The 57,671-nt window shown below is 63.3% G+C and carries 50 protein-coding genes and 1 pseudogene (1 of these 51 running past the window's edge); 37 read left to right on the top strand and 14 right to left on the bottom strand.

What is annotated here, in order from left to right; all coding sequences use genetic code 11:
* Positions 1–2,451, top strand: partial view of a bifunctional cytochrome P450/NADPH--P450 reductase gene (locus YUO_RS0126990; RefSeq protein WP_028350068.1) — the 3' portion only. It extends 789 nt beyond the left edge of the window; the window shows 2,451 of its 3,240 coding nt (coding positions 790–3,240); the start codon falls outside the window, past its left edge; it ends in the stop codon at positions 2,449–2,451.
* A gap of 126 nt (positions 2,452–2,577) precedes the next feature.
* Entirely contained in the window at positions 2,578–3,252 is a 675-nt protein-coding gene (locus tag YUO_RS0126985) for a spermidine synthase (protein WP_028350067.1), read from the top strand.
* Between the two features lie 99 nt (positions 3,253–3,351).
* Here YUO_RS0126985 and YUO_RS0126980 read toward each other — a convergent pair whose 3' ends face one another.
* Positions 3,352–4,266, bottom strand: a complete 915-nt coding sequence (locus YUO_RS0126980; protein ID WP_028350066.1) for an alpha/beta fold hydrolase — start codon at positions 4,264–4,266, stop codon at positions 3,352–3,354.
* A 164-nt stretch (positions 4,267–4,430) separates the two neighbouring features.
* On the opposite strand from YUO_RS0126980, the gene YUO_RS0126975 reads away from it, so the two are divergent.
* The 17 genes and pseudogenes from YUO_RS0126975 to YUO_RS0126895 all read left to right on the top strand — a co-directional run bounded on the left by YUO_RS0126975 (position 4,431) and on the right by YUO_RS0126895 (position 19,498).
* Positions 4,431–4,811 carry a hypothetical protein gene (locus YUO_RS0126975; RefSeq protein ID WP_028350065.1) on the top strand — a complete coding sequence of 127 codons (381 nt, stop codon included), beginning with the start codon at positions 4,431–4,433 and terminating at the stop codon, positions 4,809–4,811.
* Entirely contained in the window at positions 4,808–5,890 is a 1,083-nt protein-coding gene (locus YUO_RS0126970; protein WP_028350064.1) for an alpha/beta fold hydrolase, read from the top strand. The genes YUO_RS0126975 and YUO_RS0126970 overlap by 4 nt, the downstream gene beginning before the upstream one ends.
* The gene (locus tag YUO_RS0126965) at positions 5,887–6,480 is read left to right on the top strand and encodes a GNAT family N-acetyltransferase (RefSeq protein WP_028350063.1); all 594 of its coding nucleotides are present in this window, start codon (positions 5,887–5,889) and stop codon (positions 6,478–6,480) included. The genes YUO_RS0126970 and YUO_RS0126965 overlap by 4 nt, the downstream gene beginning before the upstream one ends.
* Positions 6,481–6,724: 244 nt before the next feature.
* A complete protein-coding gene (locus YUO_RS0126960; RefSeq protein WP_028350062.1) occupies positions 6,725–7,201 on the top strand; it encodes a phasin in 477 nt (158 codons plus the stop codon).
* A gap of 208 nt (positions 7,202–7,409) precedes the next feature.
* Positions 7,410–8,696 (top strand): DUF445 domain-containing protein, encoded by a 1,287-nt coding sequence (locus tag YUO_RS0126955; RefSeq protein ID WP_028350061.1) that lies wholly within the window; start codon positions 7,410–7,412, stop codon positions 8,694–8,696.
* A 185-nt stretch (positions 8,697–8,881) separates the two neighbouring features.
* Positions 8,882–9,652, top strand: a complete 771-nt coding sequence (locus YUO_RS0126950; protein ID WP_028350060.1) for an esterase/lipase family protein — start codon at positions 8,882–8,884, stop codon at positions 9,650–9,652.
* A gap of 210 nt (positions 9,653–9,862) precedes the next feature.
* Positions 9,863–10,732 (top strand): phenylacetic acid degradation operon negative regulatory protein PaaX, encoded by an 870-nt coding sequence (gene paaX / locus YUO_RS0126945; protein ID WP_028350059.1) that lies wholly within the window; start codon positions 9,863–9,865, stop codon positions 10,730–10,732.
* A gap of 75 nt (positions 10,733–10,807) precedes the next feature.
* Positions 10,808–11,800, top strand: a complete 993-nt coding sequence (gene paaA, locus YUO_RS0126940; RefSeq protein ID WP_028350058.1) for a 1,2-phenylacetyl-CoA epoxidase subunit PaaA — start codon at positions 10,808–10,810, stop codon at positions 11,798–11,800.
* Between the two features lie 10 nt (positions 11,801–11,810).
* A complete protein-coding gene (gene paaB, locus YUO_RS0126935; protein WP_027539035.1) occupies positions 11,811–12,098 on the top strand; it encodes a 1,2-phenylacetyl-CoA epoxidase subunit PaaB in 288 nt (95 codons plus the stop codon).
* A gap of 192 nt (positions 12,099–12,290) precedes the next feature.
* Complete coding sequence (paaC, locus tag YUO_RS0126930) at positions 12,291–13,067, top strand: 1,2-phenylacetyl-CoA epoxidase subunit PaaC (RefSeq protein ID WP_028350057.1); 777 nt, start codon at positions 12,291–12,293, stop codon at positions 13,065–13,067.
* A complete protein-coding gene (gene paaD / locus YUO_RS0126925; protein WP_028350056.1) occupies positions 13,061–13,564 on the top strand; it encodes a 1,2-phenylacetyl-CoA epoxidase subunit PaaD in 504 nt (167 codons plus the stop codon). Before paaC ends, paaD begins: the two co-directional genes overlap by 7 nt.
* 2 nt (positions 13,565–13,566) lie before the next feature.
* Entirely contained in the window at positions 13,567–14,646 is a 1,080-nt protein-coding gene (gene paaE / locus YUO_RS0126920; RefSeq protein WP_028350055.1) for a 1,2-phenylacetyl-CoA epoxidase subunit PaaE, read from the top strand.
* A gap of 193 nt (positions 14,647–14,839) precedes the next feature.
* Complete coding sequence (paaI, locus tag YUO_RS0126915) at positions 14,840–15,298, top strand: hydroxyphenylacetyl-CoA thioesterase PaaI (RefSeq protein WP_028350054.1); 459 nt, start codon at positions 14,840–14,842, stop codon at positions 15,296–15,298.
* Positions 15,299–15,317: 19 nt separating this feature from the next.
* Positions 15,318–16,649: a phenylacetate--CoA ligase PaaK gene (gene paaK, locus YUO_RS0126910; protein WP_028350053.1), complete on the top strand. Its 1,332-nt coding sequence runs from the start codon at positions 15,318–15,320 to the stop codon at positions 16,647–16,649.
* Positions 16,650–16,788: 139 nt separating this feature from the next.
* A pseudogene (locus YUO_RS41860) lies at positions 16,789–17,105 on the top strand (GIY-YIG nuclease family protein).
* Between the two features lie 85 nt (positions 17,106–17,190).
* Complete coding sequence (locus YUO_RS0126900; protein ID WP_028350052.1) at positions 17,191–18,204, top strand: quinone oxidoreductase family protein; 1,014 nt, start codon at positions 17,191–17,193, stop codon at positions 18,202–18,204.
* A gap of 235 nt (positions 18,205–18,439) precedes the next feature.
* Positions 18,440–19,498 (top strand): YeeE/YedE family protein, encoded by a 1,059-nt coding sequence (locus YUO_RS0126895; RefSeq protein WP_198028103.1) that lies wholly within the window; start codon positions 18,440–18,442, stop codon positions 19,496–19,498.
* Positions 19,499–19,623: 125 nt separating this feature from the next.
* On the opposite strand, the gene YUO_RS0126890 is transcribed toward YUO_RS0126895, so the two are convergent.
* From YUO_RS0126890 to YUO_RS0126875, 4 genes are all read right to left on the bottom strand, one after another.
* Positions 19,624–20,847: a bifunctional alpha/beta hydrolase/OsmC family protein gene (locus YUO_RS0126890; RefSeq protein WP_028350050.1), complete on the bottom strand. Its 1,224-nt coding sequence runs from the start codon at positions 20,845–20,847 to the stop codon at positions 19,624–19,626.
* Between the two features lie 176 nt (positions 20,848–21,023).
* On the bottom strand, positions 21,024–21,689 hold the full coding sequence (locus YUO_RS0126885; RefSeq protein ID WP_028350049.1) for a sulfite oxidase-like oxidoreductase: 666 nt from the start codon (positions 21,687–21,689) through the stop codon (positions 21,024–21,026).
* Between the two features lie 33 nt (positions 21,690–21,722).
* The gene (locus YUO_RS0126880; protein WP_028350048.1) at positions 21,723–23,144 is read right to left on the bottom strand and encodes an amidase; all 1,422 of its coding nucleotides are present in this window, start codon (positions 23,142–23,144) and stop codon (positions 21,723–21,725) included.
* A 237-nt stretch (positions 23,145–23,381) separates the two neighbouring features.
* On the bottom strand, positions 23,382–24,158 hold the full coding sequence (locus YUO_RS0126875) for an SDR family oxidoreductase (protein WP_028350047.1): 777 nt from the start codon (positions 24,156–24,158) through the stop codon (positions 23,382–23,384).
* 174 nt (positions 24,159–24,332) lie between these two features.
* Between YUO_RS0126875 and YUO_RS0126870 the strand changes: the two genes are divergently transcribed.
* On the top strand, positions 24,333–25,412 hold the full coding sequence (locus YUO_RS0126870) for a tartrate dehydrogenase (RefSeq protein WP_028350046.1): 1,080 nt from the start codon (positions 24,333–24,335) through the stop codon (positions 25,410–25,412).
* 326 nt (positions 25,413–25,738) lie between these two features.
* Here the strand turns inward: YUO_RS0126870 and YUO_RS0126865 are convergent, their stop codons facing one another.
* The 3 genes from YUO_RS0126865 to YUO_RS0126855 are packed head-to-tail and all read right to left on the bottom strand — an operon-like array spanning position 25,739 to position 28,906.
* The gene (locus YUO_RS0126865) at positions 25,739–26,656 is read right to left on the bottom strand and encodes an NAD(P)-dependent oxidoreductase (RefSeq protein ID WP_028350045.1); all 918 of its coding nucleotides are present in this window, start codon (positions 26,654–26,656) and stop codon (positions 25,739–25,741) included.
* Positions 26,657–26,681: 25 nt separating this feature from the next.
* Complete coding sequence (locus YUO_RS0126860; protein ID WP_028350044.1) at positions 26,682–27,932, bottom strand: Zn-dependent hydrolase; 1,251 nt, start codon at positions 27,930–27,932, stop codon at positions 26,682–26,684.
* Between the two features lie 56 nt (positions 27,933–27,988).
* On the bottom strand, positions 27,989–28,906 hold the full coding sequence (locus tag YUO_RS0126855; RefSeq protein ID WP_028350043.1) for a LysR family transcriptional regulator: 918 nt from the start codon (positions 28,904–28,906) through the stop codon (positions 27,989–27,991).
* A 120-nt stretch (positions 28,907–29,026) separates the two neighbouring features.
* On the opposite strand from YUO_RS0126855, the gene YUO_RS0126850 reads away from it, so the two are divergent.
* The 6 genes from YUO_RS0126850 (at position 29,027) to YUO_RS0126825 (ending at position 34,639) form a co-directional block, all read left to right on the top strand.
* Positions 29,027–29,848, top strand: coding sequence for a putative hydro-lyase (locus tag YUO_RS0126850; protein ID WP_028350042.1), 822 nt, complete (start codon positions 29,027–29,029; stop codon positions 29,846–29,848).
* An 82-nt stretch (positions 29,849–29,930) separates the two neighbouring features.
* Positions 29,931–31,193, top strand: a complete 1,263-nt coding sequence (locus YUO_RS0126845) for an ABC transporter substrate-binding protein (protein WP_028350041.1) — start codon at positions 29,931–29,933, stop codon at positions 31,191–31,193.
* Between the two features lie 144 nt (positions 31,194–31,337).
* Entirely contained in the window at positions 31,338–32,216 is an 879-nt protein-coding gene (locus YUO_RS0126840) for a branched-chain amino acid ABC transporter permease (RefSeq protein WP_028350040.1), read from the top strand.
* On the top strand, positions 32,216–33,223 hold the full coding sequence (locus YUO_RS0126835) for a branched-chain amino acid ABC transporter permease (RefSeq protein ID WP_028350039.1): 1,008 nt from the start codon (positions 32,216–32,218) through the stop codon (positions 33,221–33,223). Before YUO_RS0126840 ends, YUO_RS0126835 begins: the two co-directional genes overlap by 1 nt.
* A complete protein-coding gene (locus tag YUO_RS0126830) occupies positions 33,220–33,951 on the top strand; it encodes an ABC transporter ATP-binding protein (protein ID WP_028350038.1) in 732 nt (243 codons plus the stop codon). The genes YUO_RS0126835 and YUO_RS0126830 overlap by 4 nt, the downstream gene beginning before the upstream one ends.
* Complete coding sequence (locus YUO_RS0126825) at positions 33,935–34,639, top strand: ABC transporter ATP-binding protein (RefSeq protein ID WP_028350037.1); 705 nt, start codon at positions 33,935–33,937, stop codon at positions 34,637–34,639. The genes YUO_RS0126830 and YUO_RS0126825 overlap by 17 nt, the downstream gene beginning before the upstream one ends.
* Before the next feature lie 117 nt (positions 34,640–34,756).
* On the opposite strand, the gene otnC is transcribed toward YUO_RS0126825, so the two are convergent.
* Positions 34,757–35,416, bottom strand: coding sequence for a 3-oxo-tetronate 4-phosphate decarboxylase (gene otnC, locus YUO_RS0126820; RefSeq protein WP_028350036.1), 660 nt, complete (start codon positions 35,414–35,416; stop codon positions 34,757–34,759).
* A gap of 80 nt (positions 35,417–35,496) precedes the next feature.
* On the opposite strand from otnC, the gene ltnD reads away from it, so the two are divergent.
* From ltnD to YUO_RS0126790, 6 genes are all read left to right on the top strand, one after another.
* The gene (gene ltnD, locus YUO_RS0126815) at positions 35,497–36,447 is read left to right on the top strand and encodes an L-threonate dehydrogenase (protein ID WP_347335944.1); all 951 of its coding nucleotides are present in this window, start codon (positions 35,497–35,499) and stop codon (positions 36,445–36,447) included.
* Positions 36,448–36,473: 26 nt separating this feature from the next.
* Complete coding sequence (otnI, locus tag YUO_RS0126810; RefSeq protein WP_028350034.1) at positions 36,474–37,256, top strand: 2-oxo-tetronate isomerase; 783 nt, start codon at positions 36,474–36,476, stop codon at positions 37,254–37,256.
* A complete protein-coding gene (otnK, locus tag YUO_RS0126805; protein WP_028350033.1) occupies positions 37,253–38,530 on the top strand; it encodes a 3-oxo-tetronate kinase in 1,278 nt (425 codons plus the stop codon). The genes otnI and otnK overlap by 4 nt, the downstream gene beginning before the upstream one ends.
* A gap of 180 nt (positions 38,531–38,710) precedes the next feature.
* Positions 38,711–40,402, top strand: a complete 1,692-nt coding sequence (locus YUO_RS0126800; protein ID WP_028350032.1) for a methyl-accepting chemotaxis protein — start codon at positions 38,711–38,713, stop codon at positions 40,400–40,402.
* Between the two features lie 463 nt (positions 40,403–40,865).
* A complete protein-coding gene (locus YUO_RS0126795) occupies positions 40,866–42,893 on the top strand; it encodes a methyl-accepting chemotaxis protein (protein ID WP_028350031.1) in 2,028 nt (675 codons plus the stop codon).
* 211 nt (positions 42,894–43,104) lie between these two features.
* A complete protein-coding gene (locus YUO_RS0126790; RefSeq protein ID WP_028350030.1) occupies positions 43,105–44,805 on the top strand; it encodes a methyl-accepting chemotaxis protein in 1,701 nt (566 codons plus the stop codon).
* 491 nt (positions 44,806–45,296) lie between these two features.
* Here YUO_RS0126790 and YUO_RS47290 read toward each other — a convergent pair whose 3' ends face one another.
* Positions 45,297–45,698, bottom strand: coding sequence for a hypothetical protein (locus YUO_RS47290; protein ID WP_198028102.1), 402 nt, complete (start codon positions 45,696–45,698; stop codon positions 45,297–45,299).
* On the opposite strand from YUO_RS47290, the gene YUO_RS47285 reads away from it, so the two are divergent.
* On the top strand, positions 45,699–46,247 hold the full coding sequence (locus YUO_RS47285) for a helix-turn-helix domain-containing protein (RefSeq protein WP_198028101.1): 549 nt from the start codon (positions 45,699–45,701) through the stop codon (positions 46,245–46,247).
* A gap of 255 nt (positions 46,248–46,502) precedes the next feature.
* Positions 46,503–48,242 carry a methyl-accepting chemotaxis protein gene (locus tag YUO_RS0126775; RefSeq protein ID WP_028350028.1) on the top strand — a complete coding sequence of 580 codons (1,740 nt, stop codon included), beginning with the start codon at positions 46,503–46,505 and terminating at the stop codon, positions 48,240–48,242.
* A gap of 213 nt (positions 48,243–48,455) precedes the next feature.
* Here YUO_RS0126775 and YUO_RS0126770 read toward each other — a convergent pair whose 3' ends face one another.
* Both YUO_RS0126770 and YUO_RS0126765 read right to left on the bottom strand, forming a co-directional pair.
* Positions 48,456–49,970 (bottom strand): acetyl-CoA acetyltransferase, encoded by a 1,515-nt coding sequence (locus YUO_RS0126770; protein ID WP_028350027.1) that lies wholly within the window; start codon positions 49,968–49,970, stop codon positions 48,456–48,458.
* Between the two features lie 133 nt (positions 49,971–50,103).
* A complete protein-coding gene (locus tag YUO_RS0126765) occupies positions 50,104–51,237 on the bottom strand; it encodes a nitronate monooxygenase (protein WP_028350026.1) in 1,134 nt (377 codons plus the stop codon).
* A gap of 311 nt (positions 51,238–51,548) precedes the next feature.
* On the opposite strand from YUO_RS0126765, the gene YUO_RS0126755 reads away from it, so the two are divergent.
* Positions 51,549–53,207: a flavin-containing monooxygenase gene (locus YUO_RS0126755; RefSeq protein ID WP_028350025.1), complete on the top strand. Its 1,659-nt coding sequence runs from the start codon at positions 51,549–51,551 to the stop codon at positions 53,205–53,207.
* Positions 53,208–53,340: 133 nt separating this feature from the next.
* Here the strand turns inward: YUO_RS0126755 and YUO_RS0126750 are convergent, their stop codons facing one another.
* Positions 53,341–54,498, bottom strand: a complete 1,158-nt coding sequence (locus YUO_RS0126750) for an aminotransferase class V-fold PLP-dependent enzyme (protein WP_028350024.1) — start codon at positions 54,496–54,498, stop codon at positions 53,341–53,343.
* 252 nt (positions 54,499–54,750) lie between these two features.
* On the opposite strand from YUO_RS0126750, the gene yghU reads away from it, so the two are divergent.
* Together yghU and YUO_RS0126740 are read left to right on the top strand one after the other, a co-directional pair.
* A complete protein-coding gene (gene yghU, locus YUO_RS0126745) occupies positions 54,751–55,644 on the top strand; it encodes a glutathione-dependent disulfide-bond oxidoreductase (protein WP_028350023.1) in 894 nt (297 codons plus the stop codon).
* Between the two features lie 188 nt (positions 55,645–55,832).
* Positions 55,833–56,585: an alpha/beta fold hydrolase gene (locus YUO_RS0126740; protein WP_028350022.1), complete on the top strand. Its 753-nt coding sequence runs from the start codon at positions 55,833–55,835 to the stop codon at positions 56,583–56,585.
* 96 nt (positions 56,586–56,681) lie between these two features.
* Here YUO_RS0126740 and YUO_RS0126735 read toward each other — a convergent pair whose 3' ends face one another.
* Positions 56,682–57,302, bottom strand: coding sequence for a flavin reductase family protein (locus tag YUO_RS0126735; RefSeq protein ID WP_028350021.1), 621 nt, complete (start codon positions 57,300–57,302; stop codon positions 56,682–56,684).
* Positions 57,303–57,671: the final 369 nt, after the last annotated feature.

Here is a 57,671-nt window from a genome sequence, read left to right as displayed (position 1 = left end):
CAGATCAACACCTTCCTGATTGCGGGCCACGAGACCACCAGCGGACTGCTCTCGTGCACCATCTACGCGCTGCTCAAGCATCCCGAGGTGCTGAAGAAGGCCTATGAGGAAGTCGATCGGGTGCTCGGGCCCGATATCAACGCCAAGCCGACCTATCAGCAGGTCACGCAGCTCACCTACATCACGCAAGTGTTGAAGGAAGCGCTGCGGATGTGGCCGCCGGCGCCCGCCTACGGCATTACGCCGCTTCAGGACGAGGCCATCGGCGGTGGCAAGTATAAGCTGAAGAAGAATACGTTCATCACCGTTTTGGTGATGGCGCTGCACCGCGACCCCAGCGTCTGGGGTCCGAACCCTGACGTCTTCGATCCCGAGAATTTCAGCCGTGAAGCCGAGGCCGCACGGCCGATCAATGCCTGGAAGCCGTTCGGCAACGGCCAGCGCGCCTGCATCGGCCGCGGCTTTGCGATGCACGAGGCGGCGCTGGCGATCGGCATGATCCTGCAGCGCTTCAAGCTGATCGATGTGCATCGCTACCAGATGCACCTGAAGGAAACGCTGACGGTCAAGCCGGACGGTTTCAAGATCAAGGTGCGGCCGCGCGCGGACAAGGACCGTGGCGCCTTCGCCGGCCGAACCGCTGTCGCGGCCGCTGCCTCAAGCGCGGCGGCGCCGCAGGCGCGGACCCGCCCGGGCCACAACACGCTGCTATTGGTGCTCTATGGTTCAAACCTCGGCACCGCGGAAGAGCTGGCGACGCGGGTGGCGGACCTCGCCGAGGTCAACGGCTTCGCCACAAAACTCGGCGCGCTCGACGACTACGTCGGCAAGCTGCCGGAGCAGGGCGCGCTGATGATCTTTTGCGCTTCCTACAATGGCGCTGCCCCAGATAACGCCACGCAGTTTGTCAAATGGCTGGACAGCGGCCTGCCAAAGGACGCATTCGCCAAGGTGCGATACGCGGTGTTCGGCTGCGGCAACAGTGACTGGGCCGCGACCTATCAGTCGGTGCCGCGCATGATCGACGAGCAGTTGGCGGCGCACGGCGCGCGCAGCCTCTACAGCCGCGGCGAGGGCGATGCCCGCAGCGATCTCGACGGCCAGTTCGAAAAATGGTTCGCGGCGGCAGCACCCGCGGCGATGAAGGAGCTGGGTGTCGATTCCGGCTTCGCCCGCAGCGCCGACGACGCGCCGCTTTATGCGATCGAGCCGGTGGCGCCATCGGCCGTTCACACCATCCTAGCGCAGGGCGGCGTCGCGCCGATGAAGGTGCTGGTCAATTCCGAACTGCAGAACAAGGCCGGCGCCAGTCCTTCCGACCGCTCGACCCGCCACATCGAGGTGGAATTGCCGCCCGGCGTCACCTTCCGCGTCGGCGACCACCTCAGCGTGGTGCCGCGCAACGATCCGGCGCTGGTCGATTCCGTCGCGCGCCGCTTCGGTTTTCTGCCCGCCGACCAGATCCGGCTGCACGTCGCGGAGGGCCGCCGCGCGCAATTGCCGGTCGGCGATGCCGTGTCGGTCGGGAGGTTGCTGACCGAGTTTGTCGAGCTGCAGCAGATCGCGACCCGCAAGCAGATCCAGATCATGTCGGAGCACACGCGCTGTCCCGTCACCAAGCCGAAGCTGCTGGCCTATGTCGGCGACGACGATGTTTCCACCGAGCATTATCGATCGGACGTCTTGGCCAGGCGCAAGTCGGTGTTCGATCTCTTGGAAGAGCATCCGGCCTGCGAACTGCCCTTCCACGCCTATCTGGAAATGCTGTCGCTCTTGGCGCCTCGCTATTATTCGATCTCATCGTCGCCTTCGACCGATCCGTCGCGCTGCAGCGTCACCGTCGGCGTGGTGGAAGCGCCCGCAAGTTCGGGGCGTGGCGTGTACAAGGGCGTCTGCTCGAACTATCTCTCCGGCCGCCGCGTCGGCGATACCGTGCATGCAACGATTCGCGAGACCAAGGCCGGCTTCCGCTTACCGGACGATCCGGCCCAACCCGTGATCATGATCGGTCCCGGTACGGGGCTGGCGCCGTTCCGCGGCTTCCTACAGGAGCGCGCGCACCGCAAGGCGCAGGGTGCAAAGCTCGGCCCGGCGATGCTGTTCTTCGGCTGCCGCCATCCCGAACAGGATTTTCTCTATGCCGCGGAGTTGAAGGCCTTCGCGATCGACGGCATCACCGAACTGCACACGGCCTTCTCGCGCGCCGACGGGCCGAAGACCTATGTGCAGCATCAGGTGGCGGCGCAAAAGGACCGCATCTGGAGCCTGATCGAGCAAGGTGCGATCGTCTACGTCTGCGGCGACGGCGGCAAGATGGAGCCGGACGTCAAGGCCGCGCTGGTTGCGATCTATCGCGAAAAGTCCGGCGCCAACGCCGATGCCGGCCTGCGCTGGATCGACGATCTCGGCACCAAGAACCGCTACGTGCTGGACGTCTGGGCGGGCGGGTAGATTCTTCGTAGGGTGGGCAAAGCGCAGCGTGCCCACCATCTCTTGCACCAGACGTCAGATGGTGGGCACGGCGCTTGCGCGCCTTTGCCCACCCTACGGTTCTGCGGACTATGCTAAAGCTTCCGCATGATTCCCTGGGAAAAGCTCGACAGCGCGCGCATTCCTGGCACCGGCAGCGAACTCCGCCTGATGCGCCGCGGCACGGAGTTCTCCATCATGCTCGGCAGCAACGAGCTGATGAACAGCCGCCTGTCGGGCTCGGAAGCCGCACTCGCGACGCTCGCTGCGAAGCAGATCGAAAACGTCGCTAAACCGCATGTGCTGATCGCTGGATTGGGCATGGGCTTTACGCTGCGTGCGGCGCTCGCCGGGCTCGGCAGTGAAGCGCAGATCGTGGTGGCGGAGCTGGTGCCGGCGGTGGTCAGTTGGGCCCGAGGCCCGATGGCAGAAATCTTTGGCGACAGCTTGGACGATCCCCGCGTCAGCATTCGAGAGACGGATGTCACCGAGATCATCCGGTCGCATCGTTCGAGGTTCGATGCCATTCTGCTCGATGTCGACAATGGACCGGAGGGGCTTACTCGTGAGGCCAACGATGCGCTCTACAACGCTGCAGGCTTGCGCGCGACGCACGCCGCACTGCGACCGGGCGGCATCCTGGCCGTATGGTCTTCGGGGCCAAACGCGGCGTTCGCAAGACGTCTTCGTGGTGCAGGCTTCGAGGTGAACGAAGTCAACATCCGCGCCACCGGCAAAGGCCGCGGCGTGCGCCACGTGATCTGGATCGCGACGAAGAGTTAAGAAAGTAGGGTGGGCAAAGCGAAGCGTGCCCACCATTTCTACCGACTATTCCGATGCATGGTGGGCACGGCGCAAGTGCGCCTTTGCCCGCCCTACTGGCTACGCCGCCTTCGCCGCCGCGCCGTGCGCGTGCCCGGCGATCGCGTTGATGATCTGCGGCCACATCGGGATCGGCAGCGCGTGGCCCATGCCTTCGATCATCAGGAGCTTTGCGCCGGGGATTGACGCCGCGGTATCCTTGCCGGCTTCGGGGCGCACCAGCGGATCGACGGTGCCGTGAATGACGAGCGTCGGAATTTTCAGGTGATGCAGCCGCTCCTTGCGGCTGCCGGAGGCGAGCACCGCCCGCAACTGCCGGCCGACGCCGTTCGGATTGAGGCCGCGTTCATAGGTACGGGCGGCGCGGGCAGGGTCGAGCGCCTCGTCTTCCGGGAACGAGCCGACGCGCAACACTTTCCAGGTCTGGGCGAACCGTTCGAAATACTCCTCCTTAGTCCGCGGCGGCGGCGCCATCAGCACGGCCGAAGCCTCGCGCGTCGGCGGCGGCAGTTTTGGATTGCCCGTGGTCGACATGATCGAGGTCAGCGAACGCACCCGCTGCGGGAACGTGAGCGCAACCTCCTGCGCGATCATGCCGCCCATCGAGGCCCCGACCAGATGCGCCGACTGGATGCCGAGCACGTCCATCAGACCGACCGTGTCCTTGGCCATGTCGATCAATTTGTAAGGTGCGGCCACCGGAATCTTCAGGAATCGCAGCTTCAGCAGTTCGAACGGCGTCAGCCGCTTGCCGCCGGACATGTGAGAGGACTTGCCGATATCGCGATTGTCGAAGCGGATGACGCGAAAGCCGCGCGCGGCGAGCTGGCGGCAGAAATCGTCATCCCAATGGATCATCTGGGCGCCGAGCCCCATGATCAAGAGCATCGGTTCCGCGGCCGGATCGCCAAAAATCTCGTAGCAAATATCGATGCCGTTGGCGCGGGCGATCTGAGGCGGCTGATGGGCGAGCATCGCGTGTCTTCCCTCAAGTAGTATCTGGCTTCAGTAACTATGGCACGGTTTCCCGCACCGCAGAAGACTTCGCAGCGGTTGACCGGCCCGCTGCAACGGTGTGGTATGGGCCAAATACAAGCGAAGCGTGGCAAGCGCTCGTAATCTTTCGGGAGAGGGCGCTTATGGCCGACAAAGGCAACGATCCTGCCGTGATCTGGCAGACCATGATCGGGGAGATGGAGAAGGGGTTCAACTCCTTTGCCAACCAGGCGATGGCCTCGCCCGAATTCTCGAAAATGATGAATCAGGTCGGCGGCGTCAGCGCAGGCGCGCAGAAGCAGCTCGGCGAACTGATGGAGAAATACCTGCTGGCGATGAACCTGCCGAGCCGGGCGCAGCTCGTCGGCATGGCAGAGCGGCTGCAGGCAATCGAGGGCCAGCTCAACGAGATCAAGGCGCTGTTGCATCAGGTGCACCACAATTCGCTGGCGCCGGAGAGCGGCTACGGCACGCCGCGGCCGCCGCGCACCAAGCGTCCACCCGCGGAGGGAGAGCAGAAATGAACGCTCCCGCGGGTCTCGATTTCGCTTCCATCTCGGAGCGGGTCCAGTCCGAGGTGCAGCGCGCGATCCAGCGTAGCATCAAGGGCGTCGAATATTTTTCTACCTCCGGCCCCTCGCTTGGCTCGACGCCAAAGGACATCCTGGCCGCCCGCGGCACCATGAACCTCTATCACTATCGGCCGACAGCGGATGAGATCTACCGCGTGCCGATCCTGATCGTGATGGCGACCACCAACCGCGGCTACATCCTCGACATGGTGCCGGGCCAGAGCTTTATCGAGTTTCTGCTGAAGCGCGGCTACGACGTCTACATGCTGGACTGGACCGCACCGAAGCCGGAAGAAAAATCGTTGCGGATGGAGGACTACGTCCTCGACTTCATCCCCGACTGCGTCCGCCGCGTCCAGCAGGATTCCGGCGAGCAGGACGTTACCGTGATCGGTTATTGCTTCGGCGGCGTGCTGTCGCTCTTGTACGGCTCGATCTTCCATGACGGGCCGATGAAGAATTTGATCTGCTTCACCACGCCGATCGATTTCCGCGAGATGAAGCTGTTCCAGAACTTTTCGGACCGCCGCTATTTCGACGTCGATCGCCTCGTCGACAGCGTCGGCAATGTGCCGCCGGAAATGATCCTGTCCTCGTTCGAAATGCTGCGGCCGGCGTCGCGCACAGTCAGCCAGGTGCAATTGTGGGAAAACATCTGGAACGACGAGTTCGTGAAGTCGTACCGGATGTTCGACCGCTGGGCGACGGATACGCTGCCACTGGCGGGCGAGTATTTCCGCGACATCACCAAGAACCTGATGTGGGACAACAAGCTCTATAACGGCACCATGTCGGTCGGCGGGCGCGCGGCGGATATTTCCAGGATCACGGTGCCGATCCTGCATGCGGTCGCCGAACACGATCACATCGTGCCATATGATGCGGCCAAGCACCTGATCGCCAAGGTCGGCTCGACCGACAAGGAAGAGGTGATCCTCAAGGGCGGTCACGTCAGCCTCGTCGCCGGCGCCAACGCGATCAAGCGGCTGTGGCCGAAACTGGATTCCTGGCTAGGTAAGAGATCAACATGAGCGAGACACGTTCCTATCCGCGCCACGTCAAGACCGATGCCGGCGAGATCGAATTCCGCATGATGGGGCGGGCGGACGAAGCCTCCGTGCTGGCATTTGCGCAAAAGCTCCCGACGCATGATCTCTTGTTTCTGCCGCGCAACATCAGCCAGCCAAAAGTGCTCTCGGCCTGGATCAACGAGATCGAGCGCGGCCAGATCGTCAGCCTGCTGGCAGTGAAGGATGGGACGGTGGTCGGCTGCGGCACGCTGGTGCGCGACCCGCATTCCTGGTCGCCCCATGTCGGCGAGATCCGGATGGTGGTCTCGCTTGATGTCCGCGGGCAGGGGGTCGGCCGGGCGCTATCGCAGGAAACCTTTGCGCTGGCGCTGGGCGCCGGGCTGGAAAAGCTGTCGGTACAGATGACCGTCGACCAGCAGGCGGCGATCGCCCTGTTCGAGAGCCTCGGCTTCCGGGCCGAGGCCCTGCTGCGGGACCACGTCCGGGATGTCGGCGGCAAAAAGCATGACATCGTCGTGCTCGGGCACAATGTGGCGCAGGTTCGGGCACAAATGGAAGCCTACGGGCTGCCAGGGGCGGTTCAGCACTAGCCAGACACAAAATCGCGAAAACAACCCTATGCAAAGTAGATGGGGGCTCCGGTATTAGCCTAAAGTGGAACTTTTGCCGGTTCTCTGGGCGGACCCGCTTATCCATTAGGCTTTTCACGAATTCGTGATATCGCGCTGCAACATTAATGTTGCGATGCACCATTAACTATGGCACAACGCGCGCGCCCCGGGCCAATCCGGACGGGGTGAGCCCATAGCTCAAACCGAGGATGGAGAGACCCCAATGACCACCGAAACCAATTCCGTGCTGAACACCGTCAAGGAAGCCTTCGCGCCCGTCACCGAGGCGTTCACCAAGCTCCAGAACCTGGAAGTTCCGGAAGCCGCCCGTGAGTTCGTGAAGAAGCAGACCGAGACCGCCAAGGAGCGCGCCGCCGACTTTTATGCCGGTTCGGAGAAGGCGACCGCTGCGATCGAGACCGCCGTTGCCGGTTCGGTTTCCGAGGCCGCCAAGATCAGCCGTAACATCCAGCAGGCGCTCTACCAGGACGCGGAAGCGTTCTTCGCCGGCATCGACAAGCTCGCTTCGGCGAAATCGCTGAGCGAAGCTGCCCAGATCCAGTCGGACCTGGTCCGTGCGCGCGGCGAAGTGTTCGTCACGCGGGCGAAGGCCACCACCGAATATCTCGGCAAGCTCGTCACTGAGGGCGCCAAGACCGCGCAGGACAATTTTGCCAAGGTCTATTCCAAGACCGCCTGATCGCGATCCGCTGACAACTGCCGCTCTCGAAGGCCCGCTTTTGCGGGCCTTCTTTTTGTCTGGTCTCCGCATAGATCAGTTTGGACCCTCATGGTGAGGAGGCGCTCTTGCGCCGTCTCGAACCATCAGGCCACGATGGGGCCTCATCCTTCGAGACGCCGCTCCGCGGCTCCTCAGGATGAGGGTCGTCGTCCATCCGAAAGCCGCCATGACCCTTCCCGCCACCTTCGTCATCGACTCTCCCGGCGACGCCATCCGCGCCGCCGAGCTGCGGCGCGTGAAGATATTAGCAACGTCGGTGCTGGCGGCGACGTTTGCGATCTTCCTCGCTGCACGAGCGCTGCTGCCGTTGCATCCGGCCTTCGGCTTCATCGCGGCGTTTGCCGAAGCTGCCACCATCGGCGGCCTGGCCGACTGGTACGCCGTAGTAGCGCTGTTCAAACGGCCGCTGGGACTGCCGATTCCGCACACCGCAATCATCCAGAGCAACCAGCACCGCATCGCCGACAAGCTCGGCGAGTTCATCGAGAAGCATTTCCTGGAAGCAGCTCCCGTCGAGGCCAAGCTGCGGCAGATCGATTTCGGCGCGTTCATCGCCGACTGGCTGCGCGACCGCAAGCGCAGCGAGGATCTCGCACGCTTTGCGCTGCGGCTATTGCCCGAAGCGGTGGCGGCGACGGAGACCTCCGGGCTGATGACGTTCGTCAGCCGCCGCATCACCGCGCAACTGATGTCGATCGATCTCGCGCCGCTCGCCGCCGGAACACTGCGCGCATTCGTGAAGGAGGGGCGGCATTCAGGCCTACTCGATGACATCCTGCGCGCAGTGCATCAGACCATGACCCAGGCCGAAACCATGGCGATGATCCGCGAAAAGATCCGCGCCGAATTGCCGACGCTGCTAAAGCTCTATCGCGCCGACAAGTTCCTGGTGAACAAGATCGTCGCTTCCGCCACCGCCTTCTTCGAAGAAGTCCGCAACGATCCCGCGCATCCGTTCCGCGGCGAGTTCGATCGCATGGTGATGACCTTCGTCGATCGCCTCGGCACCGATCCAAGCTACGCCGAGCGGATCCAAGGGTTGAAGCGCGATCTCCTGGCACGTCCCGAAGTGACGGGTCTCGCACGCCACATCTGGGCCAACGCACGCTCGTTCTTCGAACGCAGCGCCTCGGGCGAGACCCAGGTGTTGGAGCAATATCTGGTGCGCATGTTCGTGAAAGCGGGCGAGGCGCTGGCCGGCGATGCCGAGCTGCGCACAGAGATCAACCAGGGGCTCGTGGCGGTGTTGCGCACCGTGGTCGCCGAACAGAAGAGCGGCGTCTCGACCTTCATCTCCGACCAAGTGAAGTCCTGGGACATGGGGCAGTTGATCTCGCTGATCGAAATCAACATCGGCCCCGACCTGCAATACATCCGCTTCAATGGATCGCTGATCGGCGGGCTAGCGGGATTGGCGCTGTACACCCTCGAACACCTGCTGCGGCTGCTGTGACTAATTCATCACGTCAACGCTTTCGTTATCCGAGATGTGATCTGCACTGCTTGCAAGGGCAAAGCCGGTTCCCTAGCTTTTTGTGGAACTCTATTGCAGTGCCGAACGATTCTACCGCGTTGGCGTCTAACTGAACCGGTGGCCGGCTGCCGCGACGTAAGGGGCCGAGCCCGAGAGGAGATATGATGTCCGTTGCTGCGCAGACGCTTGCCCCGCCATCCAGAACCCTGATGCTTCTGGAGGGGCGTGCCATTCACGAACTCGGCGCGTTTCTGGGGGCACTGCCACTGCTGAGTCTGGCGCCACGCGGCGACGGGCACCCCGTGCTGGTGTTGCCCGGCCTTGTTGCATCCGACACCTCGACACGGCCGCTGCGCAGCTTCCTGCGCACGCGCGGCTATGCCGTCAGCGGCTGGCGTCAGGGGCGCAACCTCGGCCTGCGCCACGGCGTGCAAAACGCCATGGTCGATCTGGTGCAGGAGTTGAACGACACGCATGGCCGCAAGGTCTCGCTGGTCGGCTGGAGTCTCGGCGGTCTCTACGCGCGCCAGCTTGCCAAGATGATGCCGGAGCGCGTGCGCTCGGTGATCACGCTCGGCAGCCCGTTTGCGTCGGGACCGAAGGCGACCAACGCCTGGCGCGTCTATGAGCTGGCGAGCGGCCGCCGCGCCGACGAGGAGGATCCGCGTTTCGGCGGATCGCTGTCGGGCACGCCGCCGGTGCCGACCACCGCGATCTTCAGCCGCACCGACGGCATCTGCGCCTGGCAGGGCTGCATGGAAAAGACGTCGGCGACTTCCGAAAGCATCGAGGTCGAAAGCAGCCATTGCGGCATGGGCCATCACCCGGCCGTGGTCTATGCGGTTGCCGATCGCCTGGCGCAGCCGGAAGGCGAATGGTCGCCGTTCGATCGAAGCGACTGGCGCGGCCTGGTTTATCCAAATCCGCATCGGTAACGAGCGCGAGCCGCGAGCTCCGACAGCCTCGCCCCGCCTGCGGGGAGAGGCCGCCGCGAAGCGGCGGGTGAGGGGGCTCTCCGCGTACTCTTCTCTATCGAATTTTGCGGAGGCAGCCCCTCACCCCGACCCTCTCCCCGTGAAGAACGGGGAGAGGGAGTCGCGGCCGCCGATTGTCGCTCTGCCGCAAAACGCGCTATGCCTTGACGCATGCCGCCGCCGCTTGCCCGTATTATCCAGCAGTTGAAGCGCGAACCGTCGCGCACCGGTTCGATCGTCATCACCGTATTCGGCGATGCCATTGTGCCGCGCGGCGGATCGGTCTGGCTTGGCACGCTGCTGGAATTTTTCGAGCAGCTCGACATCGACGCCAGCGTCGTGCGCACTGCGATGTCGCGGCTGACGGCCGACGGCTGGTTCGAGCGCGTTAAAGTTGGCCGCAACAGTTTCTATCGCCTGGTGCAAGGCGAGCGGCAGACTTTCGATATCGCGACCAAACACATTTACGGCCCGCCAGCCTCCGACTGGACCGGGCGATTTGAGCTGCTGTTGATCGGCAACGGCGGAGATCGCGACGCCGCGCGCGAGGCGTTGAAGAATGCTGGCTTCGGCAGTCCGCTGCCGGGCGTATGGGTGGCGCCATCGGGCGTGCCGGTGCCTGCGGAAGCCGCTGGCGCCATCCGTCTCGAAGTGTCGGCGGAGGACGACAGCGGGCGGCGTCTGCTCAGCGAAAGCTGGCCGCTCGACCGCACCGCCGACGCCTATCAGAAATTCATGAAGACCTTCGAGCCGCTGCACGGCTGGCTCGGTCGCGGCGAGCGGTTGACCGAGGCCGACGCATTTACCGCACGGATACTCCTGATCCATCATTACCGCCGCGTCGTGCTGCGCGACCCGTTGCTGCCGACCGCGCTATTGCCCGCGGACTGGCCGGGCAGGGCCGCCCGAACGCTCTGTGGCGAGATCTATCGCGCGCTGCTTGCCGCGTCCGAACGATGGCTTGATCGCCATGCGACCAACGAAAACGGACCCCTGCCAAAGCCCGGCGGGGAACTTTCGAAGCGGTTTGACGGGCTGTAGATATGTTACAGAAATGTATTGCATATCGTAATTTATGTTATATATTTCCTCCCAACAAATTCCGGGAGGTCCGCCATGTACACGCAGGCGCTCAACACGTCCGACGGCGACGACCGCCACATTGAGGACGCCGCGCGGGCTACGCAGTTTCAGGCGCGCATCGATGCCGACGAGCGCATCGAGCCCAACGACTGGATGCCGGCCGCCTACCGCAAGACGCTGACGCGGCAGATTTCGCAGCACGCGCATTCCGAAATTGTCGGCATGCTTCCCGAAGGCAACTGGATCACCCGCGCGCCGTCGCTGCGCCGCAAGGCGGCGCTGCTCGCCAAGGTGCAGGATGAATGCGGCCACGGGCTCTACCTCTACGCCGCCGCCGAGACGCTCGGTTCTTCGCGCGAAGAGCTGGTCGACGCGATGCTCGCGGGCAAGGCAAAATATTCCTCGATCTTCAATTATCCGACGCTGACCTGGGCCGACATCGGCACCATCGGTTGGCTGGTCGATGGCGCGGCGATCATGAACCAGATCCCGCTGTGCCGCTGCTCCTATGGTCCTTACGCGCGAGCGATGATCCGCGTCTGTAAGGAGGAATCGTTTCACCAGCGCCAGGGCTTTGAAATCATGCTGACGCTGTGCCGCGGCACTGACGAGCAGAAGGCGATGGCGCAGGATGCGCTGAATCGCTGGTGGTGGCCGGTGCTGATGATGTTCGGTCCGCCCGACCAGGTCAGCCAGCACAGCGACACCTCGACCAAGTGGAAGATCAAGCGCTTCTCCAATGACGAGCTGCGGCAGAAATTCGTCGACGCCACCGTGCCGCAGGCGCAATTCCTGGGGCTTACGATTCCCGATCCCGACATGAAGCAGAACGCGAACGGCAATTGGGAATATAGCGCGATCGATTGGGACGAGTTCAAACAGGTGCTGGCCGGTAACGGCCCCTGCAACCGCGACCGTCTGGCGGCGCGGCGCAAGGCGCATGAGGACGGCGCCTGGGTGCGCGAAGCGGCGATGGCCTATGCCGAGAAACGCCGGCAACGGTCGGCGCTGCAGGCAGCCGAATAGGAGAGACGCGATGGCGACGCCGAACATTCCGCTCTGGGAAGTTTTCATCCGCAGCCGCAACGGGCTGGCGCACAAGCATGTCGGCTCGCTGCATGCCACCGACGCCACGCTGGCCTTGCAGGCTGCCCGCGACATCTACACCCGCCGCGGCGAGGGCCTTTCGATCTGGGTGGTGCCGTCGAACGCCATCACCGCGTCCGATCCGTCCGAGAAAGGCATGATGTTCGAGCCGGCGGAGTCGAAGATCTACCGGCACCCGACGTTTTACGACGTGCCCGACGAAGTCGGGCATATGTGAACTCTTTCTCCCCTCATGGTGAGGAGGCGCGCAGCGCCGCCTCGAACCATGACGCCCCAGACCTCATCCTGAGGAGCTTGCGAAGCAAGCGTCTCGAAGGATGGCGGCAACGGGACTCGCAGCCCATCCTTCGAGACGCGCCCTTGGCGCTCCTCAGGATGAGGTCGGAATGTGAATAGACAGGAATAGAGTATGACTGCAGCCAATATCCAGGTCTCCGAAACGCCGCTGGTGCTCTACACTCTGCGCCGCGCTGACGATGCCTTGATCCTGGGCCATCGGCTGTCGGAATGGTGCGGCCATGCGCCGATGCTGGAAGAGGACATGGCGCTCGCCAATATGGGCCTCGATCTGCTCGGCCAGGCGCGCGAGCTTTATTCCTACGCGGCCAAGGTCGAGGGCAAGGATAACGACGAAGACAAGTTCGCTTATCTCCGCGATGTCAGGCAGTATCGTAATCTCCTGCTGCTGGAACAGCCGAACGGCGATTTCGCGCGCACCATGGTGCGGCAGTTCTTCTATGCTGCGTTCGCCGATCTCTATTGGCGCGCGATGATGCGCTCCACCGATGCAACGCTGGCGGCGATTGCGGCGAAATCGGAAAAGGAAAGCGCCTATCACGTCAGGCATTGCTCGGAATGGATCATACGTCTCGGCGATGGCACCGAAGAAAGCCACCGCCGCACGCAAGCGGCGATCGACGAGCTCTGGGCTTTCACCGGCGAGATGTTTTCGGTCGACGACAGCGAGCGCGGCCTGATCGATACCGGCATTGCGATCGACCCCGCCACCTTGCGCCCGCAATGGCTGAAGACGGTATCGGGTGTCGTCCGCGAAGCGACGCTTGTTCTGCCCGATAACAACTGGATGCAGCAGGGCGGCCGCAGCGGGCGGCACAGCGAGCATCTCGGCCATCTCCTCAGCGAGTTGCAATCGATGCAACGGACGTTTCCGGGGGCGACATGGTAACGGCCATCCACAGCGACACTGATCTGCGCCGCCGCGCCTGGGAGGCGGCGTCGCAAGTGGTCGATCCCGAAATACCGGTGCTTACGATCGCCGATCTCGGCGTACTGCGCGACGTCGAGGTTCATGAAGGCCGCGTCGAGGTCGCGATTACGCCCACTTACTCCGGCTGCCCCGCGATGAACATGATCGCGCTCGAGATTGAGTTGGCGCTGGAACGCGCCGGAATGCCGCGCCCGACCATCCGCACCGTGCTGTCGCCGGCCTGGACCACGGACTGGATGAGCGAGGACGGCCGCAACAAGCTCCGGAAATACGGCATCGCCCCGCCGCAGGCATCACACTCGCGCCGCGCGCTGTTCGGCGAACAGCAGGTGGCGTGCCCGCAATGCGGCTCGCAAGACACCGAGGTGCTGTCCGAATTCGGCTCGACCTCCTGCAAGGCGCTGTGGCGCTGCAAGGCCTGCCGCGAACCCTTTGATTATTTCAAGTGTCATTGACCATGTCCGTCGCGCCGCGTTTCCATCGTCTTGCCGTCAACGACCTCCGTCGCGAGGCGGCCGATGCGGTATCGATGACGTTTGCGATCCCGAAGGAGCTGGAAGGCGACTACAGCTTTGCGCCGGGACAATACCTCACTTTGCGTACCACGATGGACGGCGAGGAAGTGCGCCGCTCCTATTCGATCTGCTCTGGGCCTGACGATGGCGAGCTGCGCATCGCGGTGAAGAAGGTCGACGGCGGCGCGTTTTCGAACTGGGCAGCGGACGAATTGAAGGCCGGCGACGAACTCGACGTGATGACGCCGACTGGCCGTTTCGGCGTCGCCCCTGCGCCGGACGAGGCGAGGGTCTATGTCGGATTTGCCGCAGGAAGCGGCATTACGCCGATCCTGTCGATCGTCAAGGGCGTGCTGGCGCGCGAGCCGAACAGCCGGTTCTTCCTGTTTTACGGGAACCGCACCACGTCAAACATGCTGTTCCTCGAAGAACTCGAGGAACTGAAAGACCGCTTCATGCAGCGGTTGTCGCTGTTCCACGTCATCTCGGGCGAGGAGCAGGACATACCGATCCTGCATGGCCGGCTCGATGGCGCGAAAGTGCGCGTGCTGTTGCGCTCGCTGGTGCCCGCCTCGAGTGTCGATCACGTCTTCATCTGCGGCCCCATGGGCATGAGCGAGGAGATCGAGACCACTTGTCGCGAGATCGGCATTGCCGAAGACCGCATCCATGTCGAGCGCTTTGTCTCGGAGTTCGGTGGCAAGCCGCGCGCGAAGAAGGTTGTCGAGCCGTCCGCACCGCCGAAGGCGATCGCCTCCCTGATCATCGACGGCAAGCGCCGCGAGGTGCCGGTCGCCGAAGGAGAGGCCATTCTCGACGCCGCGTTGCGCGCCGGCATGGATTTGCCGTTCGCCTGCAAGGGCGGCATGTGCTCGACCTGTCGCGCCAAACTGGTCGAGGGCGAGGCGCAGATGGAAGTCAACTATTCGCTGGAGCCGTGGGAGCTAAAGGCGGGATTTATCCTGACCTGCCAGGCGCGGCCGTGCTCAGACAAGGTCGTGGTGGACTACGACCATGTGTGACGGCATCGTCATTCCGGGTTCGCGTCTGCGACGCGCCCCGGAATGACGGAAGCGGTTGAATGAACAGATACCGGGATCGTTGACACCTTAGGTGCTTCGTCCCAACACTGACTACGTAAGAGGCCTGATAACAGGCCCGTGCGCACAAGGAAGAGAACGTCGTGGATCTGTCTCGCAGAGCGGGCACACCGCTATGAACGTCGCGCTGTCACCCGACGAGATCGCCCGCGCCTGCGCGGAGGCGATGTGGAGGGAAGACGACGCGAGCAAGGGCCTCGGCATGAAAATTGTCGAGGTCAAGCCGGGGCAGGCGACGCTGACGATGACGGTGCAGCCGCACATGGTCAACGGCCAGCGCATCGCCCATGGCGGCTTCATTTTTCTCCTCGCCGATTCCACCTTCGCTTTTGCCTGTAATTCGCGCAATGAGCGCGCGGTCGCTGCGCAATGCGATATCGCCTTCATACGCCCGGGCAAACTCGGCGACGTGCTGGTCGCGACCGCGCGGGAAGTTTCGCGTAACGGTCGCTCCGGGATCTATGATGTCCGCGTCACATCGGGCGATGTCGTGATTGCTGAGTTCCGCGGTCATTCCCGCACCGTCACCGGGACGTGGCTGCCGGCCGCGGACGAAGAGACCAAACAAAAATAGCAAGCGAGAGGAACACGCCATGGCCATGGCAAGATTGAAATCCAGCGGAAGCGGTTACGGCGCTGAATTGGATGAGGCCGAGCGCGCTTCGCGTGACGAGATCATGGCGTTGCAGACCAAACGGCTCGCCTGGTCGCTCCAGCACGCCTACGACAATGTGGCGCATTACAGGAAGGCATTTGACGCGGCCGGCGTGCATCCCTCCGATTTCAGGCAACTCTCCGATCTCACGAAGTTCCCATTCACGACGAAGACCGACCTCCGCGACAATTATCCCTTCAAGATGTTTGCCGTGCCCCGCGAAAAGCTGGTCCGCGTGCACGCGTCCTCGGGCACAACGGGCAAGCCGATCGTGGTCGGCTATACGCAAGGCGATATCGATGTCTGGTCGGAGGTGATGGCGCGCTCGATCCGCGCCGCCGGCGGCCGCACCGGCATGATCATTCACAATGCCTACGGCTACGGCCTGTTCACCGGCGGACTCGGCGTGCATTACGGTGCCGAGAAACTGGGCTGCACCGTGGTGCCGGTTTCCGGCGGCATGACCGAACGCCAGGTGCAACTGATCAACGATTTCAAGCCCGACATCATTACGGTGACGCCGAGCTACATGCTCGCTATCTCGGACGAGTTCAAGCGGCAGGGGCTCGACCCGCGTCAGGCGTCGTTGAAGTTCGGCATCTTCGGCGCCGAGCCCTGGACCAATGCGATGCGCGCCGAGATCGAGCAGACTTTCGACATGGACGCGACCGACATTTACGGGCTGTCGGAAGTGATCGGCCCCGGCGTGGCGCAGGAATGCGTTGAGACCAAAGACGGCCTGCATATCTGGGAGGATCATTTCTATCCCGAGGTAATCGACCCCGAGACCGGCGCCGTGTTGCCGGACGGCGAGAAGGGCGAACTGGTATTTACCTCTCTGACCAAGCAAGGCTTTCCGATCATCCGCTACCGCACCCGTGACCTGACGCGGCTGTTGCCGGGCACCGCGCGCCCGGGCATGCGGCGCATGGAGAAGGTCACCGGCCGCTCCGACGACATGATCATCCTGCGCGGCGTCAACGTATTCCCGACCCAGATCGAGGAAGCGCTGCTGGCGACCGACTGGTGCGGCGGCCATTTCATCATCGAACTGACGCGAGAAGGGCGCATGGACGAGATGACGGTGCTCGCCGAAGCCCGTCCCGAAAGCTGGGACGGCAGCGGCTTGCAGGCGCACGCCGAAAAGGTCGCGCTCTTCATCAAGAACACCGTCGGCATCACCGCGCGCATCAAGGCGGTGGCGCCGGAAACGCTGGAACGTTCGCTCGGCAAGGCGAAACGTGTTTACGACAAGCGGCCGAAAGCCTAGCTTTCTCCCCTCATGGTGAGGGGGCGCATTAGCGCCGTCTCGAACCATGAGGCCACAGACGGGCCAGCATCCTTCGAGACGCGGCGAAGGCGCCGCTCCTCAGGATGAGGGGCGGAAGCGGAGAACGTGGAGGTCGAAAATGACGGAAGGCGCCTTTCTCTACATCCTCCGCTGTGCCGACGGCAGCTTCTACATCGGAACGACGCGCACGACACTGGAAATAAGGATTGCGCAGCACAACGCGGAACGCTTGGCGGCTATACCGCAATCCGACGACCGGTCACCTTGGTGTTCTCGCAATGGTTCGACCGCATCACCGACGCCATCGAGAACGAACGCAAACTTAAGAAGTGGAGCCGAGCCAAAAAGGAAGCCTTCGTGCGAGGTGATTTCGAAGCCTTGCGGCAGCTTTCCGCGCGGCGGTCGCGGCATCCTACGAAGCCAACGGCGGTTTGACACCCCTTGCACTAATCGGCCGGTCCGTTAGTCATTGGCCACGCAGCTCCCGCCGCCGACAGCGCTCAAGCCAACCGGAGATATCGTGAAGCCGGCTCCCAAGTCAGATAGCCAATTGGTGCAGGCCCGCTGCGTCCGCCTACCGGCAAAAGTCGCCGACGCTGCCTCACTTGCGCCCGTCATCGAGACGCGCGCGCTGTCGCGTGGCGGCAACGAGTTGCTGATCGAGGTCAAGGCGGCGGCGGTCAATCCGTCCGATGTGAAGGCGGCGACCGGGCTGATGCCCTATGCGGTGTTTCCGCGCACACCGGGCCGCGACTATGCGGGCGTTGTCATCGATGGGCCGGATGGTTGGATCGGGCGCGAGGTGTTCGGCTCTTCCGGCGATCTCGGTATTCGCCGGGACGGCACGCACGCTACGCATCTCGCGGTCGAAGCCGACGCCGTGGTGGAGAAGCCCAAGGGCATTTCATGGGAGGAGGCGGCCGGCATCGGCGTGCCTTTCGTCACCGCGATGGAAGGCTTGCGCCGCGCCGGCGTTCCGAAGGCAGGCGAGACCTTGCTGGTCATGGGCGTCAACGGCAAGGTCGGGCAGGCTGCGGTGCAGATTGCGAGCTGGCACGGCGCGCGGGTGATCGGCGTGGTGCGCAAGAGCGAGCCCTACGAAGGCCACGCCAATTCAAAGGTAGAAGTCATCGACGCTTCCGCAACCGATGTCGCGGCGCGCGTGCGCGAACTCACCGGCGGCAAGGGCGCCGACATCGTGTTCAACACGGTCGGCGATCCCTATTTCCAGGCAGCACACCAATCGCTGGCGGTGCGCGGGCGGCAGATATTGATCGCCGCAATCGACCGCATCGTGCAGTTCAATATTTTGGAATTCTATCGCGGCCAGCACACCTATGTCGGCATCGACACCCTCGGCCTGTCGTCGATCGCGACTGGCGCGGTGCTGCGGGAGCTCGGGCCTGGATTTGCCAGCGGGCATCTCAAGCCGTTCCCGATCCAGCCGGCCGCGATCTATCCGCTGGAACACGCCCGCGCTGCCTTCATCGCGGTCGCCGGCTCGTCGCGCGACCGGGTGATCCTGCGGCCTTGAAGCAGGTATTTGCTGGAGGCGCGGGATTCCTCATTCTTTCGTGGGGAATAAATCTGCCGTACCCCGCCCGCGCGCAATGATTTCATTCCGCCGTGGCCGATCTCGGCGGGCGATTCATTCTTCGCATCGTTGCGGCGTGGACGCGCGGACGTTTCCAACATATTAGCAACTGCTGAAATGGCTCCTATTTGAGCGGTAACCGCTGCATCGGCCGCGCGGGAACAGGGAAACACCAGTGCTGGACAGTGCCAATATCGTCGTCATCAGCGGATTGCTGATCGGTCTCGTCTATGGATCGGTCGGATTGTTGAGCGGGTTTTGCTTGCTCAGCAGCCTCAGAGGGTTTTGGGCTAAAGGTGACGGCCGGCTGGTGCGCACCTATGCGCTGGCGATCGGCGTCGCGGTGGCCATGACGCAGTTGCTGGCTGCGGGCGGCCTCGTCGATATCGGCAAGTCGATCTATCTGCAGCCGTCGTTCTCCGCGCCTGTGATGTTCTTCGGCGGGCTGTTGTTTGGTTACGGCATGGTGCTGTCGAACGGCTGCGGCTCGCGCGCGCTGGTGCTGCTTGGGCGCGGCAATCTCCGCTCCTTCGTGGTGGTGGTCGTGCTGGCGATCTTCGCCCAGATGACGCTGAAGGGCCTGATCGCCCCGTCGCGCATCGCAATGGTCGGGGCGTCGCAGACCACGGCCACAGCGAATTCGGTGCCGGCCTTGTTTGCCGCCGCAGGCTTGAGCGCAACGGCCGCGCGCATGCTGGCCGCCTCGGTTATCTCCGCAGCGCTGATCATTTTTGCCTTTGCACATCCCGCTTTCCGGCGGTCGCCGGGCCAGATCGCCGCGGGTCTCGTCATCGGCCTGTTGGCGGCGGCGGGCTGGTTTGCCACCGGCTATCTCGGCGCCGACGATTTCAATCCCACGCCGGTGACCTCGCTCACCTTCATCGCGCCGATCGCGGACGCCCTTCAATATGTCATGCTGTCGACGGGCTCGACGCTCAATTTCGGCATCGTCACCGTGTTCGGCGTCTTCGCCGGCAGCCTCGTGACGGCGCTGTTGACTGGACGCTTTCAGCTAGAAGGTTATCAATCGCCGCGTCACATGCTGCGCTCCGGCAGTGGTGCCGCGCTGATGGGCATCGGTGGCGTCATGGCGTTCGGCTGCTCGATCGGGCAGGGGTTGACGGGATTTTCCACACTGGCGCTTGCTTCGCTGATTGCCTTCGCCGGCATCCTCGTCGGCACCGCCGCCGGTCTCCGCGGCGCACTGCGGGTTCGCCCACTGGCGGCTGCTTAGGCGTTTCGACAGCCGGGCTTTCATCCTTCGAGACGGCGCTTTCGCGCCTCCTCAGGATGAGGTCATCTATCTCCTCATGGTGAGGAGCGCAGCGAAGCTGCGCGTCTCGAACCATGAAGGCCCGGCTACTCCGCCGCCCTCGTCACGATCCGTATCTTTGACGTCAGTGTCCGGTGCACCGGACACTTGTCCGCAATCTCCATCAGCCGCGTGCGCTGACCGGCGTCGAGCGCGCCTTCAATCGAAATCACCCGGTCGATCTGATCCAGCATGCCCTCGCGCGTCTCGCATTCGGCGCAATCCGTTGCGTGAATCTTGCTGTGCTTCAGCGTCACGGTGACGCGGTCCAGCGGCAGCGATTTGCGATCGGCATACATCCGCATCGTCATCGACGTGCAGGCGCCAAGGCCTGCGAGCAGGAAATCATATGGTCCCGGCCCGCTATCCTGGCCGCCGACGGCAACGGGCTCATCCGCCACCATCTGATGGGGACCTGTGGCGACGATCTGCTGGAACTTGCTGTTGCGGGTTTCACGAACTACGACGTTACGCGGCGCCTCGCTCGCGGCAGAAGCAGGCTGCGCCGCGGCGGGCTCGATATAGCGCTCGGCCCACGCGGCGATGACGTCGGCGACATAGGCGCCGTCCCGTTTGCTGCTCAGCAGGTGATCCGCGCCAGACAGCGAGACAAAGCTCTTGGGATGTTTGGCGGCAACGAAAATCTTGGTGGCGTTGTCGATGCCGACCGTGTCATCGGTCGGCGAATGCATGATCAGCAGCGCCTTGTGAAGGTCTGCGATCCGCGCCGCCAGGCTGTGTTCGGCGATGTCGTCGAGGAACTCGCGCTTGATGTGAAACGGCCGCCCGGCGAGCTGGACCTCAACCGTGCCGTGCGTGCGGATGTCGTCGAGGCGATCCTTGAAGAGATGCGTGACATGCACGGGATCGGAGGGAGCCGCGATGGTGACGACTGCCTTTGCCTCCGGTATCTGCCCCGCGGCAGCGAGGATCGCGGCGCCGCCCAGGCTGTGGCCGATCAGGATCGCGGGCGCCGTGCGGGTTTCGCGCAAATGATCGGCGGCGTGGACGAGGTCGGCAACGTTCGAGGAAAAGGTCGAGTTGGCGAACTCGCCCTCGCTGGAGCCGAGCCCGGTGAAATCAAACCGCAATACCGCGATGCCTTTTGCGGTGAGCGCCGTCGCAATGCGTTTCGCCGCCAACACATCCTTGCCGCAGGTGAAGCAATGCGCAAACAGCGCGTAGGCTTGCACCGGTCCGTCCGGCATATCGAGGGCAGCGGCAAGCTGATGGCCGCCTTCGCCGGTGAATTGAAAGCGTTCGCTCGGCACGGCAATCTCCTCAGTGGATTGCGGATCTCTCGGCTGCGGCATTGGCCTTCATGGTTCGAGACGCGCGGCGTCGCCGCGCTCCTCACCATGAGGGTCTCAGACCTCATCCTGAGGAGGCGCGCAAGCGCCGTCTCGAAGGATGAAGCCCCCGAACGGAAAAGCACGTTAAACTACCTTCAATCGCCTGAATAGCGCTGCTCGGCCCACGGATCGCCGCGGTTGTGATAGCCGCGTACTTCCCAATAGCCCGGCGCATCCTCTGCCAAAAACTCAATGCTCTGCAGCCATTTCGCGCTTTTCCAGAAATAGAGATGCGGCACCACCAGCCGCACCGGGCCGCCATGCTCCTGCTCCAGCGGCGCACCGGACCAGCTATGGGCGAGCAGCGCATCCTCGGCGGCGAAATCTTCCAGCGGCAGATTGGTAGTGTAGCCGTCATGGGAGTGCAGCACCACGAATCGCGCTTCCTCGCGCGGCCGGCAAGTGTCCAGGAGGTCACGCGTTGCCAGCCCCTCCCATTGATTGTCGTAGCGCGACCAGGTCGTGACGCAGTGAATGTCGGATACGAACTTGCTCTGCGGCTGGGCCGTGAACTGCGCAAAATCCCAGAAGATCGGTTTTTCGACTGCGCCGTAGACGTCAAGCCGCCAGCGCTCGCGGGAAATATTGGGCGTCAGTCCCAGATCGAGCGTTGGCCAATCCCTGGTCAGATGCTGCCCTGGCGGCAGCCGTTGGTCTTCAGGCCGCGAGGTCTTCCCGGTGAGGAATTTTCCCTCGCGCGCCCAGCGTTCCTTGCTGCGCGTCAGCTTGCTCTCGGGCAGCGGCTCATTCTCATCGGTCATGTGAAGGGCCCCTCATCGGCAAGCGCGCCTGGTTTACCTCAGTGCCCTCGGATCGATCGGCGTCGTGCCGCGCACGCCCAGAATATCCTCCAGCACCTTGGCTCCGGCGAGCAATTGCGCCTCGCCGCGCGGCGGCGCGACCACCTGCAGCCCAACCGGAAGGCCAGTGGCCGTGAAGCCGCACGGCAACGACAGTGCAGGACAACACACCAGCGTGATCGCGTAGACGATGCCGAGCCATTCGACGTAATTGTCGAACTTCTTGCCGGCGCATTCGGCGACGTAGCGGTTCTCGACCGGGAAGGGCGGCACGATCGTGGCGGGGGCGAGCAATAGATCGTACTTTTCGAAAAATTCCAGCGTGCGCGCGGTCATCGCGACGCGCTGCGCCTCGGCGCGTTCGAGCTGTTCGACCGTCAGCTTCAGGCCTTCCTCGATATTCCAGATCACCTCGGGCTTGAGCAGGTCGCGTTTCGTGCGCAGCAGCGCCGCCTTGGAAAGCGCGAAGTCGAACGCGCGCAGCACATGAAAACATTCATGGGCCTCGCGCAGATCGGGATGCGCCTCTTCGACGATGACCCCTAGCTCCGCAAAGCGCTGCGCCGCCTTGTGGGTGACGGCGGCGACTTCCGCGTCGACCGGCGTGATGCCGAGGTCGGGCGAATAGGCGACGCGCTTCGGCTTGTTGCCGGAGCGGACGGCTGCGAGAAACGAATTCGGCAACACCGGCAGCGACAGCGGATCGGCGGGGTGCTCGCCGCTCATGGCGTCGAGCAGCAGCGCCACGTCTTCGACATTGCGCGCCATCGGGCCCTGAACTCCGAGATTGCGATCGATGGCGGCGATTGGGGTATGCGCGACGCGGCCGATGCTTGGCCGCAATCCGACGATGCCGCAGAAGCTCGCGGGATTGCGTAAGCTACCGCCCATGTCGGAGCCGTGCGCCAGCCAGGCCGTGCCGGTCGCAAGCGCGACCGCCGCGCCGCCCGAGGAGCCGGCCGCGGAGCGCGACGTGTCGAAAGGGTTGCGCGTCGGGCCGAACACTTCGTTGAAGGTGTTGGCGCCGGCACCGAATTCCGGCGTGTTTGACTTGGCGTAGATCACCCCGCCATTGTTTTCGAGATGCTCGACCAGAATATCTGACTTCGCCGGAATGTTGTCCCTGTAGATCGGCGAGCCCTGCGTGGTCAGGACGCCGGCGACATTGGTAAGGTCCTTGATCGGGATCGGAAGACCGGCGAGCAGGCCGCGCTCGGCGACGGGCTTGTTCATCAGCGCGCTGGCGTGCTTGCGGGCGCGATCGAAGCACAGCGTCGGCAGCGCGTTGACCTTGCCGTCGACCTCGGCGATGCGCTTTTCCAGCACGTCGAGCAGGTCGAGCGGAGTGACTTCGCCCGATTTCAGCTTGCCGACAATGGCAACCGCCGTCTCACGCACCAGCCCCTGATCAGCCACTTCGATACTCCTGCTTCGGCTCTCGATCGCAGATCGTGCTGTAGAACATTTTCCGGCAAAGTGGAAACGCATCAGTGTTGTGGCCGACCGAAGATATTTGCATGCCGCGTGTCCCTGTCGACCCTCATGGTGAGGAGGCGCACCGCGCCGTCTCGAACCATGCGGCCCGCGGCCCATCCTTCGAGACGCCGCGCGATGCGCGGCTCCTCAGGATGAGGGAGAGTGCGTGGCGAGAGCCTAACCCCACCCCGCCGTATATCCGCCATCCACCATAAAGATCACCCCCGACGTATATCCCGAGCGATCCGACGCCAGGAATGCCATGAGGTCGCCGATCTCGCGCGCATGCGCGGGGCGGCCGAGCGGCATGTTCTTCTGGAATTCCTTGTAACGGTTCTCGTCGCCGAACTGGTTCTTCGCCCGCGTCTTCAGGAGCGTCACATGGCGGTCGGTGCCGACGGGGCCGGGATTGATGCCGACCACGCGGATATTGTCGGCGAGGCTTTTTCCTCCAAGCGCGCGGGTGAATGCCATCAGCGCCGCGTTGCCGGCGCTGCCGCAGATGTAATTAGCGTCGAATTTTTCTCCGGCAGCGCCAATGTCGTTGACGATGACGCCGGCGCCGCGCGCCTTCATCTGCGCGTAGATCGCGCGGGTGAGATTGATGTAGCCGAACACCTTCAGCTCCCAGGCGTGGCGCCATGTCGCCTCGTCGATCTTGTCGATCGAGCCGCCGGGGATGTCGCCGGCATTGTTGACGAGAATGTCGATATCGGCGGCTTCGTTGGCGAGTCTTGCGATATCCTCGCCCTTGCGCAGGTCGACGACATGGGCGGTCGCGGCGATCTGGTGCGCCGAGCGCAGCCGCTCGGTCAGCGCTTTCAACTGCTCGCCGCTGCGGGCGGCCAGCATGACGTCGCAGCCTTCTTCGGCAAAGGCTTCGGCCGCGGCCGCGCCGATGCCCTTGGAGGCGCCGGTGATCAGGACGCGCTTGCCGCGCAGATGCAGGTCCATGGGATTCTCGTGTGGTGAGAGGAGGGTGGAAGACGGTCAGCGAAATTGGTAAGCGGCGGGCGCCGTCTCGGTCAACATTGCAGTGCAGCGTTGCGCGGCAGGCGGGATTGGTCCATTGCAAGACAATCGAATAACCGGCATTAGCGGCCGGGCAAGACAACAAGGAAACTCTCGATGAGCAGCGCAAAAAAGCAGTATCGGATCGCGGTCATTCCCGGTGACGGCATCGGCAAGGAAGTGATCCCCGAAGGCCTGCGCGTGCTGGAGGCGGCAGCAAAAAAACACGGCGTTTCCGTGCATTTCGATCATTTCGATTTCGCGTCCTGGGACTATTACGAAAAGCACGGCGAGATGATGCCGGAGGACTGGAAGGATAAAATCGGCAAGCATGATGCGATCTATTTCGGCGCGGTCGGCTGGCCCGCGAAAATCCCCGATCACGTTTCGCTGTGGGGCTCGCTGATCAAGTTCCGGCGCGAGTTTGACCAGTACGTCAATCTGCGCCCGGTGCGGCTGATGCCCGGTGTGCCGTCGCCGCTGGCCAACCGCAAGCCCGGCGACATCGATTTCTGGGTGGTGCGCGAGAATACCGAGGGCGAGTATTCCTCCGTCGGCGGCCGCATGTTCCCCGATACCGACCGTGAATTCGTCACGCAACAGACGGTGATGACGCGCACCGGCGTCGACCGCATCCTGAAATTCGCGTTCGAGCTGGCGCAGTCGCGGCCAAAGAAGCATCTGACCTCGGCGACCAAGTCGAACGGCATCTCGATCACGATGCCCTATTGGGACGAGCGCGTGGAGGCGATGGCGAAGAAATATCCAGGCGTGAAGTGGGACAAGTACCACATCGACATTCTCACCGCGAATTTCGTGCTGCATCCGGACTGGTTCGACGTCGTGGTCGGCTCCAATTTGTTCGGCGACATTCTCTCCGATCTCGGCCCGGCCTGCACCGGTACCATCGGTATCGCGCCATCCGGCAACATCAACCCGGAAGGTAATTTCCCGTCCGTGTTCGAGCCGGTGCATGGCTCGGCGCCCGACATCGCTGGGCAGGGGATTGCCAACCCCATCGGCATGATCTGGTCCGGCGCGATGATGCTGGAGCATCTCGGCGAGAAGCAGGCAGCGGAGTCCATCGTCGGCGCCATCGAGCGCACGCTGGGCGAGCGCACGCTACGCACGCGCGATCTCGGCGGTAACGCGGATACGGTGGCGTGCGGCAAGGCAGTCGCGGAGATGGTGGATTAGGCAAGACCCTCATGGTGAGGAGGCGCGTAAGCGCCGTCTCGAACCATGAGGCCCCCATCTCGCCCGCGGCCATCCTTCGAGACGACCGCTTCGCGGTCTCCTCAGGATGAGGTTGGAATATATGGCAGCAGAGTATTCTTCCTTCTCCCCTTGTGGGAGAAGGTGGCATAGGCGGCCTATGGCCGCCGTCTCGTAGAACGCCGATGCTTTGCATCGGCTATGGCGCCGGATGAGGGGTTCTCTCCGCGGAGACAGACCCCTCATCCGTCTCGCTGCCGCTGCGCGTCAGCGATCCACCGTCTCCCACAAGGGGAGAAGGAAGAGGGTTATCTCCCCTTCACAACAATCCTTCGGCAGTGCTCCCACGCCGCACGCATCAGATTCTCGCTCGCTTCCGGCGTGCGGAACGCCGAATGCGCCGACAGCGTCACGTTCGGCAGTTTGGTCAGCGGATGATCGGCCGGCAACGGTTCGATGTTGAAGACGTCGAGGCCGGCATGGCGGATCTGGCCCGATTTCAGCGCATCGATCATCGCTTCCTCGTCGACGATGGCGCCGCGTGCGGTGTTGATCAGGATGACGCCGGGCTTCATCGCCTCGATGCAGGCGCGCGAGATCAATCCACGCGTTTCGTCGTTGAGCAACAGATGGATCGAGACGACGTCGCCCTCGGTCAAGAGTTCGTCGAGATCGACGAACTCGACTTTCGGGTGTTTTTTCGGCGACCGGTTCCAGGCGATGACGCGCATGCCCGAGCCGATCGCGATCCGCGCCACCTCCGCGGCGATGCCGCCGAAGCCAATCAGGCCGAGCGTCTTGCCGGTCAGTTGCATGCCGTCGTCGCGCAGCCAATTGCCGGCGCGGATGCCGCGGTCCATTTTCGCAAGCCCGCGCGCGCCTTCCCACATCAGCGCAACAGCGCATTCGGCCACCGCCGTGTCGCCATAGCCCTTGATCAGGTGCACCTGGATCCCGAGTTCGGCGAGCTCTTCCGGATTCATGTAGCTGCGTGCGCCGGTGCCGAGAAACACCACATGCTTCAGCCCGGTGCATTTCTTCGCGATATCGGTCGGCAGCGCAGTGTGATCGACGATCGCGATCTCGGCGCCGTCGAGTATCCCGGGATATTGATCCGAGGTGATATCGGGATTTCGGTGGATCCGCACCTCAGGATCGCCGGGCTGGTGCAGCCTTTCGAAGATCACGGCCAGCGATTCATTTGCGTCAACGAAAACTCCGCGCACAGCTTTCCCCCTCGTTTCTTGATTGTCAGGACGCGACGCCGGCCAGCGCCAGCACGGTATGCATCAGCACGTTGGCGCCCGCCGCGCAATCGGCCTGCGTGGCGTCCTCGAGCTCGTTGTGGCTGATGCCATCCTTGCAGGGCACGAACACCATGGCGGCCGGCATCACGGTGTTGAGGTTGCAGGCATCGTGGCCGGCACCGGAGGTGATGCGGCGATGCGAATAGCCGAGCATTTTTGCGGCGTTCTCCACCGCATCCACCAGCTTAGGGTCGAAATGGGTCGGCGGCTTGCGCCAGATCAGATCGAACTGGACATCGACCTTGCGTCGCGCCGCGATCTCGGCGATCGCCGCGCGCAAATCCCTATCCAGCGCATCCATGATGGCAGCATCCGCGCTGCGGCAATCCACCGTGAAGGCGATCTCGCCGGGAATGACGTTGCGCGAGGGATTGGCGATCACGGCTTCGCCGACGGTGCCGACGGCTTTCGGCCCGTGCTTCTTGGCGATTGCTTCCATCGCCAGCACGATTTCTGACAGCGTCGCCAGCGCGTCGCGGCGCAGCGGCATCGGCGTCGAGCCGGCATGGCTCTCGAAGCCGGTGATCTTGCCGTCGTACCACAGAACTCCCTGGCCGGAATCGACCACGCCGATGGTCTTGTTCTCGGCCTCCAGGATCGGCCCCTGTTCGATATGCAGCTCGACGAAGCCAGAGAATTTTTGGCGGCCCACCGGCGCGTCACCGCGATAGCCGATGCTGTCAAGCGCCTCCGCCACCGTGACGCCCTCGGCGTCCTTGCGCGACAAAATATCGTCGGTGGTGAAGTCGCCGACATAGGCCGCGGATGCCATCATCGCCGGCGCGAACCGTGAGCCTTCCTCGTTGGTCCAGTTGCAGATGCAGATCGGCGTTTCGGTTTCGATGCTGGCATCGTTGAGTGTGCGTACCACCTCCAGCGCCGCCAGCGTGCCGAGCACGCCGTCATATTTGCCGCCGGTCGGTTGCGTATCGAGATGCGAGCCGAGCCCAACCGGCGCCTTCGACATGTCGCGGCCCTTGCGCAGGCCGAACATCGAACCCAGCGCATCCACATGCACTTCGAGTCCGGCGGCCTCGCACCGCTCGCGGAACCAGTCGCGCACCTGCTTGTCCCCAGGCCCGAGCGTCAGCCGCCTTACCCCGCCCTTTGGCGTAGCGCCGAATTTGGCGGTTTCGTGAATCGTGCCCCATAGCCGGGCGGAATCGATTTGCAGATTGGAGCCGATCTTGGTCATGCACTGTTCCGGGAGATCAGGTGGGCAGGCGCTTGTTCATTCTTGTTCGGTTATTTTCAATGACGCGCCTGCGGCGTCGCGTCAACAATGACGCCTCCTCGCGCCAGGCTGGCCGCAAGTTCGACCACGCGCTCCACTGCGACGGTGTCGGGGGAGGCGAGCCAGCTTGCCGAAAACGTCAGCGGCGCCAACTGCAGGTTGGTCGACAGCAATTGTAGCCGCCCGTTTGCCATGTCGTCCTCGACGATCGCGGTCGGTATCAGGGCGATGCCGAGACCCTCGATCGCCATGTGGATGACGGTTGCGAGCGAGGCGCTGGCATGCAGCCGTATCGGCGGCAGGTCAGGGCGGTTGAACAGGGAGCGCACGATTTCATAGGGCTGGGTACGGCGCGAAAACGTGATGATGGGGAACTTCGCCAGATCGTGCAGCGTCAGTTCCTGCTTGCCGAGGCCGAGCGAGGGGCTGGCCGTAAAGCCCACCGGATAATCGCACAGTGCCCGGTTGTTGACCATCGGCGCCGTCAGCGGGCCGAGCACGAAGGCGAGTTCGATCTCCTGCGCCAACAGCCGGGTCCGCAAATTCGAGGTGATGTCGACCTCGATCTCGAGCGAGAGGTTGGGGTAGGCGTAGTTGACGCTCTTGATCAGTTGCGGCAGCCAGGTGTGCACGATGGTTTCGGCGACACCGAGCCGCAGCACGCCGCGCATCGCCGAGCGATCGCCGACCACAGCGAGCATTTCCGAGCGCAGCCCGATCAGCTTCTCGGCATAGACCATCAATTGCCGTCCGCTCGGCGTCGGCAGCACCATGCGACGGTCGCGCTGGAGAAGTTTCACGCCCACCTCGCGCTCGAGCTGGGCGATCCGTTGTGAAATCGCCGGCTGCGTCGTGTTCAGCTTCTGGGCTGCGCCGCGAAAGCTGCCAAGCGTCACCACCCACATGAAAGTCTCAATTGCCTTGAAATCAGTCATGCACCCTCAGCCCGCAGATCGATAATTGCTGTTTATTGAACTTGATTAGAAAAGACGATTAGACATTATCATAGCCATATGCGGGAGTAGATGTCGATAAGAATGGAAGCGGGGACAACGATGACCGGCTTGGCGAGGACGGAAACTACGGGCCGCGATAGGCCAGATTTATCGCCCAGCGTGGCAGCCCGGCATGCGTGCCGCAATGGCATGGCTACTCACACAGCGGGTGTGGCCAACGGCTTCGTCCAGGGCAATCTTGCAATCCTGCCCGAGAAGTTAGCGGCCGCGTTTCACCGGTTCTGTCAACTCAATCCCAAACCATGCCCGATCATCGGCATGTCCGACGTCGGCGACCCCCGCATTCCCGCGCTCGGCCTCGATCTCGATATCCGCACCGACCTGCCGCGCTATCGCATCTGGCGCGACGGCGAGGTGGTGGAGGAGCCGACCGACATCATGGCGCACTGGCGCGATGATCTCGTCGCCTTCGTGCTCGGCTGCTCGTTCTCCTTCGAAGAGGCGCTGCTGGAGGAAGGTCTCCCGATCCGCCATATCGAGCGCGATGTGCGCGTGCCGATGTTCCGCACCAATATCGCCTGCAGCCCCGCCGGTCCGTTTGCCGGGCCGATGGTGGTGACGATGCGGCCGTTCAAGCCAGCGGATGCAATACGCGCGATACAGATCACCTCGCGTTTTCCATCGGTGCACGGTGCGCCGGTCCATATTGGTCTTCCGCAATCGATCGGCATCGCCGACCTCGCCAAACCCGACTACGGGGATCCGGTGCCGGTGGAGGCCGACGAAATTCCGGTGTTCTGGGCTTGCGGCGTGACGCCGCAATCGGTGATCGCAGCCGCCAAGGTGCCGTTCGCGATCACGCATGCGCCGGGACTGATGCTGGTGACCGATCTCATGAACAAGCAGCTTGCCGTGCTTTGATGCAGCCCGTGCTGCTCATTGAGGCTTTACCGTACCCTTCGCCCGTTTCATCGATAGTTGCCGACCCACAAAGGATATCGCCATGAACATCACGCGCCGTAACGTCTTGCTTGGAGCTACTGCTGCCGCTGCGCTCGGCCCGATCGCCGCGCGCGCCCAAACGTCCGAAGTGGTGATCGGCGTGATCTATCCGTTCTCCGGCGCCAGCGCGCAAATGGGCGTCGACGCGCAGAAGTCGTTCGAGACTGCGCTCGACATCATCAACAAGAACCACGATTTCGATTTGCCGCTGGCGAAGGGCGAGGGATTGCCCGGGCTCGGCGGCGCCAAGATCCGCCTCGTCTTCGCCGACCATCAGGCCGACCCGCAGAAGGGCCGCGCAGAGACCGAGCGCCTGATCACCCAGGAAAAGGTCTGCGCCGTCATCGGCACCTATCAGAGCGCGGTTGCCGTCACCGTCAGCCAGATCTGCGAGCGTTACCAGGTCCCGTTCATCTCGGCGGACAATTCCTCGCCGAGCCTGCACAAGCGCGGCCTCAAATTCTATTTCCGCGCCGCGCCGCATGACGAGATGTTCTCGGCAGCGATGTTCAACTTCTTCGATGCCATGAAGAAGAAGGGCACCAAGATCGACACACTGGCGCTGTTCCATGAGGACACCATTTTCGGCACCGACTCCGCCAACACCCAGCTCAAGCTGGCCTCGGAGCGTGGCTACAAGGTCATCTCCGACATCAAGTACCGCTCCAACTCGCCGTCCTTGTCGGCGGAAGTCCAGCAGCTTAAGACGGCGAATGCCGACGTGCTGATGCCCTCGAGCTACACCACCGACGGCATCCTTTTGGTGAAAACTATGGCGGAGCTCGGCTACAAGCCGAATGCGATCGTGGCGCAGAACGCCGGCTTCTCCGAAAAGGCGCTGTATGATGCGGTCGGCGACAAGCTCGAAGGCGTGATCTCGCGCGGCAGCTTCTCGCTCGATCTCGCCGCCAAGCGGCCGATGGTCGGCAAGATCAACGCCATGTTCAAGGAGAAGTCGGGCAAGGATTTTAACGACCTCACCTCGCGCCAGTTCATGGGGCTGTTGGTGATGGCAGACGCCATCAATCGCGCCAAGTCGACCGACGGCGAGAAGATCCGCGAGGCGCTGGTCGCCACCGACATCCCGGGCGAGCAGACCATCATGCCCTGGAAGCGCGTCAAGTTCGACGAGCTGGGCCAGAACAACGACGCCGACCCGGTGCTGCTGCAATATATCGGCGGCAAGTTCGTCACCATCTTCCCGCCGCAGGCCGCCATCGCCGAAGCCGTCTGGCCGATGAAAAAGAATGCCGCGCTTCAGTGATCCCACAGCACCGGTCCTCATCCTGAGGAGCGCGCACTTGCGCGCGTCTCGAAGGATGGCCGCGAGTGCATTGTTGCCGCCATCCTTCGAGACGCTTGCTTCGCAAGCTCCTCAGGATGAGGACCTGTCTTTGGAGCAACAACCATGACCGCCGAAACCATCATTCAAAGCCTGGCGAGCGGCCTGCTCATGGGCCTGCTCTACGGCCTCATCGCCGTCGGTCTCGCGCTGATCTTCGGTCTGATGGACGTCGTCAACTTCGCCCATGGCGAATTCTTGATGATCGCGATGTACGCGACGTTCTTCCTGTTCGTGTTCTTTGCGATCGATCCCCTGCTGTCGGCGCCGCTGGTCGCCGCCGCCCTGTTCGTGTTCGGGGCCGTCGTCTATCTATTGATTGTGCGCTTTGCCGTGCGCGCGAAAGCCAATGCCGGCATGGTGCAGATCTTTTCCACTTTCGGCTTGGCCATCGTCATGCGTGGCCTGGCGCAGTACTTCTTCACGCCGGATTATCGCAGCGTCACGCATTCCTGGCTCGGCGGCAAAACCGTCTCGATCGCCGGGATCTACCTGCCCGTGCCGCAACTGGTCGGGGCGCTGGTCGCGATCGCCGCCTTTGGCGCGCTCTATCTCTTCATCAACCGTACCGATTTCGGCCGCGCGCTGGAAGCGACCCGCGAGGATGCCGGCGCGGTGGCGCTGGTCGGCATCGACAAGAACAAGGTGTTTGCGCTGGGCTGGGGCATCGGCGCGGCGCTGGTGGGCCTCGCCGGCGCGGTCATGGCGATCTTCTTTTACATCTATCCCGATGTCGGCGCCTCGTTTGCGCTGATCGCCTATGTGACGGTGGCGCTCGGCGGCTTCGGCAGCGTGTTCGGCGCCTTCGCCGGCGGCATCATCGTCGGCCTCGTCGAAGCTACGACCGCAATGTTGCTGCCGCCGTCGCTCAAGGCGGTCGGCATCTACGCGGTCTATTTGCTTGTCGTCTTTGTCCGGCCGCGCGGCCTGTTCGGATCGATGTGATGGATACCGCTTTCGCAGAACGCCGCCGCCGCGACCTCATCGTCGCCTGTGTTCTCGCCGCGATTGCGGCCACCGTCCCGCTGTTCGTCAAAGACGTTTACGTCCAGAACATCATGGTGCTGACGCTGATGTGGGGTGCGTTGTCGCAAAGCTGGAACATCCTTTCCGGCTATTGCGGGCAGATCTCGCTCGGTCACGCGCTCTACTTCGGGCTTGGCGCCTATACCACCGCGCTGCTGTTTACCAAATTCGGTGTGTTGCCATGGTTCGGCATGCTCGGCGGCGGCGTGATTTCCGCGCTCATCGCGATGGCGCTCGGCTATCCCTGCTTCCGGCTGCGCGGGCACTACTTCGTCATCGCGACCATCGTCATTGCCGAAATCGGGCTGCTGCTGTTCCACAACTGGGATTGGGCTGGCGCGGCGATGGGCATCGAAATTCCGGCGCGTGGCGATAGCTGGCTGAAATTCCAATTTCCACGCAGCAAGCTGCCATATTTTTACTTCGCGCTGGCGCTGGCTTGCGTCGCCTGGTTCGTCACCTGGTGGCTGGAAGATTCCAAGTGGGGCTATTGGTGGCGCGCGGTGAAGGACAATCCGGAAGCCGCTGAAAGCCTCGGCGTCGACGTGTTCAATTCCAAGATGGGCGCGGCGGCGGTATCCGCGTTCCTGGTCGCAATCGGCGGCAGCTTCTATGCGCAGTTCGTCTACTTTATCGATCCCGAGAGCGTCATGGGCTTTCAGTTCTCGCTGCTGATGGCGTTGCCCGCGGTGCTCGGCGGCATCGGCACGCTGTGGGGCCCGATGCTGGGCGCGGTGATCCTGATCCCGCTCACCGAATTGACGCGCTCTTATGTCGGTGGCTCCGGCCGCGGTGTCGACCTGATCGTCTATGGCGGCCTGATCATTGCGATCTCGCTGGCGCGGCCGCAGGGGCTGATCGGCCTGTTCTCGTTCAAAGGCCTTGCAGGACTGTTCGCGCCCAAGCGCAAGGAGGCTGTCCGATGACGCCTCTTCTGGAAACCCGCGGCGTCTGGCAGCGTTTTGGCGGCCTGATCGCCAACAGCGACGTGTCGATTTCGGTCGGACGCGGCGAGATCGTTGGCCTGATCGGTCCGAACGGCGCCGGCAAGTCGACGCTGTTCAACCTGATTGCGGGCGTGCTGCCGCCGACCCAAGGCTCGATCATCTTTGACGGCGAGGACGTCACCGCGCTGCCGGCGGCCGAACGCTGCCAGCGTGGCATCGGCCGCACCTTTCAGGTCGTGAAAAGTTTTGAGACCATGACCGTGATCGACAACGTCATCGTCGGCGCGCTGGTCCGCACCACCGTGATGCGCGACGCCCGCCGCAAGGCGCATGAGGTGCTGGAGTTCTGTGGCCTTGCCCCGCGCGCCAATGTGCTGGCCAGCGATCTCGTCCCGTCCGAAAAGCGCCGGCTCGAAGTCGCCCGTGCGCTCGCGACCGAACCGAAACTGTTGCTGCTCGATGAGGTGCTCACGGGGCTTACGCCGGTCGAAGCCAAGACCGGCGTCGAACTGGTGCGCAAGGTGCGCGACACCGGCGTCACCGTGCTGATGGTCGAGCATGTCATGGAAATCGTGATGCCGCTGGTCGACCGCGCCATCGTGCTCGATCTCGGCAAGGTGCTGGTCGAGGGCAAGCCTGCCGACGTGGTTCGTGACCCGAAAGTCATCACCGCCTATCTGGGGGATCGTCATGCTGTCGGTGCATGAAGTCACCACTGCCTATCAGGGGCTGGTCGCGATCTCGGCAGTCTCGATCGAGGTAGCAAAGGGCGAAATCGTTTGCGTCGCTGGCGCCAACGGCGCCGGCAAGTCGACGCTGCTGAAATCGATTGCGGGCGCCGAGCGGCCTCGCTCCGGCACCGTAACGTTCGACGGCACCCGCATCGACGGTATGGCGCAGCACATCATCACCTCGCGCGGCATCGCCTATGTGCCGGAAAACCGCCGGCTGTTTCCGCGGCTCTCGGTGCGCGACAATTTAAGGCTCGGCAGTTATCTTTTTCGTAGCCAGTCCGATCGCGAGGCGCCGCTCGATCTCGTCTTCAAGCTGTTTCCCCGCCTCTTGGAGCGCCTCGAGCAGCGCGCCGAAACGCTAAGCGGCGGCGAGCAGCAGATGCTGGCGATCGGCCGCGCGCTGATGACCCGCCCGCGGCTACTCATGCTGGATGAGCCGTCGCAGGGCATCATGCCAAAACTGGTCGATGAAATCTTCCAGGCCGTGAAACGCATCCGCGACGCCGGCATGACCGTGCTGATCGTCGAACAGCGCATGTCCGAATGCCTGGAAATCGCCGACCGCGCCTACATCCTGCAAACTGGCCGCGTCCTGATGCAGGGCAGCGCGGCCGAGATCAGCGTCAATCCCGATGTGCGGAAGGCGTATCTCGGATTGTGATGCCGTAGGATGGGTAGAGCCAACGGGTCGCGCGAACGCGCGCCCGATGACAGGCTCCGCGAAACCCATCAATTTATAACGCGCAGGGATGATGGGTTTCGCTGCGCTCTACCCATCTTACGAGTGTCCATGCTCCGGCAGCGTCAGCCCAAATACCTTCGTCAAATCCTTCACCTGCGTCGGCGACAAATACCGCGGGTTCAGCCCGCGCAGCAGCAGATAGAGCTTCGCCGTCTCCTCCAGTTCCTCTACCGCGAACACCGCTGCTTCGAGCGTGTCGCCTGACACCACCGGACCATGGTTGGCGAGCAGCACGGAGGCGTACTTCCCGGCCAGTCCCTTGATGGCGTCGGCGACGGCCGGATCACCGGGGCGGTAATACGGCAGCAGCGCGGTGTGGCCGCATTTGATCACGTAATAGGCCGTCATCGGCGGCAGCGCGGCGCGGGGGTCGATCTCGGGCAGCATCGACAGCGCCACTGAGTGGGTCGAATGCAGATGCACGACGGCGCGGGCCGCATTGCGGGTCTGGTAAAGCGCGGTGTGCAGCGGCACTTCCTTGGTTGGGGCGTCGCCGGATACCAGCCGTCCGTCGGGCCCGAGCCGTGACATCCGCGCCGGGTCGAGGAAGCCGAGTGAAGCGTTAGTCGGCGTCACCAGCCAGCCGCCGTCATTGAGTTTCACGCTGATATTGCCCGAAGAGCCCGGCGTCAGCCCGCGCTCGAACAGCGAGCGGCCGAAGCGGCAGATTTCCTCGCGGATCCTTGTTTCGCTCATGGATCGACCCCTTTTCCGCCTTGTCTCACGCTTTGGCACCGCGGCCAAGCCGTGATACGCAAGGCCAAGCCGTCGGCCGAATGGCCGCTGAACAGAAACCATCGAGGAACCGCCGCATGCCAGAATCCGCCAAACCGCGCGTCGCCGTCATCGGGCTGGGCTCGATGGGCTATGGCATGGCGACCTCGTTGCGCCGCGCCGGGCTAGAAGTCACCGGATGCGACGTCTCGGCTGACACGGTCAAGCGGTTCGTCGCCGATGGCGGCAAGGGCGCGGCGACGCCGGCGGACGCGGCGAAATCGGCCGACATCGTCGTCAGCGTCGTCGTCAACGCCGCGCAAACCGAGACCATTCTGTTTGGCGCCAATGGCGTCGCGGAAACGCTGGCGAAAGGCGCGGTATTCATTTCCTCCGCCACCATGGATCCCGACGTCGCGCGGCGTCTCGCCAAACAGTTGGAAGAAACCGGCCGGCACTACCTCGACGCGCCGATTTCCGGCGGCGCCCAGCGCGCGGCGCAGGGCGAACTCACCGTCCTCGCATCCGGCAGTCCGGTCGCGTTTGCCAAAGCGCGTCCGGCGCTGGACGCGATGGCCGCAAAGCTCTACGAGCTCGGTGACGCCGCCGGCCAGGGCGCCGCATTCAAGATGATCAACCAGTTGCTGGCCGGCGTGCACATCGCCGCGGCTTCCGAGGCCATCGCATTCGCCGCCAAGCAGGGCCTCGACATCCGGAAAGTCTACGAGGTGATCACGGCCTCCGCCGGCAATTCCTGGATGTTCGAGAACCGCATGCCGCACGTGCTCGACGGCGATTATGCGCCGCGCAGCGCGGTCGATATCTTCGTCAAGGATCTCGGCATCATCCAGGACATGGCACGCTCGGCGAAATTTCCGGTGCCGGTTTCGGCTGCCGCCTTGCAGATGTTCCTGATGACGTCAGCCGCCGGCATGGGCCGCGATGATGACGCGTCGGTAGCGCGGATGTATGCCAAAGTCACCGGCACGCATCTGCCGGGCGAGCCGAAGTAAGAGCAAGATCAAGAAGGGGACCGTCGATGCCGCGTTTCGCCGCCAATCTCTCCATGATGTTCACCGAGGTCCCGTTCCTCGACCGCTTCGATGCGGCGGCAAGAGCGGGATTTGCCGCGGTCGAATTCCTGTTCCCCTACGACCATCCGGCAGACGCCGTCGGCGAGCGGCTGAAGCGCAATGGCCTGACGCAGGCGCTGTTCAATCTGCCGCCAGGCAATTGGGACGCCGGCGAAAAAGGCTTTGCCGCGCTGCCGGAGCGCTTTGACGATCTCAAGCGAAGCCTGGAGACCGCACTGCCTTACGCGAAGGCGACCGGCGTCAAGCGGCTGCATCTGATGGCGGGTATCGCCGATCGCAACAGCACGAAGGCCGTCGAACAATTCTACAAGTCGGTGGCATGGGCAGCCGAGTTCTACGCGCCCCATGGGCTGGACGTGGTGATCGAGCCGATCAATCCGCGCAACGTGCCGGGATACTTCCTCAACGATTTCGGCTTCGCGCGCGACCTGATTACCGAGCTGAAGATTCCGAACCTGAAGCTGCAGTTCGACATCTATCACTGCCAGATCATCCACGGCGACGTCACCATGCGGCTGCGCGAGATGATGCCCATCATCGGCCATGTCCAGATCGCCAGCATTCCCTCGCGCAACGAGCCCGACGGCGAAGAGCTGAACTATCCATTCCTGTTCACCGAGCTCGATCGGCTCGGCTATGGCGGCTTCGTCGGCTGCGAGTACAACCCGCGCGGCAAGACCACCGATGGCCTTGGCTGGTTCAAGCCCTATGCCGGAGCAAAACCGTGAAACTGTCTCTGGGCTGCATCGCCGACGACTACACCGGCGCTTCCGATCTCGCCAACACGCTGACCCGTCAGGGCCTGCGCACGGTGCAGACCATCGGCGTGCCGCCAGACGATCTGGCGCTGCCGGAGGTCGATGCGGTGGTGGTGTCGCTCAAGAGCCGCTCGATCGAGGCTGATGTTGCGGTGGACCGTTCGCGCGCCGCCGAAAAATGGCTGCGCGGCCGCGGCGCCGGTCATGTGCTGTTCAAGATCTGCTCGACCTTCGATTCCACCGATGCCGGCAATATCGGCCCGGTGATGGACGCGCTGCGCGCCGACTGCGGCGAGGCGATCGTGCTGGTGACGCCGGCTTTTCCGGAAACCGGCCGCACCGTCTATCAGGGCAACCTGTTTGTCGGCTCCGTGCCGCTGAACGAAAGCCCGCTGAAGGATCACCCGCTCAATCCGATGCGTGATTCCAATCTGGTGCGGGTGCTGGCGCGCCAGAGCCGGACCCAGGTCGGACTGGTCGATCTCGCGACCCTCACGCGCGGCGCGGAGGCGGTTCGCGGACGTCTTGCGGAGCTGGCGGGAAAGGGTATCGGCGCGGCCATCATCGATGCGGTCTTTGACCGCGATCTGGAAACCATCGGCGCCGTCGCGCTGGACCACCGCCTGTCCGTCGGCGCATCCGGCATCGGACTCGGCCTTGCCCGGGCGCTGGTCGCCTCCGGCAAGGTCAAAGCGGCTTCCGCGGGCGCGGTCTCCGGCGCGCTGGTCGGCGGACCGGCCGCGTGCCTTGCGGGGAGCTGCTCGCAGGCGACGCTGGCGCAGATTGCCAATGCCGAAAAGACCATGGCCGTGCTGCATCTCGATCCCGAGCAGATCATCACGGGGCCGGCAGAGGCGCGACGGGCGCTGGCCTGGGCGAGCGACCGAATCAGCGATGGTCCAATTCTGATCGCCAGCAGTTCGACGCCGGACCAGGTTGCCGCTCTGCAATCTCGGCATGGCCGCGATGCAGCCGGACATGCCATCGAGCAGGCGATGGCCGATATCGCCGAAGGCCTGGTGCGCACCGGCGTGCGGCGATTGGTGGTCGCTGGTGGTGAAACTTCGGGCGCCGTCGTCGATCGACTGAGGATTCCGGGCTTTCTCGTCGGCGAAGAAATCGCTGCAGGCGTGCCGGTTTTGCGCGCGGTCGGCGCCGAGGACGGCGAGATGCTGCTCGCACTGAAATCGGGCAATTTCGGCGGGCCGGAATTTTTCTCCGATGCCTTGAAGCTGATGCGCTGACCGCCTCAAGCCGACATTCATTTCCTGGTGAGAACTATCGCGTAGGTATTTGTACGGACGCGAATTAACTCAACCTGAGGAAGCGTCGGGTTTGATATCCGGCAGGCACCTTCCTTTCCAAATTCCGGGCCTTTTCCCAGACGGCGTCCCGCGCGCCGGAAAACCTAAGAGATTCCACCCATGCTCGCCCGCTATTCGATCCGCACCAAGATCATCACCGTGGTCGCCCTCCTGCTTGTCGCGACGGCGGGCATGGGTCTGCTCGCGGTCAAGAACATGCGCGCCATCAACGCCAACACGGTCGATATTGCGACCAACTGGATGCCGAGTATCCGTGTGCTGGGCGACCTGCGCGCCGGCACCATCACGTACCGCAACGTGATCCGCGAGCACATGCTGTCCGAGACGCTGGAAGAGAAGCTGGCGATGGAAAAGACACTCGCCACCGTCATCGAGAGCAACACCAAGATCCGCGCCGCCTATGAGCCGCTGATCACTTCGGCGGAGGAGCGTGCGCTTTATACCGAATGGTCAAAGCTCTGGGACAAATACCGCAAAGGCACCCAGGAGGTCATGGAGCTTTCGCGCAAGGCGGCTGGGACCATCCCGACCGAAGCCCACGACCTGAATACCACGACCATCAACAAGATCAGCCTCGATGCCGACGCCGTCCTGAAGAAGAGCATCGATCTGAACAATGCCGGCGCGGACAAGGCGGCAAGGGAGGCGGCCGACAGCTACACCGCCGCTCTCATGATGCTGGCCTTAGTTCTCGGCGCCGCCGTCATGATCGGCGTCGGCATCAGCGCCTATCTGGTTCGCGACGTCTCGCACAGCATTGCCTCCATCGTCACGCCGATGCAGGCGCTGGGTAAGGGCGATCTGAGTGCGGAGGTGCCGCACCAGGGCGAGAAGACCGAAATCGGCGCGATGGCCGATACCTTGCAGGTATTCAAGGAAGCGCTGATTGCCAAGAAAGCCGCCGACGAGGCGGCCGCCGCCGACGCCGAAGTCAAGATCGAGCGCGGCCGGCGGGTCGACGGCATCACCCGCAACTTCGAAAGCGTGATCGGCGAGATCGTGCAGACGGTATCCTCGGCTTCGACGCAGCTCGAAGCGTCGGCCGGCACGCTGTCGGCGACCGCCGAGCGCTCGCAGACGCTGACCTCGGCCGTCGCCTCGGCTTCCGGCGAAGCCTCCGCCAACGTGCAGTCGGTAGCCTCGGCGACCGAAGAGCTCTCTTCCTCGGTCACCGAGATCGGCCGCCAAGTGCAGGCTTCGGCGCGGATGGCGACCGATGCAGTCGGTCAGGCTCGCGTCACCAACGACCGGGTCAGCGAATTGTCCAAGGCGGCGGGCCGGATCGGCGACGTCGTCGAACTCATCAACACCATCGCCGGCCAGACCAATCTGCTGGCGCTCAACGCCACCATCGAGGCGGCGCGCGCCGGTGAGGCCGGTCGTGGCTTTGCGGTCGTGGCGTCGGAGGTCAAGGCGCTGGCCGAGCAGACGGCCAAGGCGACCGGCGAGATCAGCCAGCAAATTGCCGGCATCCAGGGCGCGACCCAGGATTCTGTTAGCGCGATCAAGGAGATCAGCGGCACCATTGAAAGGCTGGCGGAGATCTCTTCGGCGATTGCGGCCGCCGTGGAAGAACAGGGCGCCGCGACCCAGGAAATCTCCCGCAACGTGCAGCAGGCCGCCCGCGGCACCCATCAGGTCTCTGCCAACATCACCGATGTGCAGCGCGGCGCCAGCGAGACCGGTGCGGCCTCCTCGCAGGTGCTGTCGGCGGCGCAGTCGCTGTCGGGCGATAGCCAGCGCCTCAGGCGCGAGGTCGGCAAGTTTCTGGAGTCGGTCCGGGCAGCCTGACAACCGGCCGACCGTCGACGAAGGGCCCGGCTCGCGCATCATGATTTTTGGTTAGATCGATTTGGCCGCAGACGCGCTTCACCTCTCCCGCTTGCGGGGGAGGTCGGCGCGAAGCGCCGGGTGGGGGCTCTCTCCACTCGGGCAGTATCTCCCGCGGTGACACCCCCACCCCAGCCCTCCCCCGCAAGCGGGAGAGGGAGCGCACCTTCTTCGTGGTCGCAACTAAACCTAATTTCATCATGCTTCTCGCGAAAAGTGCGCCGGGCTTTTTCGCGTCTGGCGCGAGGATGAAGGGTCTACAACCCGTCTGGATGCCCGTAATTTCACGCAAGCGGAAATTAACCGGTCCCCGCTACGCTGCGCCGCATCTTTCGGGATTCGCGCGCAAAGGTTGCTGGCTCCTTTGCGTCGTCAATTCCGCATCCGGAAAACTGATTCAGAAGAAATTGGGGTCGTCGACATGATCAAGCTCAACCGTATCGGATACAAACTGGGCTTGGCCGGGGCGGTCGGCGTCCTGTTGGCGATCGGCATGGTGGCCAACCAGATGGTCACCGAATCGAGGATCGAGGAAGCTAGCGAGCGCGCCGCCCGGTCGCAGCAGGTGGCCGACAACGCGCTCTCCGCCCATATCGACCTGCGCAAGATTCAGCTTGCCGCCGGCAATGTCAGGCTGGCGAGAACCCCCGCAGAGGTCGAGAAGACCGTTGCCGATTTGCAGCGCTACAAGGCGAGCGGAGCGAAGGAGTTAGAGGCGGCGCTGGCGATGGCGCAGCGGCCGGACGCCAGGGAACGGCTACAGAAGATCAAGACGTTGATGGATGGCTTTACCGCCGCCGTGGAAGATCTCGCCAAGGCGCAGATCACGCTGCTGGCGCAGATCGACAAGCGCTCGGTCATCTCGGAAGAATGGACCAAGGCGGTCGACGCCCAGTTGAAGTTGCCGGCCATGGCGAAGCTGGACAACCGCCTCGAGATCGAGCGTTTGCTGTTTCAGGCCGATGGAAAGGTGAACGCGTTGCGGGCTGCTGCCTGGAAGCTCGGCACAACCGGCGATGCCAACCTGGTCTCGGAGATGGCCAAGACCGAGGCCTCGCTGAAGGACGTGTTCAACAAACTGCGCGGCGAGGCCGATGACCGGGAATTGCTGGTCGTGGTCAGCAACCTTTCCTCGACCGTCAAGCGCTTCCTGGCCGCCAATGAGGAAGCGGTAAAGACCGAGCAGGTCAAGAACGACATCATCGCCAACCGCACCGTCAAGGCCGCCGCAGATGTCGCCGACCTGATGGAAACAACTGTCGAGGCCGCGCAAAAGGATGCCAGGATCTCCAAAGACGAGGTCATGGCCGATACGGAGCGAGCTAACCGCATCAACCTGATCATGGCGATCATCGTCGTCGCGTCGCTGATCGCCTCGGTGGCATTCTCCTTCCTCGGGGTCGCGCGTCCGATGACGCGGCTGAACGGTGCGCTGGGCGAGATGGCCGGCGGCAATCTCGACGTCGAGATTCCCGGCGCCGATCGTGGCGACGAAATCGGCGACCTCGCCAAGACGGTGACCGTCATCCGCGAGAATGCGGAGCACAAGGCGCGCGAGGAGGCCGAAGCCAAGGTTCAGCAGGATCTGATCGCGGCGCAGCGGCGCAAGGCCGAGATGATCAAGCTCGCCGACGATTTCGAAGGTGCGGTCGGTAATATCGTCGAGACCGTGTCGTCGGCGTCGACCCAACTCGAAGCCGCCGCCGGCACGCTGACGACGACTGCCGAACGTGCCCAGGAATTGACCACGATGGTTGCGGCGGCTTCCGAGGAAGCCTCCACCAATGTGCAGTCGGTGGCTTCCTCCACCGAAGAGATGGCGTCGTCGATCACCGAGATCGGCCGCCAGGTTCAGGAATCGGCGCGGATGGCCAATGAGGCCGTCGATCAGGCCCGCACCACCAATGACCGGGTCAGCGAATTGTCGAAGGCGGCGGCCCGCATCGGCGCGGTGGTCGAACTCATCAACACCATCGCCGAACAGACCAATCTGCTCGCGCTCAACGCCACCATCGAGGCCGCCCGTGCCGGCGACGCCGGCCGCGGCTTCGCCGTCGTGGCGTCGGAAGTGAAGGCGCTGGCGGAACAAACCTCGAAGGCGACCGGCGAGATCGGCCAGCAGATCACCGGCATTCAGGCCGCGACGGAGGAGTCCGTCGGTGCGATCCAGGCGATCAGCTCCACGATCGAGAAGCTGTCGGAAATATCCTCGACCATTGCGGCCGCGGTGGAGGAGCAGGGTGCCGCAACCCAGGAAATCTCCCGCAACGTGCAACAGGCTGCCCGCGGCACCCAGCAGGTCTCCGCCAACATCACCGACGTGCAGCGCGGGGCCGGCGAGACTGGATCGGCCTCGACGCAGGTGCTCTCTTCGGCCCAGTCGCTGTCGTCGGACTCCAACCGCCTCAAGCTCGAGGTCGGCAAGTTCCTGAATTCGGTGCGGGCGGCGTAAGCAGCCAACACACCGCAGAGGCCCAGGAAGGCCCGCCCCTCAACTAGGGGCGGGCCCTCTGCCGTTCTGAACCGGCGGGACGCGCTGGCCGCGGGCCTGGTTAAAACCCCGTATATCTACTGAGCACAAAATTAACGGGTAGAAAGCGCCTGACATATACGATTCCGCGCAGTGGGGCTGACGACCACCGTCGTCGCGCGGGAGATCAAGCATGTTTGGAATGATAAGCCGGGCCAAGCTGACGGTTGGCCGAAAGATCTATGCCGTCATCTGCCTGAGCTTTGCCGGGCTTCTCGGCATCACCTTTCTCGGTTCGCGCGAACTGGCATCGAGCCTCAATCAGCAGAAGCAGATCGAGTTGCGCCACCTCGGCGATCTCGCACTCGGCATCATCAAGGAAGAGCATGCCGCGGCCCAGAAGGGCGGCGTTTCCGACGCCGATGCGCAGAAGCGGGCGATGGCGCGGATCGGGGCGCTCAGGTACGGCAACAACGACTATTACTGGATCAACGACATGCATCCGAAAATGGTGATGCATCCGATCAGGCCGGAGATGAATGGCAACGATCTTTCGGCCTACAAGGATCCCAACGGCAAGCTGTTGTTCGTCGATTTCGTCAATACCGTCAGAAAGGACGGCTCCGGCTTTGTTCCCTACGAATGGCCGAAGCCCGGCTTCGACAAGCCGCAACCGAAATTGTCCTACGTGGTCGGCTTCGCTCCGTGGAACTGGGTCGTCGGCACCGGCGTCTACATCGACGATCTGACGGCGCAGACCTGGGCCTCGACCCAGCGCTCGCTGATCATTGCCGGTGTAGTCCTGCTATTTACGCTCGTGGTGTCGATCTTCGTGGCGCGTAGCGTCACCGGTCCGCTGCAGCGGATGACGGTTGCGATGAACGATCTCGCGAGCGGCAACCTTGCCGTCGAGGTGCCCGGCATCGGGCGCGGCGACGAGGTTGGCGAGATGGCCAAGGCCGTCGAAGTGTTCAAGAGCAATGCCATTTCCCGCCAGTCGCTGGAGGCCGAGCAGCACGCGGCCGAGACCCGCGCCATGGCGAGCCGCAAGGCGGATATGAGCAAGATGGCCGACGATTTCGAGGTCGCAGTCGGCCGAATCGTCGAAGCCGTGTCGTCGGCATCCAGCCAACTCGAGGTGTCGGCGGGTACGCTCACCTCGACCGCGGAACGCGCGCAGGAACTTGCGACAACGGTCGCCTCGGCCTCCGAGGAAGCTTCGACCAACGTGCAGTCGGTGGCGTCGGCCACCGAAGAGATGGCGTCATCCGTCACCGAGATCAGCCGCCAGGTGCAGGAATCGGCGCGGATGGCCAATGACGCCGTGGAGCAGGCGCGCACGACCAATGACCGCGTCAGCGAATTGTCGAAGGCGGCAACCCGCATCGGCGACGTCGTCGAACTGATCAACACCATCGCCGGCCAGACCAACCTGCTTGCGCTCAACGCCACCATCGAGGCGGCGCGCGCCGGCGAGGCCGGCCGCGGCTTCGCGGTCGTGGCCTCCGAGGTAAAGGCACTGGCCGAGCAGACCGCAAAAGCCACCGGCGAAATCGGCCAGCAGATCACCGGCATCCAGGCTGCTACCCAGGAATCCGTGAACGCGATCCAGGCGATCAGCGGCACCATCGAGAAGCTGTCGGAGATTTCGTCGACGATTGCCGCGGCCGTGGAAGAGCAGGGCGCCGCGACGCAGGAAATCTCCCGTAACGTGCAGCAGGCGGCCATGGGCACCCAGCAGGTGTCCTCCAACATTACCGACGTGCAGCGGGGCGCCAGCGAAACCGGATCGGCGTCTTCGCAGGTGCTTGCGGCAGCGCAATCGCTGTCGGGCGACTCGAACCGCCTCAAGCTCGAGGTCGGCCGCTTCCTCGACTCCGTGCGGGCGGCCTGATCTCGCACCGACTATTCGGTTCGAAGCCGGTTCCTGATGCCGGCTTCGCGGTCGCTGGCGATCCGAATCAGAAACGCGAATTGCCGGAAGCAGCCCGCTTTCGGCTGCAAGAGGAACGGGAGACATCCGTAGATCGCAAAATTACGATTGCGGCGCGTGCCGATCAATCGCCTTGAGCGAAACTGGGAGCAAATGTGGCGAACGAACTTCCGTAACCGGGAAAAAGTGGTAAGACGCAGAGGCATTGTGACGATCTGATGTCAGAAGGTCTTCAGAAGGTCTGATGCCGGAAGACTGCCATGTGTTCTGCGTCAAAGAAGATGAGCCAGGACTCAACACGCTTCATCCAAAGGGGAGGCGCATCGAGGCACCCACCCGCTATGGTCAAGTTGCGCACGCGATCCCTCTCAATCCCGGCTAGCGCTCTTTTTCGTTGTTGCGACGATCGCTGCCGACGGCTCGGATGACGCCGCGTGTCATTGCTCGATGAACTAGTTGAGTCCGAGTTCGTAAAGATTAACCGGTCTCTGGACGTCGATCGCTTCCGGAACATCGAAGGACTGGGCGATGCCAAGAGCATTCCGATCGACGCTAAGGACTTCGATGCCGCTTTCGCCACGTTGAAGCTGAAGTCCTGTTCGGTCCATCTGCAGCGGACGTTCCCACGAATTCTGCAGATGCAGTATTCCACGACCGGCGCGATCGTCGGCTTCACGATGGAAGATGCGGCTTCGTTGATCATCGACGGCGTCGAAGCCCGCGCGCCGGCCTTGCTCCTGGTCAAGGGTACCGCGACGTGTGAGATCGTAGAACAGCGGGCCAATCTGGTCGCGCTTTTGAATTTTGCTTCCATCGACGATCGCGGCTGGCCAGGCGATGCCGATAGCGCTCAATTGATCGCGACGCTGCCGGATAGATGCGAGACACTCCGGGTGACGGTTCGCGATGTACTGACGCTCGCCTCGCATTCGCCCGACAGCTTCGCGCAGCCGAACGTGATCGAGCACGTTGAAGAATCGATTCTGCAGGCGGTCGATCTGGCAATGGCTGCGGCATCGCCCACACCCGAAGCCAAGCGCCTCAGTCTGAGCCACTATCTGGCGCTGGTCCGAAAGCTCGATGAGTTCGTGGCCGATAGTGCCGGCAAGACGTTGTATAGCGCCGACGTGGCGCGGCAACTCGGGGTCTCGGTGCGGACGCTGCATAACGCCGTGGTTGCCATTCGCGGCATGAGCATGCACCGCTACATGCGGCTGCGGCGGCTGTGGAACGTACGACAACAACTGGTGCGCGGCGCGTCGGTGCAGTCGGTGAAGGCGGTCGCGCTCGCGAACGGCTTCTGGCACATGGGCGAGTTCACCGCGCTCTATCGCGAGTTGTTTGGCGAAACACCGCAGCAGACGCTGTTGGCAGCCCGCAAGCAAACCGACGATCTGGCATGATGGCGATAAAGCGCGCCGCCCTTCCGTAATACTACCAGTTCCCGGATCGTGCCGCCTTAGACACCGGTTAACCATCGTATGAAAGCCTGACGGTCATGGGTGCCGCTCTGTGGCTATGCCGCCGCAGGAGCCCTTCGTTCGCAACGAACCGGCTCGTCCCAAATTGGCCCGGCACTTCTTCACCGTGATCCTGCTCTGCGGGAAACAACGGCAGCGCTGTGATTTCCCCGGGTCGTTTCATAAGGACGCAAAGCCATGTCCCGCTTCATCCTGAACCTGTCGATCAGCGCCAAGCTCGGCATTGCCTCGGGCCTCGGCGTTCTGCTTGTTGGAGCGATGGTGATCAATCAAATGCGGGCAAATGCGGCAATGCGCGATCTCGACGCTGGTGTGTCGGCGCAGCAGGCGGTCGCGCGGGATGCGGTGGATGCGAAGGCATCGATTAACGGTATGCAGACCGGCGTTCGTGATATTCGTCTCGCTGACAGTTCGGCGCACTTGCAAAGAGCCAATGATTATCTGGCCGCCGGGCTGAAATCGGTTAGTCACCTCACCGATGAGATGCTGAAACTGTCGCACGCCGCCGAGAATCGCGCACGCATCGGGAAGCTCAAGACGAGGGCTTCTGACTACGTTAAGGAAGCCCAGCAGATCGTGAAGGTGCGAGGCGAAGTGATTGCCGCAGAGGGAGCTCCCGACGCCGCAGTTCGAATCGCGAAGCTGAATGAGGAGGCAGTCCGCATCGCGCGCGAGGTCACGCTGCCGATCGCGGCCGAACTCGAATCGCTTGCCAGCCAGATCGCCGAGTTCGCCAAGCAGAGCGTAGAGAAGGAAAAGGCCCAAGCCGCCCGCGAAATGACGGCGGCCGAACAGATGTCGATGACAATCAGTCTCTGCACGATCTTCCTGCTGATCGGAACCAGCATATTCTCCTACTTCATGATCGCCCGCCCGATGCGTGCGCTGAGCGTGTCGATGGACGAGCTCGCTGGCGGCAATTTCGCGGTGGTGCTGCCGGGCCTCGGGCGCAAGGACGAGCTCGGCGCAGTCGCCGGCGCTGTCGAGAAATTCAAGGTCGTGTCCGAGCAGAAAGCCCGGGACGAGGCGGAAGCCAAGATCAGGCAGGACCAGATCGCCGCCCAGCAGCGCAAGGCCGAAATGGTCCGCCTCGCGGCCTCCTTCGAGACGGCGGTCGGCGAGATCGTCGAAACCGTATCCTCGGCTTCGACCGAATTGGAAGCTTCGGCCAAAACGCTGACCGCGACGGCGGAGCGCGCGCAGCAGGTGACGACCACGGTGGCTGCTGCTTCCGAGGAGGCGACCACCAACGTGCAGTCGGTTGCATCGGCGACCGAGGAGCTGTCGTCTTCGGTCAACGAGATCAGCCGTCAGGTGCAGGAATCGGCGCGAATGGCGGGTGAAGCCGTCGACCAGGCGCGCGTCACCAACGATCGCGTCAGCGAATTGTCGAAGGCGGCAGCGCGCATCGGCGACGTTGTCGAACTCATCAACACCATTGCGGGCCAGACCAACCTGCTGGCGCTCAACGCGACCATCGAGGCGGCGCGCGCCGGTGAGGCCGGCCGCGGCTTTGCGGTGGTGGCGTCGGAAGTGAAGGCGCTCGCCGAGCAGACCGCCAAGGCGACCGGCGAGATCAGTCAGCAGATATCAGGCATCCAGGGGGCTACTCACGAATCCGTCGGCGCGATCAAGGAAATCAGCGGCACCATCGAACGGCTGGCCGAGATCGCCTCGACCATCGCCGCGGCGGTGGAAGAGCAGGGCGCCGCGACCCAGGAAATCTCCCGTAACGTGCAGCAGGCGGCCGACGGCACCCAGCAGGTTTCGGCCAACATCACCGACGTGCAACGCGGGGCGAGCGAGACCGGCTCGGCTTCCGCGCAGGTGCTTTCGGCGGCACAGTCGCTCTCTGCCGATTCGAACCGCCTCAAGCTCGAGGTCGGCAAGTTCTTGGATACGGTAAGAGCGGGGTGAGGGGGCTACGATGTTTTCGTGCCCCGGACGCAGCGCAGCACGCACTAAACGGTAGGGTGGGCAAAGGCGCGCTTAGCGCCGTGCCCACCATCTATCAACAGATCGCGTCGTGAATGGTGGGCACGCTTCCGCCTTCGCTCGTTGAGCTACGGCGGACAAGTCACTTTGCCCACCCTACATTCTGAGCGCTGCACCGCGTCCGGGATACGAGAACTATCCTACCCGCCACTCCAACACGCCGTCATCGGCAGTCGCGATCGCACCGACCGACCACACCGGCGTCTGGTCCATGTTCAACAGATGCTTGAGCGTCGCCGCGTCACCAGCGGGCACACGCGCCAGCGCCCGCGCATCTTGCTCGGTGCGCAGCATCACGACGCCGTGCTCTACCTCGCCGTTACCCTTGTAGATCACGGTAAAACTCTCGACTTTGCCCCTGCCTGAGGCCTCGGTGACGAAGTCCGGCACCGTGCGGCGGTTGCGGTCGGCCTCGGCCTGCACGCTGGTGTCCTGGGCGAGCCGCCCCTTCGGCGCCTCGCGCGACAACACCAGTCCGTGATGCTTGGTGACAAAGCCGCCCTGGCCGTAGAGCAGGCCGATCTTGCCGCCTTCGCGCAGCTTCCGCACCATCGCGATAGCCGCGTGCGTCATATAGGTGTTGAGCGGCGCGCCGAAGAAAGTGAGCCCGCCGGTCACCGTCGGCTGCACGTCGGGGCCCAAGCCCAGCGTCCGCCGCGCCATCTTGGGCACGCAAGGAAAGCAGCTATAGAGCTCGATGGCGTCGAATTTCCTGCCGTCGCCTTCGACCAGGTCCATCACCGCCTTCAGCACCGCATTCTGCGGATGGCTTTCGTAAAACTGGTCGCGCACCAGATAGTCGCGCGGCTCCTCCGCCGACGCGCCGCCGATCGGATAGACCAGCCGCTCCTCGGCTATGCCGGCCGCGCGCGCTTTCGCTAGCGACGTCAGCAAGACGGCCCCGCCCATGTTGACGGTTGGATTGGCCACCATCAGTTTTGTGTACGGCCACGCGATCAGCCGGTTCTCCGGCGTCGGCGTGATGATCTCTTCAGGAGCAAATCGCTTCTTCAGCCACGAATTTGGATTTTCTGACGCCACTTTCGAATAGGTCGACCACAGCGCGCCGGATTCGGCCAGCGCCTCGCGCGGCGTCTGGCCCCAATGCGCCGAGGTGGCGGATTCATAGAGCGGATAGACGGTGATGGGGCGGAACACCCCGAGCTTCACCGCCATCGGCTTCTGAAACGCCGCACCGCGCTTCGGCTCCTCGACGTCATGGGCAAACGGCGTCCATGGCAGGGCGATGCCGCCGCGCTCGGCCTTGGTTGCGGTGGATTGGGCTTCCGCGCCGCAGACCACCGCCACGCTGCACTCGCCGCGCGCGATGCGCTTTGCGGCTTCGTGGATGTAGCGGATCGGGCTCTCGCCGCCGACCGGGCCGTAATAGCAATGCGCTGGCGCGGCACCAAGCTTTGCTGCGAGCTGCTTCTCGGGATCGCGGTAGCGCCAGCTCAGGAAATTGACGACATCGAGCGAGCCGAGCTCGCCGAGCAGCTTTGCGCCGCTATCGGCCTCCGCGCGCCGCACCGCCTGTTCGAGCAGTGCCAGCGGTTCGAGGCCGGCGGCGATGTCCTTTGGCCGGTCGACGATTTCGCCGACGCCGACGATGACGGGAATGCGGTCTTCGGGGAGGGGGGAGTTTGGCATTTTTTCTGACTTTGCTTCTCAACGTACACAGACCTCATCCTGAGGAGCCGCGAAGCGGCGTCTCGAAGGATGGGCCACGGGCCTCATGGTTCGAGACGGCGCTTCGCGCCTCCTCACCATGAGGGAATGACAATCACTCCTCCATCAGCATGTTCATATGCTCCACCGCGTCGGCAAAATCTTCCTTGAATTCCTGCACCACGGCGCCGGCCGACTTCACGCTGTCGATCAGGCCGACGCCCTGGCCGACGAAGTAGGTCACGAGATCGCGCGCCTGCACATTGCCGGCGGCGGCCGCGCGGTCGATCGAATTGAAGGCGTCGCGGCTGATGATGCTTTGCAGCGGCATCGGCAAGGCGCCGGGGCTATCCGGCCCGCGGTCCCATGCATCGGTCCACACCGACCGCAATTGTCGTGCCGGCTTGCCGGTGCGGCCCTTGGAGCGGACGGCGTCGCGCGAGGATGCCGCGATCATCTTCTCGCGGAAAATTTCCGTGGTCTCCGATTCCACCGTCGCCAGCCACACCGAGCCGGTCCAGGCGCCGGCCGCACCCATCGCCATGCAGGCCGCCATCTGCCTGCCTGTCATGATGCCGCCTGCGGCCAGCACCGGCACGTCGCGGACCGGCTTGATCGCCTTGATCACCTCGGGCACCAGCACCATGGTCGAAACCTCGCCGCAATGGCCGCCGGCCTCGGTGCCTTGCGCAACCAGAATATCGACGCCGGCAGCGACCTGGCGCAGCGCGTGCTCTTTCGAACCAACGAGCGCCGCCACCGGCACGCCATGCTTGCGGCCCATGTCGATCATCTGTTTCGGCGGCACGCCGAGCGCGTTCGCAATCAGCTTGATCGGATGGCGAAACGAGACCTCGAGCACGTCAAGTGCGCGCTGCGCGTCGAACGGCTGCGGCTGGTTGTCGGCGACATTGCTCGTCGTCAACTCGACGCCGTATTTCTTCAGCAGGTTGCGGGTGAAATCGCGATGCTGCGGCGAAATCCGCGCCTCAAGGCTCTTCCAGGTGACGTCCTTCTCGCCCGCGGTCGAAATGTTTTCAGGGATCAGCACGTCGAGCCCGTAGGGCTTGCCATCGGAGTGATCGTCGATCCATTTCAATTCCTGCTCGATCGTCTCGGGCGAATGCGCGGTCGCTCCCAATACGCCAAACCCGCCGGCGCGGCTGACGGCGGCAACGACGTCGCGGCAATGGCTGAAGGCGAGCAGGGGGAATTCAACTCCCAGCATGTCGCAGATTGGCGATTTCATGGTGACCTCCCGGCGGCAGCATTTCAGATGGCTGCTCGGCTTTCCGCGCGACGCTAGCCCATTGGAGCCTTGCATGCCAAGCGGTGTTAGTTCCTCATCCTGAGGAGCCTGCGCAACAGGCGTCTCGAAGGATGAAGGTCACAGACGGGCCTCATGGTTCGAGATGCGCGAAGACGCGCTCCTCACCATGAGGAGCGAACATTCCATCTCGCAAAATATGCAGAGCACGGCCGCCGATTTGCGTCTTGCGCTTTGGCGCTAGCGAGAGAATGCTGCACGCAACCAACATAATTTTCAGGGAGCCCGTTTTCATGTCCGCCATGCCGTCCGCCGCCGCCAAATTGCCCGAGGCCTACGACGTCGTCGTGGTCGGCGCGGGCTTTGCCGGCATGTACATGCTGCACCGCTTGCGCGGACAGGGGATGACGGCGCGGGTTTTTGAGCAGGGCTCGGGCGTCGGCGGCACCTGGTACTGGAACCGCTATCCCGGCGCGCGCTGCGACGTCGAGAGCATGCAGTATTCCTATTCGTTCTCGGAAGAGCTGCAGCAGGAGTGGGACTGGAGCGAGCGCTATGCACCGCAGCCGGAGATTTTAAGATACGCCAACCACGTCGCCGACCGCTTCGATCTGCGGAGGGACATCCAGTTCGACACCCGCGTCGATCGTGCCGAGTTCAACGAGGCGACCTCCCTCTGGTCGGTAACGACTTCGGACGGCAAGACGGTATCAGCAAAATTCGTCGTGCTCGCTACCGGCTGCCTGTCGAACGCGCGGATGCCCGACATCAAGGGTCTCGATCAGTTCAAGGGCAAGGTCTACCACACCGGCCACTGGCCGCATGAAGAAGTCAATTTCACCGGTCAGCGCGTCGGCGTCATCGGCACGGGATCGTCGGGGATTCAGTCGGTGCCGGTCATCGCCGAACAGGCCAGCCATCTGACGGTATTTCAACGCACCGCGAATTTCTCGATTCCCGCCCGCAATGCGCCGCTGACGGAACAAGAGCGGCAGAAATTCCGCGCCAACTATCCCGAGATCCGGCGCTTCGCGCGCGAGGTCGCGAAGAACGGCATCTATACCGAGATGCCCGACCGCGGCGCGCTCGATGACGGCGACAACGAGCGCCGTGCGAAGTACGAGGCGCGCTGGAATCACGGCGGGCTTACCTTCATGTCGGTCTACAACAATCTTGCGCTCGACAAGGCCGCCAACGACACCGCTGCGAATTTCGTCCGCGACAAGATCGCCGGCATCGTCAAGGATCCGGAAACGGCAAAACTATTGCAGCCGAACAACCATCCGATCGGCTCAAAACGCATCTGCATCGACACCGATTATTTCGCGACCTTCAACCGCCCGAACGTGACGCTGGTCGACATCAAGTCGAATCCGATCGAAGAGATCACTGAAAACGCCGTGCGCGTGGCCGGCAAGAACTACGAAGTCGACGCTCTGGTGTTGGCGACCGGTTTTGACGCCATGACGGGATCAGTGGCGAAGATCGATATCAAAGGCCGCGACGGCCAGACGCTGAACCAGAAATGGGCCGCGGGCCCGCGCAGCTATCTCGGCCTGATGAGCGCGGGCTTTCCCAACCTCTTTATCGTTACCGGCCCCGGCAGTCCGTCGGTGCTGTCCAACATGATCGTGTCGATCGAGCAGCATGTCGACTGGATCACCGACTGTCTCGCTTACATGCGCGATCGCGGGCTTGACACGATGGAAGCCGCCACCGAAGCCGAAGACAAATGGGTCGCTCATGTCAACGAGGTCGCCGCCAGCACGCTCTATCCGCAGGCCAATTCCTGGTACATGGGCGCCAACGTCCCCGGCAAGCCGCGCATCTTCATGCCCTATATCGGCGGCGTCGGGCCCTACCGGCAGATCTGCAATGAGGTCGCGGCCAAGGGCTATGAGGGATTTATGATGGAGCAGACGGAGCAGCCGCGCAAGCTGGCGGCCTCGTAAACCGCTCCCGTAGGGTGGGCAAAGCGACTTGTCCGCTGTAGCTCAACGAGAGCGAAGGCGGAAGCGTGCCCACCACCATCTAGCGGCGCGGCATGAATATGGTGGGCACGGCGCAAGTGCGCCTTTGCCCACCCTACAGCTTATACCGCAGCCGCCGCGTCAACGCCTCAACAAACCGATCTACATCAGCTTCGTCATTATAGACGTGCGGCGACACACGCATCCGTCCCAAGCGCGGCGCGACGTAGACGTCCTCACTTGCCATTGCCTCGATTAATCCCGCCGGCATTCCGCCCTTGAAGGCGAGGCTCAATACATGCGGCGCCCGCAGGTGAGGTTCGGGAACGTGGACGCCGGTGCCGCGCACGGCTTGCGTGATCCGCTCCGTCAGCATCGTGAGACGTTGCACAATGGCCGGCGCGCCCCAGTCAGCTATCATCTCCATGCCGATCGAGGCCATTTCCATCGAGATGAAATGGTCGCGCTCGCCCATGTCGAAGTGCCGCGCATCGGGAACATAACTGAGATCGGTGAAATAGACAGCGTTGTCGGCGCGCACGTTGCGGCGGCCGGACGCGGTCTGCTCAAGCGGGATACCGCCTTGATGACGTTTGGCAACATAGAGAAAGGCTCGGCCGTAAGGGCCGAGCAGCCATTTGTAGGTCGGGAAGATCACAAAATCCGGGTCGAGACGCTTCACGTCGGTCGTCAGCACGCCAATGCTGTGCGTTGCGTCGACAAGGAAGGCGGCGCCCCGCCGCCGCAGTGCCGCGCCGACCTTGTCGACATCGATCAACCCGCCGTCCGACCAGTGCACTGATGAGATCGAGGCCAGGCTGACCGGCGGAGCGCCGGATCGCTCGATGCTTCCGAGGATCGCCGCCGTCCAGTCGCCATCGTCAGGTTGCCGAACCGTCTCGACGGTGAACCCTTCTCCCTCGGCCCGCGTATGCCATTCGAGCACCGGCGAGGAATGATCGTTCTCCAGCACGATCACGCGCGTGCCGCGGGCGATCGGCAGCACCTTCGCGGCGGTGGCAACGCCGTAACTGATCGAAGGAATCAGCGCGATATCGGCGGCTTCGGCATTGATCAGCCGGGCGGCAGCAAGGCGCGCGCGTTCATGCTGCTGATTGGCGAAGGAGGCCTCTAGCGTCCACGGCGTGCCCTTGCGGAGAACCGCGGCGCGGCCGGCCTCCAGCGTTCGAAGCGGTAGCGGGCTGTAAGAGGCGGCGTTCAGGTAGCAGATCTGGCGCGGTATCTCGAATAGGGCGCGCTGTGATGGGAGCATGTGGATGGGTCTCTTTGCTGGCGACACCTCCATTATGACCGATCTCGATTACACCAGCCACAGCAGCATTGCTCCGAGTACACTTGCCTCGTGCAATCAGGGCAGGCGTGGCATGGCGCATTCCTCCCCTGACTTTTGCGCGCTTTTTGTTCTGTTGCGGTGCTGATACGAAACCTTACATGGATTGAAGTGGCCGACGCGCGACAGATCACGCAATCGCGAGACGGCCGAAGAAGCCTGGAGCCAACCCGAATGACCGACGCCCCCGTTAACGAGCCCGCCGAATACGTGCCGCCGAAAGTCTGGACCTGGAACAAGGAAAGCGGCGGCCGGTTCGCCGCGATCAATCGCCCGATCGCAGGCCCTACGCATGAGGCGGAGCTGCCGGTCGGCCGCCATCCGTTCCAGCTCTACTCGCTGGCTACTCCCAACGGCGTCAAGGTCACCGTGATGTTCGAGGAGCTGCTTGCGGCCGGCCACAGCGGTGCGGAATACGATGCCTGGCTGATCAAGATCGACGGCAACCAGTTCGGCAGCGGCTTTGTCGCTGTTAATCCGAACTCGAAGATCCCCGCGCTGATGGATCGCAGCGGACCGACGCCGATCCGGGTGTTTGAGTCCGGTGCGATCCTGATGCATCTCGCCGAAAAGTTCGGCGCGTTTTTGCCGGCGAGCGGGCCGGCGCGGGCCGAATGCCTGTCATGGCTGTTCTGGCAGATGGGCAGCGCGCCGTTTCTGGGCGGCGGCTTCGGCCATTTTTACGCTTATGCGCCGACCAAGATCGAATACGCCATCGACCGCTACGCCATGGAAGTGAAGCGCCAGCTCGACGTGCTAAACCGTCGTTTGGCCGATAACGAATATCTCGCAGGAAGCGAATACACGATCGCCGATATGGCGACCTGGCCATGGTACGGCGCGCTGGCTAAGGGCCTGGTCTACGGCGCCGGTGAATTCCTCTCGGTGCACGAATACAAGAACGTGCAGCGCTGGACCGACGCGATCGCCAAACGCCCGGCGGTAAAGCGCGGGCGCATGGTCAACCGCATCTCCGGCGATCCGGCAAGCCAGTTGCACGAGCGGCACGAGGCCAGCGATTTCGATACAAAGACGCAGGACAAGATCGGCGAGCCGGCGCAGGGGTGAGGCTTTGTCTTACCTCGCCCCGCTTGCGGGGAGAGGTCGGATTGCGCAGCAATCCGGGTGAGGGGGACTCTCCGCGAGCGGTGCTCGTGGTGACAGCCCCTCACCCCGACCCTCTCCCCGCAAGAGCGGGGCGAGGGAGGTCAAAGAGCCGCAGGCAGCGGCCAAGACATAGGGCAGAGGAAACCACCATGAGCTTCTTCGAAAAAGGCACAGTTAGCATCCACTACGAGGAAGCCGGCTCCGGCTTTCCGCTGCTGCTGATCGCCGGCGGCGGATTGAACTCGAACATCTCAGGGATTACCGGCGACTATCCGCCCTTCAACGCCATCAAGGAATTCGGCAACGAATACCGCTGCATCGCCTACGACCTGCGCAACGCGCTGCCCGGCCAATCCACCGGCCCGCTCGAGATCGAGCGTCCCTGGGATTCCCACACCGACGATCAGCTCGCGCTGATGGATCACCTTGGTTTTGAAAAATTCATGGTGCTGGGTTTCTGCATCGGCGGCCCCTTGATCTGGAATCTGATCAAGCGCGCGCCGGATCGCGTCGTCGCCGCCGTACTGGCGATGCCGTCAGGCTCGCGTCCCGAAATGCGCGACCTGTTCTACAATAACAACATGACCGGCTGGGCGCCCGAACTGACAGAACGCCGGTCCGACATCACGATGGAGCAGGCGGAAAAATTCCTGACCCGAATGTATCGCACTGATCCCGATTTCGTCTTCACCGTGACGCGCGATTTCGTCCGCCAATGCCAGACGCCGGTGCTGATCCTGCCCGACGATATCCCCGCCCATCCGTACGCGGTCGCCATGGAGAGCGCGATGCTGGCGCCGAACGCCGAAGTCAGCCTGTTTCCGTGGAAGGAGCCGAAAGAGCGGGTGCCGCTCGCGGTGCGCCAGATCCGGTCATTCCTGCGTGCGCATAGGCTAAGCTGAGATTCGTAGGGTGGGCAAAGGCGCTCTAGCGCCGTGCCCACCATCTTCATGCGTGATTGGAATGGTGGGCACGCTTCGCTTTGCCCACCCTACAAATCAAACCACCGTCTTCGCCCCCTCCGCCGGCGGAAACACCACGCGGTCGTCGGTCCGGCAGTAGCGATCTGCGAACATGCGGCCGATCGGATGATAGCGCTCCATGTGCACGCGCATCGCGGCGTGGTCCCATAATTCGTCGCGGATATGGAAGTGGATGCCTTCGCCCATCACCAGCAGCCGGTCGCCGTTGACGTCGATCTCCTTCCAGGTCTTGCACTCCATCGCAAACGGCGCATCCGCCAGCCGCGGTACAGCGATTTTGGTCGAGGGCGCCAGTTTGAGATCGAGATAGTCGGGCTCGCCGACCTCGGGCGGAAAGTCGCCGCTGCTTTCATGCATTGCCCGCGCCAACGGCTCGTCGGTCATGTTGACGACGAACTCGGCCGTTCGGCGGATGTTGATCACGGTATCCTTGACGCGGCCGTCGGGCCGCAGATTGGCGGCGAACATGCAGAGCGGCGGATCCTCGCAGAACACGTTGAAGAAGCTGAACGGCGCCGCGTTGACCACGCCGGCAGGCCCGATCGTCGTCACCCACGCAATCGGCCGCGGCAGCACGAAGGAGGTGAGCACCTTGTAGCGCTCGCGGGGTTTTAAGTCGCTGGGGTCGTATTGCATGTAGAGGGCTCCGCGTAGGGTGGGCAAAGCGCAGCGTGCCCACCACTCAGCGCGGGCGCAAGTAGCGGTGGGCACGGCGCTTGCGCGCCTTTGCCCACCCTTGTATTAGCGCGAAGGATTAAACTGGCATCGTTCCGTGAGGAATGGCCCAGCCTGGGTGGCCACCCGGGCTGGGCCGCCGATTGATCGGATCGATGCCCACCGAAGCCTAGAGGGCTGTCTTACGTAGCAAGATCGCAGTCGGCACTTCATCGGGACCCGGATGGTTGAACGAACTTTAGGTTCGCATCACAAGGGAGGGTCGACGAAGATGGCCAAGCGTACCACAATCTGTGCCGGGATCGATACCGGCAAACGGAAGCTCGACGT

The sequence above is a fragment of the Bradyrhizobium murdochi genome (assembly GCF_000472965.1).
Classification (GTDB): Bacteria; Pseudomonadota; Alphaproteobacteria; order Rhizobiales; family Xanthobacteraceae; genus Bradyrhizobium; species Bradyrhizobium murdochi.
This window is presented reverse-complemented; position numbering and strand designations above follow the sequence as displayed.

Excerpts from the sequence above, each read along its gene's own strand:
- YUO_RS0126955 (WP_028350061.1), top strand. The coding sequence starts at position 7,410 with ATGACCCTTCCCGCCACCTTCGTCATCGACTCTCCCGGCGACGCCATC.
- YUO_RS0126885 (WP_028350049.1), bottom strand. The coding sequence starts at position 21,689 with ATGACCGATGAGAATGAGCCGCTGCCCGAGAGCAAGCTGACGCGCAGC.
- ltnD (WP_347335944.1), top strand. The coding sequence starts at position 35,497 with ATGGCCGCTGAACAGAAACCATCGAGGAACCGCCGCATGCCAGAATCC.
- paaC (WP_028350057.1), top strand. The coding sequence starts at position 12,291 with ATGACTGCAGCCAATATCCAGGTCTCCGAAACGCCGCTGGTGCTCTAC.
- paaK (WP_028350053.1), top strand. The coding sequence starts at position 15,318 with ATGGCCATGGCAAGATTGAAATCCAGCGGAAGCGGTTACGGCGCTGAA.
- YUO_RS0126855 (WP_028350043.1), bottom strand. The coding sequence starts at position 28,906 with ATGACTGATTTCAAGGCAATTGAGACTTTCATGTGGGTGGTGACGCTT.
- paaE (WP_028350055.1), top strand. The coding sequence starts at position 13,567 with ATGTCCGTCGCGCCGCGTTTCCATCGTCTTGCCGTCAACGACCTCCGT.
- YUO_RS0126875 (WP_028350047.1), bottom strand. The coding sequence starts at position 24,158 with ATGGACCTGCATCTGCGCGGCAAGCGCGTCCTGATCACCGGCGCCTCC.
- YUO_RS0126800 (WP_028350032.1), top strand. The coding sequence starts at position 38,711 with ATGCTCGCCCGCTATTCGATCCGCACCAAGATCATCACCGTGGTCGCC.
- YUO_RS0126770 (WP_028350027.1), bottom strand. The coding sequence starts at position 49,970 with ATGCCAAACTCCCCCCTCCCCGAAGACCGCATTCCCGTCATCGTCGGC.
- YUO_RS0126975 (WP_028350065.1), top strand. The coding sequence starts at position 4,431 with ATGGCCGACAAAGGCAACGATCCTGCCGTGATCTGGCAGACCATGATC.
- YUO_RS0126870 (WP_028350046.1), top strand. The coding sequence starts at position 24,333 with ATGAGCAGCGCAAAAAAGCAGTATCGGATCGCGGTCATTCCCGGTGAC.
- otnC (WP_028350036.1), bottom strand. The coding sequence starts at position 35,416 with ATGAGCGAAACAAGGATCCGCGAGGAAATCTGCCGCTTCGGCCGCTCG.
- paaA (WP_028350058.1), top strand. The coding sequence starts at position 10,808 with ATGTACACGCAGGCGCTCAACACGTCCGACGGCGACGACCGCCACATT.
- YUO_RS0126985 (WP_028350067.1), top strand. The coding sequence starts at position 2,578 with ATGATTCCCTGGGAAAAGCTCGACAGCGCGCGCATTCCTGGCACCGGC.
- YUO_RS0126950 (WP_028350060.1), top strand. The coding sequence starts at position 8,882 with ATGTCCGTTGCTGCGCAGACGCTTGCCCCGCCATCCAGAACCCTGATG.
- YUO_RS0126755 (WP_028350025.1), top strand. The coding sequence starts at position 51,549 with ATGTCCGCCATGCCGTCCGCCGCCGCCAAATTGCCCGAGGCCTACGAC.
- YUO_RS0126970 (WP_028350064.1), top strand. The coding sequence starts at position 4,808 with ATGAACGCTCCCGCGGGTCTCGATTTCGCTTCCATCTCGGAGCGGGTC.
- YUO_RS0126965 (WP_028350063.1), top strand. The coding sequence starts at position 5,887 with ATGAGCGAGACACGTTCCTATCCGCGCCACGTCAAGACCGATGCCGGC.
- YUO_RS0126735 (WP_028350021.1), bottom strand. The coding sequence starts at position 57,302 with ATGCAATACGACCCCAGCGACTTAAAACCCCGCGAGCGCTACAAGGTG.
- YUO_RS0126825 (WP_028350037.1), top strand. The coding sequence starts at position 33,935 with ATGCTGTCGGTGCATGAAGTCACCACTGCCTATCAGGGGCTGGTCGCG.
- YUO_RS0126775 (WP_028350028.1), top strand. The coding sequence starts at position 46,503 with ATGTCCCGCTTCATCCTGAACCTGTCGATCAGCGCCAAGCTCGGCATT.
- paaI (WP_028350054.1), top strand. The coding sequence starts at position 14,840 with ATGAACGTCGCGCTGTCACCCGACGAGATCGCCCGCGCCTGCGCGGAG.
- YUO_RS0126840 (WP_028350040.1), top strand. The coding sequence starts at position 31,338 with ATGACCGCCGAAACCATCATTCAAAGCCTGGCGAGCGGCCTGCTCATG.
- paaD (WP_028350056.1), top strand. The coding sequence starts at position 13,061 with ATGGTAACGGCCATCCACAGCGACACTGATCTGCGCCGCCGCGCCTGG.
- paaX (WP_028350059.1), top strand. The coding sequence starts at position 9,863 with ATGCCGCCGCCGCTTGCCCGTATTATCCAGCAGTTGAAGCGCGAACCG.
- YUO_RS0126860 (WP_028350044.1), bottom strand. The coding sequence starts at position 27,932 with ATGACCAAGATCGGCTCCAATCTGCAAATCGATTCCGCCCGGCTATGG.
- YUO_RS0126740 (WP_028350022.1), top strand. The coding sequence starts at position 55,833 with ATGAGCTTCTTCGAAAAAGGCACAGTTAGCATCCACTACGAGGAAGCC.
- paaB (WP_027539035.1), top strand. The coding sequence starts at position 11,811 with ATGGCGACGCCGAACATTCCGCTCTGGGAAGTTTTCATCCGCAGCCGC.
- YUO_RS0126960 (WP_028350062.1), top strand. The coding sequence starts at position 6,725 with ATGACCACCGAAACCAATTCCGTGCTGAACACCGTCAAGGAAGCCTTC.
- YUO_RS0126835 (WP_028350039.1), top strand. The coding sequence starts at position 32,216 with ATGGATACCGCTTTCGCAGAACGCCGCCGCCGCGACCTCATCGTCGCC.
- YUO_RS0126750 (WP_028350024.1), bottom strand. The coding sequence starts at position 54,498 with ATGCTCCCATCACAGCGCGCCCTATTCGAGATACCGCGCCAGATCTGC.
- YUO_RS0126830 (WP_028350038.1), top strand. The coding sequence starts at position 33,220 with ATGACGCCTCTTCTGGAAACCCGCGGCGTCTGGCAGCGTTTTGGCGGC.
- otnI (WP_028350034.1), top strand. The coding sequence starts at position 36,474 with ATGCCGCGTTTCGCCGCCAATCTCTCCATGATGTTCACCGAGGTCCCG.
- YUO_RS0126980 (WP_028350066.1), bottom strand. The coding sequence starts at position 4,266 with ATGCTCGCCCATCAGCCGCCTCAGATCGCCCGCGCCAACGGCATCGAT.
- YUO_RS0126845 (WP_028350041.1), top strand. The coding sequence starts at position 29,931 with ATGAACATCACGCGCCGTAACGTCTTGCTTGGAGCTACTGCTGCCGCT.
- YUO_RS0126765 (WP_028350026.1), bottom strand. The coding sequence starts at position 51,237 with ATGAAATCGCCAATCTGCGACATGCTGGGAGTTGAATTCCCCCTGCTC.
- yghU (WP_028350023.1), top strand. The coding sequence starts at position 54,751 with ATGACCGACGCCCCCGTTAACGAGCCCGCCGAATACGTGCCGCCGAAA.
- YUO_RS0126850 (WP_028350042.1), top strand. The coding sequence starts at position 29,027 with ATGACCGGCTTGGCGAGGACGGAAACTACGGGCCGCGATAGGCCAGAT.
- YUO_RS0126790 (WP_028350030.1), top strand. The coding sequence starts at position 43,105 with ATGTTTGGAATGATAAGCCGGGCCAAGCTGACGGTTGGCCGAAAGATC.